This window comes from Sphingomicrobium astaxanthinifaciens (genome assembly GCF_022865105.1).
GTDB classification, from domain to species: domain Bacteria; phylum Pseudomonadota; class Alphaproteobacteria; order Sphingomonadales; family Sphingomonadaceae; genus Sphingomicrobium; species Sphingomicrobium astaxanthinifaciens.
Map to the genome: position 1 here is coordinate 1,302,727 of NZ_JAKNYM010000002.1, position 56,270 is coordinate 1,358,996.

General features: G+C 69.1%; 56 protein-coding genes and 1 other RNA gene (2 of these 57 only partly in view). 36 read left to right on the forward strand and 21 right to left on the reverse strand.

The window, feature by feature from the left end; all coding sequences use genetic code 11:
• The 8 genes from L8951_RS10585 to L8951_RS10620 form a co-directional block, all read left to right on the forward strand.
• Positions 1-1,571, forward strand: the 3' portion of a protein-coding gene (locus tag L8951_RS10585; RefSeq protein ID WP_244383023.1) for a chemotaxis protein CheA. 799 nt of this gene lie to the left of the window's left edge; the window shows 1,571 of its 2,370 coding nt (coding positions 800-2,370); its start codon lies off the left edge, out of view; it ends in the stop codon at positions 1,569-1,571.
• A complete protein-coding gene (locus tag L8951_RS10590; protein WP_244383024.1) occupies positions 1,571-2,017 on the forward strand; it encodes a chemotaxis protein CheW in 447 nt (148 codons plus the stop codon). Before L8951_RS10585 ends, L8951_RS10590 begins: the two co-directional genes overlap by 1 nt.
• A 61-nt stretch (positions 2,018-2,078) precedes the next feature.
• Positions 2,079-2,444: a response regulator gene (locus L8951_RS10595; RefSeq protein WP_244383025.1), complete on the forward strand. Its 366-nt coding sequence runs from the start codon at positions 2,079-2,081 to the stop codon at positions 2,442-2,444.
• Between the two features lie 16 nt (positions 2,445-2,460).
• On the forward strand, positions 2,461-3,564 hold the full coding sequence (cheB, locus tag L8951_RS10600) for a chemotaxis-specific protein-glutamate methyltransferase CheB (RefSeq protein ID WP_244383026.1): 1,104 nt from the start codon (positions 2,461-2,463) through the stop codon (positions 3,562-3,564).
• Positions 3,564-4,415 (forward strand): CheR family methyltransferase, encoded by an 852-nt coding sequence (locus L8951_RS10605; protein WP_244383027.1) that lies wholly within the window; start codon positions 3,564-3,566, stop codon positions 4,413-4,415. Before cheB ends, L8951_RS10605 begins: the two co-directional genes overlap by 1 nt.
• Before the next feature lie 78 nt (positions 4,416-4,493).
• On the forward strand, positions 4,494-5,174 hold the full coding sequence (locus L8951_RS10610; protein WP_244383028.1) for an N-acetylmuramoyl-L-alanine amidase: 681 nt from the start codon (positions 4,494-4,496) through the stop codon (positions 5,172-5,174).
• Between the two features lie 16 nt (positions 5,175-5,190).
• Positions 5,191-5,557, forward strand: an RNA gene (gene rnpB, locus L8951_RS10615) — RNase P RNA component class A.
• A 61-nt stretch (positions 5,558-5,618) separates the two neighbouring features.
• Positions 5,619-6,155 (forward strand): DnaJ domain-containing protein, encoded by a 537-nt coding sequence (locus L8951_RS10620; protein ID WP_244383029.1) that lies wholly within the window; start codon positions 5,619-5,621, stop codon positions 6,153-6,155.
• Here L8951_RS10620 and L8951_RS10625 read toward each other — a convergent pair.
• Genes L8951_RS10625 through pspA form a run of 10 tightly spaced genes read right to left on the reverse strand, consistent with a single transcriptional unit; the run spans position 6,152 to position 10,028 of the window.
• Positions 6,152-6,619, reverse strand: a complete 468-nt coding sequence (locus L8951_RS10625) for a PaaI family thioesterase (RefSeq protein ID WP_244383030.1) — start codon at positions 6,617-6,619, stop codon at positions 6,152-6,154. The genes L8951_RS10620 and L8951_RS10625 overlap by 4 nt on opposite strands.
• The gene (locus tag L8951_RS10630) at positions 6,616-7,020 is read right to left on the reverse strand and encodes a SufE family protein (RefSeq protein ID WP_244383241.1); all 405 of its coding nucleotides are present in this window, start codon (positions 7,018-7,020) and stop codon (positions 6,616-6,618) included. The genes L8951_RS10625 and L8951_RS10630 overlap by 4 nt, the downstream gene beginning before the upstream one ends.
• Positions 7,021-7,050: 30 nt before the next feature.
• On the reverse strand, positions 7,051-7,287 hold the full coding sequence (locus L8951_RS10635; protein WP_244383031.1) for a hypothetical protein: 237 nt from the start codon (positions 7,285-7,287) through the stop codon (positions 7,051-7,053).
• Complete coding sequence (locus L8951_RS10640; RefSeq protein ID WP_244383032.1) at positions 7,284-7,625, reverse strand: hypothetical protein; 342 nt, start codon at positions 7,623-7,625, stop codon at positions 7,284-7,286. Before L8951_RS10640 ends, L8951_RS10635 begins: the two co-directional genes overlap by 4 nt.
• A 2-nt stretch (positions 7,626-7,627) precedes the next feature.
• On the reverse strand, positions 7,628-7,963 hold the full coding sequence (locus L8951_RS10645) for a hypothetical protein (RefSeq protein WP_244383033.1): 336 nt from the start codon (positions 7,961-7,963) through the stop codon (positions 7,628-7,630).
• Positions 7,963-8,289: a hypothetical protein gene (locus L8951_RS10650; RefSeq protein ID WP_244383034.1), complete on the reverse strand. Its 327-nt coding sequence runs from the start codon at positions 8,287-8,289 to the stop codon at positions 7,963-7,965. Before L8951_RS10650 ends, L8951_RS10645 begins: the two co-directional genes overlap by 1 nt.
• 9 nt (positions 8,290-8,298) lie before the next feature.
• Positions 8,299-8,604, reverse strand: a complete 306-nt coding sequence (locus tag L8951_RS10655; protein ID WP_244383035.1) for a hypothetical protein — start codon at positions 8,602-8,604, stop codon at positions 8,299-8,301.
• A 10-nt stretch (positions 8,605-8,614) separates the two neighbouring features.
• On the reverse strand, positions 8,615-9,004 hold the full coding sequence (pspC, locus tag L8951_RS10660; RefSeq protein WP_244383036.1) for an envelope stress response membrane protein PspC: 390 nt from the start codon (positions 9,002-9,004) through the stop codon (positions 8,615-8,617).
• Positions 9,004-9,324 carry an envelope stress response membrane protein PspB gene (pspB, locus tag L8951_RS10665; protein WP_244383037.1) on the reverse strand — a complete coding sequence of 107 codons (321 nt, stop codon included), beginning with the start codon at positions 9,322-9,324 and terminating at the stop codon, positions 9,004-9,006. The genes pspC and pspB overlap by 1 nt, the downstream gene beginning before the upstream one ends.
• Before the next feature lie 35 nt (positions 9,325-9,359).
• Positions 9,360-10,028, reverse strand: a complete 669-nt coding sequence (pspA, locus tag L8951_RS10670; RefSeq protein ID WP_244383038.1) for a phage shock protein PspA — start codon at positions 10,026-10,028, stop codon at positions 9,360-9,362.
• Positions 10,029-10,181: 153 nt separating this feature from the next.
• Between pspA and pspF the strand changes: the two genes are divergently transcribed.
• The 3 genes from pspF to L8951_RS10685 all read left to right on the forward strand — a co-directional run bounded on the left by pspF (position 10,182) and on the right by L8951_RS10685 (position 12,615).
• Positions 10,182-11,255, forward strand: a complete 1,074-nt coding sequence (pspF, locus tag L8951_RS10675; RefSeq protein WP_244383242.1) for a phage shock protein operon transcriptional activator — start codon at positions 10,182-10,184, stop codon at positions 11,253-11,255.
• 69 nt (positions 11,256-11,324) lie between these two features.
• Positions 11,325-11,873: a tetratricopeptide repeat protein gene (locus L8951_RS10680; RefSeq protein ID WP_244383039.1), complete on the forward strand. Its 549-nt coding sequence runs from the start codon at positions 11,325-11,327 to the stop codon at positions 11,871-11,873.
• A 121-nt stretch (positions 11,874-11,994) separates the two neighbouring features.
• The gene (locus L8951_RS10685; protein ID WP_244383040.1) at positions 11,995-12,615 is read left to right on the forward strand and encodes a superoxide dismutase; all 621 of its coding nucleotides are present in this window, start codon (positions 11,995-11,997) and stop codon (positions 12,613-12,615) included.
• A 61-nt stretch (positions 12,616-12,676) separates the two neighbouring features.
• Here L8951_RS10685 and L8951_RS10690 read toward each other — a convergent pair whose 3' ends face one another.
• The 6 genes from L8951_RS10690 to dapF are packed head-to-tail and all read right to left on the reverse strand — an operon-like array spanning position 12,677 to position 17,924.
• Positions 12,677-13,438 carry an ABC transporter permease gene (locus L8951_RS10690; RefSeq protein WP_244383041.1) on the reverse strand — a complete coding sequence of 254 codons (762 nt, stop codon included), beginning with the start codon at positions 13,436-13,438 and terminating at the stop codon, positions 12,677-12,679.
• Positions 13,435-14,364: an ABC transporter ATP-binding protein gene (locus tag L8951_RS10695; protein WP_244383042.1), complete on the reverse strand. Its 930-nt coding sequence runs from the start codon at positions 14,362-14,364 to the stop codon at positions 13,435-13,437. Before L8951_RS10695 ends, L8951_RS10690 begins: the two co-directional genes overlap by 4 nt.
• Positions 14,361-14,984, reverse strand: a complete 624-nt coding sequence (locus L8951_RS10700; protein WP_244383043.1) for an inner membrane-spanning protein YciB — start codon at positions 14,982-14,984, stop codon at positions 14,361-14,363. The genes L8951_RS10695 and L8951_RS10700 overlap by 4 nt, the downstream gene beginning before the upstream one ends.
• On the reverse strand, positions 14,981-15,898 hold the full coding sequence (ftsY, locus tag L8951_RS10705; RefSeq protein WP_244383044.1) for a signal recognition particle-docking protein FtsY: 918 nt from the start codon (positions 15,896-15,898) through the stop codon (positions 14,981-14,983). The genes L8951_RS10700 and ftsY overlap by 4 nt, the downstream gene beginning before the upstream one ends.
• Positions 15,895-17,115 (reverse strand): tRNA (N(6)-L-threonylcarbamoyladenosine(37)-C(2))-methylthiotransferase MtaB, encoded by a 1,221-nt coding sequence (mtaB, locus tag L8951_RS10710; protein ID WP_244383045.1) that lies wholly within the window; start codon positions 17,113-17,115, stop codon positions 15,895-15,897. The genes ftsY and mtaB overlap by 4 nt, the downstream gene beginning before the upstream one ends.
• Positions 17,112-17,924 carry a diaminopimelate epimerase gene (dapF, locus tag L8951_RS10715; protein ID WP_244383046.1) on the reverse strand — a complete coding sequence of 271 codons (813 nt, stop codon included), beginning with the start codon at positions 17,922-17,924 and terminating at the stop codon, positions 17,112-17,114. Before dapF ends, mtaB begins: the two co-directional genes overlap by 4 nt.
• 92 nt (positions 17,925-18,016) lie before the next feature.
• On the opposite strand from dapF, the gene L8951_RS10720 reads away from it, so the two are divergent.
• From L8951_RS10720 to L8951_RS10780, 13 genes are all read left to right on the forward strand, one after another.
• Positions 18,017-18,586: a DUF924 family protein gene (locus L8951_RS10720; protein WP_244383047.1), complete on the forward strand. Its 570-nt coding sequence runs from the start codon at positions 18,017-18,019 to the stop codon at positions 18,584-18,586.
• Between the two features lie 180 nt (positions 18,587-18,766).
• Positions 18,767-20,227: a signal recognition particle protein gene (ffh, locus tag L8951_RS10725; RefSeq protein ID WP_244383048.1), complete on the forward strand. Its 1,461-nt coding sequence runs from the start codon at positions 18,767-18,769 to the stop codon at positions 20,225-20,227.
• A gap of 27 nt (positions 20,228-20,254) precedes the next feature.
• Positions 20,255-20,677, forward strand: coding sequence for a 30S ribosomal protein S16 (gene rpsP, locus L8951_RS10730; protein ID WP_244383049.1), 423 nt, complete (start codon positions 20,255-20,257; stop codon positions 20,675-20,677).
• Between the two features lie 6 nt (positions 20,678-20,683).
• Entirely contained in the window at positions 20,684-21,187 is a 504-nt protein-coding gene (gene rimM / locus L8951_RS10735) for a ribosome maturation factor RimM (RefSeq protein ID WP_244383050.1), read from the forward strand.
• A gap of 61 nt (positions 21,188-21,248) precedes the next feature.
• Positions 21,249-22,025, forward strand: coding sequence for a TIGR04222 domain-containing membrane protein (locus L8951_RS10740; RefSeq protein ID WP_244383051.1), 777 nt, complete (start codon positions 21,249-21,251; stop codon positions 22,023-22,025).
• Positions 22,026-22,031: 6 nt separating this feature from the next.
• Entirely contained in the window at positions 22,032-22,367 is a 336-nt protein-coding gene (locus L8951_RS10745) for a DUF5818 domain-containing protein (RefSeq protein WP_244383052.1), read from the forward strand.
• 30 nt (positions 22,368-22,397) lie between these two features.
• Positions 22,398-23,120 carry a tRNA (guanosine(37)-N1)-methyltransferase TrmD gene (trmD, locus tag L8951_RS10750; protein WP_244383053.1) on the forward strand — a complete coding sequence of 241 codons (723 nt, stop codon included), beginning with the start codon at positions 22,398-22,400 and terminating at the stop codon, positions 23,118-23,120.
• An 11-nt stretch (positions 23,121-23,131) separates the two neighbouring features.
• Positions 23,132-23,524, forward strand: a complete 393-nt coding sequence (gene rplS / locus L8951_RS10755) for a 50S ribosomal protein L19 (protein ID WP_244383054.1) — start codon at positions 23,132-23,134, stop codon at positions 23,522-23,524.
• Between the two features lie 83 nt (positions 23,525-23,607).
• Positions 23,608-25,839 carry a DPP IV N-terminal domain-containing protein gene (locus L8951_RS10760; RefSeq protein ID WP_407696415.1) on the forward strand — a complete coding sequence of 744 codons (2,232 nt, stop codon included), beginning with the start codon at positions 23,608-23,610 and terminating at the stop codon, positions 25,837-25,839.
• A 66-nt stretch (positions 25,840-25,905) separates the two neighbouring features.
• Positions 25,906-26,931, forward strand: a complete 1,026-nt coding sequence (locus L8951_RS10765; protein ID WP_244383056.1) for an aspartate-semialdehyde dehydrogenase — start codon at positions 25,906-25,908, stop codon at positions 26,929-26,931.
• A 4-nt stretch (positions 26,932-26,935) separates the two neighbouring features.
• Complete coding sequence (locus L8951_RS10770) at positions 26,936-27,259, forward strand: hypothetical protein (protein WP_244383057.1); 324 nt, start codon at positions 26,936-26,938, stop codon at positions 27,257-27,259.
• Complete coding sequence (locus L8951_RS10775) at positions 27,256-28,017, forward strand: alpha/beta fold hydrolase (RefSeq protein ID WP_244383058.1); 762 nt, start codon at positions 27,256-27,258, stop codon at positions 28,015-28,017. Before L8951_RS10770 ends, L8951_RS10775 begins: the two co-directional genes overlap by 4 nt.
• Positions 28,018-28,103: 86 nt before the next feature.
• Positions 28,104-29,975, forward strand: a complete 1,872-nt coding sequence (locus L8951_RS10780; protein WP_407696416.1) for a M2 family metallopeptidase — start codon at positions 28,104-28,106, stop codon at positions 29,973-29,975.
• 79 nt (positions 29,976-30,054) lie between these two features.
• Here L8951_RS10780 and L8951_RS10785 read toward each other — a convergent pair whose 3' ends face one another.
• On the reverse strand, positions 30,055-32,514 hold the full coding sequence (locus L8951_RS10785) for a TonB-dependent receptor (protein WP_244383060.1): 2,460 nt from the start codon (positions 32,512-32,514) through the stop codon (positions 30,055-30,057).
• Positions 32,515-32,580: 66 nt separating this feature from the next.
• Here L8951_RS10785 and L8951_RS10790 point away from each other — a divergent pair, with 66 nt between their 5' ends.
• Positions 32,581-34,158 (forward strand): tetratricopeptide repeat-containing sulfotransferase family protein, encoded by a 1,578-nt coding sequence (locus L8951_RS10790; protein ID WP_244383061.1) that lies wholly within the window; start codon positions 32,581-32,583, stop codon positions 34,156-34,158.
• Positions 34,159-34,235: 77 nt separating this feature from the next.
• On the opposite strand, the gene L8951_RS10795 is transcribed toward L8951_RS10790, so the two are convergent.
• Both L8951_RS10795 and L8951_RS10800 read right to left on the reverse strand, forming a co-directional pair.
• Entirely contained in the window at positions 34,236-34,589 is a 354-nt protein-coding gene (locus tag L8951_RS10795; RefSeq protein WP_244383062.1) for a hypothetical protein, read from the reverse strand.
• A gap of 96 nt (positions 34,590-34,685) precedes the next feature.
• Positions 34,686-35,165 carry a peroxiredoxin gene (locus tag L8951_RS10800; protein WP_244383063.1) on the reverse strand — a complete coding sequence of 160 codons (480 nt, stop codon included), beginning with the start codon at positions 35,163-35,165 and terminating at the stop codon, positions 34,686-34,688.
• A 120-nt stretch (positions 35,166-35,285) separates the two neighbouring features.
• Between L8951_RS10800 and L8951_RS10805 the strand changes: the two genes are divergently transcribed.
• Both L8951_RS10805 and ahcY read left to right on the forward strand, forming a co-directional pair.
• Positions 35,286-35,852, forward strand: a complete 567-nt coding sequence (locus tag L8951_RS10805; RefSeq protein ID WP_244383064.1) for a YqgE/AlgH family protein — start codon at positions 35,286-35,288, stop codon at positions 35,850-35,852.
• 66 nt (positions 35,853-35,918) lie between these two features.
• A complete protein-coding gene (gene ahcY, locus L8951_RS10810) occupies positions 35,919-37,325 on the forward strand; it encodes an adenosylhomocysteinase (protein WP_244383065.1) in 1,407 nt (468 codons plus the stop codon).
• 321 nt (positions 37,326-37,646) lie between these two features.
• On the opposite strand, the gene L8951_RS10815 is transcribed toward ahcY, so the two are convergent.
• On the reverse strand, positions 37,647-40,796 hold the full coding sequence (locus L8951_RS10815) for a TonB-dependent receptor domain-containing protein (protein WP_244383066.1): 3,150 nt from the start codon (positions 40,794-40,796) through the stop codon (positions 37,647-37,649).
• A 381-nt stretch (positions 40,797-41,177) separates the two neighbouring features.
• Here L8951_RS10815 and L8951_RS10820 point away from each other — a divergent pair, with 381 nt between their 5' ends.
• From L8951_RS10820 to addB, 5 genes are read left to right on the forward strand one after another with little or no spacing between them, the layout of a single operon-like run.
• Positions 41,178-43,562, forward strand: a complete 2,385-nt coding sequence (locus tag L8951_RS10820; protein ID WP_244383067.1) for a sensor histidine kinase — start codon at positions 41,178-41,180, stop codon at positions 43,560-43,562.
• Entirely contained in the window at positions 43,559-43,990 is a 432-nt protein-coding gene (gene tsaE, locus L8951_RS10825) for a tRNA (adenosine(37)-N6)-threonylcarbamoyltransferase complex ATPase subunit type 1 TsaE (protein ID WP_244383068.1), read from the forward strand. Before L8951_RS10820 ends, tsaE begins: the two co-directional genes overlap by 4 nt.
• Positions 43,975-44,979: an aminoglycoside phosphotransferase family protein gene (locus L8951_RS10830; protein ID WP_244383069.1), complete on the forward strand. Its 1,005-nt coding sequence runs from the start codon at positions 43,975-43,977 to the stop codon at positions 44,977-44,979. The genes tsaE and L8951_RS10830 overlap by 16 nt, the downstream gene beginning before the upstream one ends.
• Before the next feature lie 56 nt (positions 44,980-45,035).
• Complete coding sequence (locus tag L8951_RS10835) at positions 45,036-45,728, forward strand: nucleotidyltransferase family protein (RefSeq protein WP_244383243.1); 693 nt, start codon at positions 45,036-45,038, stop codon at positions 45,726-45,728.
• Positions 45,721-48,669 (forward strand): double-strand break repair protein AddB, encoded by a 2,949-nt coding sequence (gene addB / locus L8951_RS10840; RefSeq protein ID WP_244383070.1) that lies wholly within the window; start codon positions 45,721-45,723, stop codon positions 48,667-48,669. Before L8951_RS10835 ends, addB begins: the two co-directional genes overlap by 8 nt.
• 4 nt (positions 48,670-48,673) lie before the next feature.
• Here the strand turns inward: addB and L8951_RS10845 are convergent, their stop codons facing one another.
• The gene (locus tag L8951_RS10845; RefSeq protein WP_244383071.1) at positions 48,674-48,850 is read right to left on the reverse strand and encodes a hypothetical protein; all 177 of its coding nucleotides are present in this window, start codon (positions 48,848-48,850) and stop codon (positions 48,674-48,676) included.
• A 59-nt stretch (positions 48,851-48,909) separates the two neighbouring features.
• On the opposite strand from L8951_RS10845, the gene addA reads away from it, so the two are divergent.
• The 4 genes from addA to putA all read left to right on the forward strand — a co-directional run.
• Positions 48,910-52,335: a double-strand break repair helicase AddA gene (gene addA / locus L8951_RS10850; RefSeq protein WP_244383072.1), complete on the forward strand. Its 3,426-nt coding sequence runs from the start codon at positions 48,910-48,912 to the stop codon at positions 52,333-52,335.
• 72 nt (positions 52,336-52,407) lie between these two features.
• A complete protein-coding gene (gene trxA / locus L8951_RS10855) occupies positions 52,408-52,728 on the forward strand; it encodes a thioredoxin TrxA (protein WP_244383073.1) in 321 nt (106 codons plus the stop codon).
• A gap of 121 nt (positions 52,729-52,849) precedes the next feature.
• Positions 52,850-55,603, forward strand: a complete 2,754-nt coding sequence (gene secA, locus L8951_RS10860; RefSeq protein WP_244383074.1) for a preprotein translocase subunit SecA — start codon at positions 52,850-52,852, stop codon at positions 55,601-55,603.
• A gap of 8 nt (positions 55,604-55,611) precedes the next feature.
• On the forward strand, positions 55,612-56,270 hold the start of the coding sequence (putA, locus tag L8951_RS10865; RefSeq protein ID WP_244383075.1) for a bifunctional proline dehydrogenase/L-glutamate gamma-semialdehyde dehydrogenase PutA. The gene runs 2,485 nt beyond the window's last position; 659 of the gene's 3,144 nt are visible here — the first part of the coding sequence; its start codon is at positions 55,612-55,614; the stop codon falls past the right edge of the window.

Genomic DNA, 56,270 nt, shown 5'->3' on the forward strand with positions numbered 1-56,270 from the left:
TCCGCAACGCCATCGACCATGGCATCGAATCCCCGGCCGAGCGGCTCAAGGCGGGCAAGCGCGAGATCGGCATGCTCGCCGTCTCGGCGCGCCAGTCGGGCAACCAGATCCTCATCGACATCGCCGACGACGGCAAGGGCATCGACGCTGCGCGGCTCGTCGACAAGGCGATCGCCAGCGGGCTGGTCGACAAGACGACCGCCGAGGAGATGAGCCACGCCGCCAAGCTGGCGCTGATCTTCGAGGCCGGGCTCTCGACCGCGCGCGCGGTGACCTCGGTGTCGGGGCGCGGGGTGGGCATGGACGTGGTCCGCTCCAACGTCGAACGCATCGGCGGACTGGTCGAGGTCGACAGCAAGCGGGGCGAGGGCACCCGCATGACGCTGCGCGTCCCGCTCACGCTCACCATCATCCCCGCGCTGACCGTGTCGATCGGCGAACAGAGCTTCGCCATCCCGCGCTCGGCGATCGAGGAAATCGTCCGCGCCAACGGCTCGAGCGTGACGCTCGAGAAGGTCGGCGGGGCGGGCATCGCCACCATCCGCGGTCGCCGCGTCCCCGAGGTCGCGCTCGCCGATATCCTCGGGCTCGACAGCGATATGGCCGACGAGGATCGCACCCTGATCGTGCTGCGCCCGGCGGGTGGCGACGTCTATGCGCTGGCGGTCGACCGGATCCACGACCACGAGGAGCTGGTGGTCAAGCCCGCCGCGCCCGCGGTGATGGCGACCGGTCTCTATGCCGGCACCACGCTGGCCGACGACGGCAGCCCGATCCTGCTTTTCGACACCGCCGGGCTGGCGCAGGTCGGCGGGGTCAAGCTCGAGAAGCAGGAGCGCGCCGCGCGCGTCGCCGAGGACAAGGCCGCCGCCAACGACGACCTCGTCGAACTGCTGCTGTTCCGCGGGCTCGGCGGGCAGCGCCGCGTCGTCCGGCTCGGCGCGGTCGATCGCATCGAGGACGTGCCGGTCGATCGCTTCACCGAGGCGGGCGGGCGGCTGCGGGTCCAGCTGGGCGAGGACATCCTGCCCGCGACCGGGCTCGACAGCCTCGTCGAACTTGAGGGGCGCGAGAGCGTGCGGTTGTTCCGCCTGTCCGACGGCGAGACCGAGATCGGCTATGCCTTCGACCAGGTCATCGACATCAAGGCGCTCGACCACGAGGTCATCCCCGCCGAGGGACAGGGCGCGATAACCGGGGTCAGCCTGGTGGGCGAGGAGCCCGCCGAGATGGTCGATGCCCACTGGCTGTTCGCGCGGCTCGCGGCCGACTCCAGCCAGCAGCCGAGCGGGCTGGTCTGCGCGCTGCCCGCCGACGACGCGTGGATGCGCAACATGCTGCGCCCGATCGTCGAGGCGGCGGGCTATGCCGTCGTCGACGCCGCCAGCGAGGCGGCAGCGGGCGCCGATCTGGTAATCCGCTCGGCCGAGGAGGCGGACAGCGCGCCGACCGGCGCGGGCACGCTGCTCAAGCTGCGCAAGTCGCCCGAGGGCGATGACGACAGCATCTATCGCTACGACCGCGCGGGCCTGCTGATGGCGCTGCGCTCGGTGGCCGGAGGAACGAACTGATGGACCTGCTCCTGATTGTCAGCATCGGCGGCAGCCGCGTCGCGCTCGACGCCGCCGCGATCGAATCGGTGATCGAACTCGACGCCCTCTCGCCGGTCCCGCGCGCGCCCGCGCACCTCGCCGGCCTGTCGGCGCTGCGCAGCCGCGTGCTCACCGTGGTCGACTGCAAGCGCGCGCTCGAGCTGGGCGAGACCCGCTTCGATGCGGGCGAGATCCACGAGGCCGCGGTCGTCGAGGTCGACGGTCACCATTATGCGCTCAGCGTCGACAGCGTCGTCGACGTGGTCGAGGCGCGCGGCGAACCCCAGCCGGTGCGCGCCGCGATGGGCGCGGGCTGGGAGCGCGTCGCTTCGGGGATGATCGAGACCGAGGAGGGGCCGATCCTGCTCGTCGACATCGCCCGGCTGATCGCCGGACCGCAGCAGGGCGATCGTGCCGCTGCTTAACCGCCTGTTACCTTTTCCATTCTAAGGTTCTGCTTGAACCGAGACTATGAGGGCCCACCCCATGAAGACCTGTTTGATCGTCGATGACTCCAAGGTGATCCGCAAGGTTGCGCGTCACATCCTCGAAACGCTCGATTTCAAGGTCGAGGAAGCGGGCGACGGCAAGGAAGCGCTGTCCTTCTGCGAGCAGACGATGCCCGATGTCGTGCTGCTCGACTGGAACATGCCGGTGATGAGCGGGATGGAATTCCTCAAGCTCCTGCGCCAGGGCGGGCATGCCAACCAGCCCAAGGTCGTCTTCTGCACCACCGAGAACGACATGGCGCACATCCGCGCCGCGCTCGAGGCGGGGGCCGACGAATATGTGATGAAGCCGTTCGACCGCGAGACCTTGCACGTCAAGCTGCAACTCGTCGGCGTCGCCTAAGCGAGCCCCGCCAGTCATGGCCGGGTCGCTCGCCCCCCAGATCAAGCGGGCTTCTTCCGCACCGCCGCGCCCCGTGCGGCTGATGATCGTCGACGACAGCACCGTGGCGCGCGCGGTGCTGACGCGGATGATCGAGACCGACCCCCAGTTCAAGGTCGTCGCCGATGCCGCCTCCGCCGAGGCGGCGATCGAGGCCCTGCGCGACATCGACTGTGACATCGTTCTGCTCGACCTCGAGATGCCGGGGGCGGGAGGGCTCGAAAAACTGCCCGAGATCCTCGACGCCTCGCGCGGGGCGCAGGTGCTGGTCTGCTCCTCGCTCGCCGAGGAAGGCGCCGAGGCGACCGTCCGCGCGCTCGCGATGGGCGCTTCCGACACGCTGCCCAAGCCCGGGACCGGGCGGTTCGGGGGCACCTTCTCGGACGTGCTGCTGGGCAAGCTGCGCGCGCTCGCGACCTCGGGCGCGGTGCCCAAGCCGAGCGCGCCCAAGCGCGCCTCGCCGCGCCCGCTCATCGAGGCCGGCCTGCGGACCGACCGCGAGACCGCGATCGAGGTGCTCCTGATCGGGGCCTCGACCGGGGGAATCCACGCGCTTGCCTCCTTCTTCGAGGCACTGCCGCCCCGGATCGGGGTACCGATCTGCGTCACCCAGCACCTGCCCGGCGCCTTCATGCCCGTCTTCGCGCGCCAGCTCGCGCGGTTCGCCGGGCGGCCGTGCCACGTCGCCGAACAGGGGCACCCCCTGCTCGCCGACCGGATCTACATCGCCCCCGGCGACGGGCATCTCGAACTGCGCGCGACCGCGCAGGGGCTGATGGCGCGGATCAGCCGCGACCAGCAGGCGAGCGGCTGCATGCCCGCGGTCGACCCGATGTTCGCCTCCGCTGCCGAGGCCTGCGGCGAACGCGCCTGCGCCATCGTCCTGACCGGGATGGGACGCGACGGCTCGGCGGGCGCGCAGCGGCTCGTCGCCTGCGGTTCGGCGGTCATGGCGCAGGACGAACCCTCGAGCGCGGTCTGGGGCATGCCGCGCTCGATCTTCGAACAGGGGCTGGCCTGCCGCCTCGGCCCGCCCGCCGAACTGGCACGGCACGTCGCCACCCGCGTGGGAGGGGCCTGATGGCGATCAGCGACAGCTCGAGCCGGATCCTCGCCGGGCTCCTCGAGGCGCGCACCGGGCAGCAGCTTACGATGAGCCGCCGCTGGCGCATCGAAACCGCGCTCTCGGGGCTGATGCGCCAGCGCAAGATCGCCAGCATCGACGAGCTCATCACGCTGCTGGTGATGAACCGCGACGCGCGGCTGAGCGACGAGGTGATCGAGGCGCTGCTCAACAACGAGACCTATTTCTTCCGCGACCGCGCCCCCTTCGACATGCTCCAGCGCGAGCTCCTGCCCGCGGTGCGCAACGCGCGCCTAGCCGAACGCAAGTTGGCGATCTGGTCGGCGGGCTGCTCGACCGGGCAGGAAGCCTATTCGATCGCCATGATGATCGCCGAGGACCCGCTCGCCTGGGCGGGCTGGGAGATCGAGATCGTCGGCACCGACGTCAGCCGCACGGTCACCGACCGCGCGCGTGAGGGGATCTTCACCCATTTCGAGGTGCAGCGCGGGCTCGGCATCCAGCAGACCATCCGCTGGTTCGAGGAGCGCGGCGACCAGTGGGCGGTGGTCGACCAGATCAGGGACATGGTCCGCTTCGAGGCCCGCAACCTGTTCGATGCGCCCCCGCGCCCGGGGCAGTTCGACCTCATCTTGTGCCGCAACGTGCTGCTCTATTTCTGCAACGCCAAGCGCCGCGACGCCTTCGATCGGATGGCCAGCGCGCTCAAGCCCGACGGCGGGCTGCTCCTTGGCGCGGGCGAGACGGTGATCGGGCAGACCGAGCGCTTCGCCGCCGACCGCTCGATGCGCGGGATCTACCGGCTGGCGGGCGGGCGCGATGCCGACCGCCGTGCCACCGGGAGTTGATCGGCGCAAGCTTTAGCGGCGGGGGCCGAACGGCGGGGGCTTGACGCTGGGGGGGCGGATGGCGCCTAAGTCGTTGCCATGGACCTGATCCACCGCCCATCACCCAACCATGGGGAACGGCTGCTGCCGGTCTCGATCATCGTCCTCCACTATACCGGCATGCCGACCGGCGAGGCCGCGCTCGACAAGATGTGCAGCCCCGACGGCGGGGTCTCGGCGCATTATTGCATCGAGCAGGACGGGCGCGTCTTCCAGCTGGTCGACGAGGAGCGCCGCGCCTGGCACGCCGGGCAGAGCTATTGGCGCGGGATCACCGACGTCAATTCGGCCAGCGTCGGGATCGAGCTGGTCAACCCCGGGCACGAGTTCGGCTATCCCCCCTTTGCCGACGAGCAGATCGCCGCGCTGATCCCGCTGCTGGCCGACATCAAGCACCGCCACGGTATCAGCCGCGGCAACATCGTCGGCCATTCGGACATCGCGCCGCAGCGCAAGCAGGACCCGGGGGAGAAATTCCCCTGGCCCGCGCTGGCCAAGCGCCGCCTCGCGCTGCCGAGCCCGACCAAGGACCTGATGGATCCCTTCTGGACCGACAGCGGCTTCATGCTGGCGCTCGAGCGCTTCGGCTACGACGTGACCGACCCCACCGCCGCGGTGATCGCCTTCCAGCGCCGCTTTCGCCCCGAGACGATCGACGGCATCATCGACGGCGAATGCCGCGCCAAGCTGCTCGCGCTCTTGCTGCCGCGCCCGCAATAGCCCATATCGGCGGGTGCCAGGGGGCCGGGCGACCGCGATCGCACGATCGAGGAAAGTCCGGGCTCCACGGAACGACGGTGCCGGGTAACGCCCGGCGGCGCGTCCTTCGGGACGGGTCAGGGACAGTGCCACAGAAAGCATACCACCGCTCTTCGGGGCGGCCAGGGCGAACGGGTGCGGCAAGAGCGCACCGCGCGGGTGGCAACATCCGCGGCACGGTAAACCCCACCGGGAGCAAGGCCGAATAGGGGCATCGCACGGGTCGGTTCCGACCCGATGCCCGGGTTGGCTGCTGGAGCCTGTCGGTAACGGCAGGCCGAGATGAATGGTCGCACAGTCCCCTCGGGGATGGACAGAACCCGGCTTACAGGCCCCCTGGCAATATTCCTGCTTCTCCTTTCGTCGGGGGTGGCGGGGGGCGGCCCGCGCCCCTATCTAGGCCTCATGCCTCGACCTGGACGATCCGACGACTGGGGGTTTCCCCGCTGGCGCAGCTATGGCGAAAAGTCGCGCGAGGCGACGCGCGTGCGGCTGTGCGACCGGGTGCATTGCAGCGAGCCCGGCGATCGCCCCGCGCCCAAGGCCCCCAACAGCCCCGAGCGCTGGTATTTCTGCGAAAAGCACGCCGCCGAATATAACAAGAACTGGAACTATTTCGCGGGGCTCTCGAAGGAAGAGGCCGCGCGCCGCGCCGCCGAGGAAAATCGCGACGCGAGCGGGTTCCGCCAGTCGGCGCATTACGAATGGGCGGGCTCGGGCGACGGCAGCCGCAGCCGCGAGGAGATGCGCGCGCTCGACCTGTTCGACCTCGACGCGCATGCCGAATTCGACGAGGTCCGCCGCGCCTATCGCGCGCGCGCCAAGGCGCTCCACCCCGACGTCAACCCGGGCGATGCGGAGGCCGCCGCCGAGTTCCAGAAGGTGCAGGCGGCCTACGACGTGCTCAAGGTCGCCGAGCAGCGTCGCCGCGACCTCGGCTAGGCCTTGATCATGAAGGTGCCCGCGACATGCGCGAGTTCGCGCCCGTCCTCGAGCCGCGCGGTGCCGCGCACGAAGGCGACCGAGCGCGTGAGCTTGTAGGTCTCGCAGCGCGCGACGATCCGGTCGTCGATCGTCGCCGGGCGCAGATAATCTAGCCTGAGGTCGATCGTCACGATCGGTTCGAACCGCCCCAGCGCCTGCCACACCGAGGCACCGCCGCAGGTGTCGAGCAGCCCGACGATCGCGCCCGAGGCGAGGATCCCGTCCTCGGGCACCCCGACCAGCTCGGGCTTGGGCGCGAGCCCGAGCTCGACCCAATTGTCGCCATGCGCGCGATAGTCGTAGCCGATCGCCTTGCCGTGCCCGACCGAGCCGATCAGCGCGAGGAAGCGCGCGATGTCGAATTCCTCGAGCAGCGCGGCGCGCTCCTGCGCGAGGCGGCGCTGCTCGTCCGCCTCGCTCACGAGGCCAGCCGCTCGGCGGTCTCACGCACCAGCGCGATCATGTTGGGCACCCCCTGGGTTCGGTTGGACGACAGCTCGCGGCTCAGATCGAAGGGCGCGAGCGCGCCCGCGATGTCGGTCTTCGCCACCTCGGCGGCGGGGCGGTCCTGCACCGCCGCCAGCACCAGCGCGACCACTCCCTTGGTGATCGCCGCATTGCTGTCGGCCAGGAAGTGCAGCCGGTCGCCCTCCTGCGTGGGGTAGACCCACACGCTCGCCGAGCAGCCGCGAACCTTGGTGGCATCGGTCTTGAGCGCCTCGGGCATCGGCTCGAGCTTGCGCCCGAGGTCGATCAGCAAGCGATAGCGATCCTCGCTGTCGAGGAATTCATATTCCTCGGTGATGTCGGGGAGGGGGGGCAGGCTCATGGCCCGCCTGTTAGCGCCGCCGCCTCAGTCGCGCAAACCCTCTATCTGGCGGGTGAGGCTGTCTTCCTTCTCGACCGCGATACGCTCGAGCACCTGGAGCCGCCCCTTCAGCGCCTGCACCTCCTCGCGAAGCGCCTTGATCTCGGGGCCCTCGACCCGCTCGCCCGCCGCCTGCCCGCGGGCCTTGGCGAAGCTGCTCAGCAGCTTGGTGCCCATGACGATGGCGACAATCGCCACGACCATCGAGAACGGATCCCTCACTTGTCCTCCTTCGAGCTGCCCGGCCGCCGGTCGACCTTGTCGGGCCGCGGCGGGAGCGACTTGAGGTTATCAATTTCCTCGGCCAATCGCGAGGGCCTGTCGGTGACGATCCGCTCGAGCGTCTCGAGCCGGTCGTAGACCGCATCGAGCTGGTCGCGCAGCGCCGCATTCTCTTCCTGCAGCCGGGCCAGCTTGGCGGGGTCGCGCGGCTCGACCTTGCGCCCCCAGCTGTCCTCGACCGGATAGCCGTGCTTGACCTTGAGCGTCTCGGTGATGACCCAGCCGATGATCGCCAGCGCGGCGATGATGAAGGCGCCGATGATGAGGGGGGTGGGCATGGTCAGTCGGCCGTCCGCTCGGGGGCGCGCTCGGCGGCGTTGTCGGCGGCGCGCTGGCGGTCGCGCGCGGCGAGGCGTTCGAGGTCGCGCAACGCGTCGATCTGCTCGGCGGTATGCGCGCCGCGGTCGGTGGCGATGCGTTCGAGCACCGCGAGCCGCTTCTCGAGCGCCTCGATCCGCGCCTCGTGCGCCTCGGCGCGGGTGCCGGTTTCCTGGCGGATCACGTTGCCGTGCTCGTCGGTGATCGGATAGCCGTGCTTGGCCTTCATCCAGTCGGTCAGCAGCGAGCCCGCCGTGCAGACGACGGCGAGCACCACCACCATTTCGAACACGCCCATCAGTTGCGCGCCTTCTTCTCGATCGACAGCTGGTCGATTTCCTGCGCGAGCCCGTAGCTCTGGTCGGTAACGATGCGCTCGACCGTCTCCACCCGCTCCTTCATCGCCGACATCTGCGCGCGCAGTTCGGCATTCTCGCTGGTCAGCAGCTTGATCCGTTCCTCGGCCTCGCGGTCGGTCTTGGGGTGGATCGCCATGCCCCAGCTGTTCTCGAGCGGGTAGCCGTTGCGGATGCGGTTGTGGGTGTTGATCACCCAGCCGGCCACCGCGGCGACGACGACCGTGGTGACGTAGGGGGCGAGCGCGATGATCTGCGAAAATTCCATGGTGGCCTCCTAGCGCTCGAGCCGAGCGGGTGCGGGTGCGGCTGCGGGCGGTTCGAGCTCGCGCAGCGCCTCGATCGCCTGCGCGGTCTGCGCGCCGCGATCGGTGACGATCTGTTCGAGCACGCGCACGCGCGCCTCGAGGCGGTCGGTGTCGACCGCCGGGCGCGCGGCCGGCGCGGCGGCCTCGGGCGCGGCCAGTTCGAGCTCGAGCTTGCGCCGTTTGAGCGCGAACCAGTTGCGGATGAGGTAGAAGGTGATCAGCAACGGCCCGCCGACGGCGAGGAGGATGGCGATGGCTTCTTCGATGTCGTTCACGCGCGCTCTCCTATTTGAGTTCGTCGATCTGGCGCGCGAGGACGCGGTTCTCGCTCGTCACATAGCTCTCGATGTCGGCAAGCCGGCGATCGATTGCGCGGAACTCGGAGTGGATCGCCTTGGCCGACTTGGTCGGACTGGCGCGCACCTGCCGCCAGAACTGGCGGTCCTCCTCGTTGCTGTAGGCCAGCTCGGCGGGCTTGTCCTCGGCGATGATGCCGGCGAGGAAATAGAGCATCAGCGCCGAGCCCGAGCTCATCAGGATGGCGAACAGCACCATGATCCGCATCAAGGTGACATCGACCCCGGTATAGTCGGCGAGGCCGGCGCACACCCCCATGACCTTGCCGTGCTTCTTGTCCTTGTAGAATCTGGTGTGGCGGGCGGGACCGGTCATCATCAATGCTCCTTCTTGCGGTCGAGCAGGGCTTCATGCTCGGCCAGCAACTGGTCGGCGCGGCCGAGCAGGTTCTGGTCGCGCAGGCGGTCGGCCGACACGCATTTCTCGCGCCACTGCGGATCCTCCGCGCTCATGATCCGCTCGATCGTGCAGATCCGGTCGTCGAGCCGCCGTGCGGCCTCGTGCAATTCCTCGAGCAGCTTCTCGTCGGGCGCGGTCAGCGTGGCCTGGCTCTTCCACTTGGTGACATAGTGGAAGATCAGCCACGGCAAGCCGATGAAGATCGACACGATGGCCACGAACGGAATGAAGTCGTCCATATTCTAATGTTCCCCTTTGGTGCGGCGTCGGCCGCCTATTTCGTCTTGGTGCGCAGCGCGGCCTTCATCGCCTCGAGCTCCTCATCGACCTTATCGGCGGCCTTGAGATCGGCAATCTCTTCCTCGAGACTCTTGGGGCCGGTCATCCCCAGCGCGTCGGCCTGCCCCTCGGCAAGGTCGGCGCGGCGTTCGAGGCTCTCGAACCGCGCGAAGGCGTCCTGCGTCCGGTTGCCGTTGAGCAGTTCGCGCGCCTTGGCGCGGCTCATCGCGCTCTCGAGCCGGGTGGCGATCGCGTTTTGACGCGCGCGCGCCTCGCGCAGCTTGGCCTGGAGCTTGGCGATGTCGGCCTCATAGGCCTTGAGCGTCTCGTCGATCTGCTCGATCTCGGCGCGCAGCCCCTGCGCCATGTCGGCCGCCTTCTGGCGCTCGATCAGCGCCTGCTTGGCGAGATCCTCGCGCTCCTTCGACAGCGCCAGTTCGGCCTTCTCGGTCCAGCTGTCCTGCAATTCGTCGAGCCGGGCGAGGGCGCGCCGCATTTCCTTGCCGTCGGCGATCGAGCGCGCCGCCGAGGCGCGCACCTCGACGAGCGTTTCTTCCATCTCGAGGATGATCATGCGGATCATCCGCGCCGGATCCTCGGCGCGGTCGAGCAGCTCGGTCATGTTGGCGGCGAAAATATCCCGCACGCGGGAGAAGATGGCCATAAGGCACTCCTGTTACGCTTCGTTGCCCGAATCTATGCCAGAAGCGTGCCAAATAGCCACGCCGTTTGCAAATCTGCAAAGGGATGGATTTTTCGACGCGCATGGGGCGCAAACATCTTGCCAGATGGTGGGATTTTCCACCACATGTCGGGGATGGAGCGGGCAAATCAATTCGTCGGCCAGTCGCTGGCCTTCCTCGACGCGGTCGAGCGCGCGAGCCGGGCGGCGCCGCTCGATCGCCCGGTGCTGGTGATCGGCGAACGCGGCACCGGCAAGGAGCTGATCGCCGAACGCCTCCACCGCCTGTCGAGCCGCTGGTCGGGGCCGCTCGTGGTGATGAACTGCGCGGCGCTGCCCGAGACGCTGATCGAGGCCGAACTGTTCGGCCACGAGGCGGGCAGCTTCACCGGCGCGACCAAGACCCGGCAGGGCCGTTTCGAGGAAGCCGACGGGGGTACGCTGTTCCTCGACGAGCTCGCCACGCTCTCGGCCGCGGCGCAGGAACGGCTGCTGCGCACGGTCGAATATGGCGAGGTCACCCGCATCGGCGCCTCCAAGCCGATCCGTGTCGACGTGCGGATTGTGGCGGCGACCAACGAGCACCTGCCCCGCCTCGTCGAACGCGGGCGCTTTCGCGCCGACCTGCTCGACCGGCTGTCGTTTGAGGTCGTCACGCTGCCGCCGCTGCGCGCGCGCGAGGGCGATATCGCGCTCCTCGCCGAACATTTCGGGCGTCGCATGGCGGTCGAGCTCGACTGGCCCAACTGGCCGGGTTTCGCGGACGAGGCGCTGGCCCGGCTCGAGGCGCACCGCTGGCCCGGCAACGTGCGCGAATTGCGCAACGTGGTCGAGCGCGCGGTCTACCGCGCCGAGGATCCCGAGCGCCCGGTCGCCACGATCAACTTCGACCCCTTCCGCTCGCCCTGGTCGCCCGCGCCTGACGCCGCCGCGCCCGACGCCGCCGCGCCCGACGACGCCGATGCGGCGGCACCCGCGGCCGACGCCGCCGCCGCCGCGCCCGCCGCGCCCTCCGAGAGCGCCGCCGTGCCCGCTCTGGAGACCGACGATTTCAAGGCCAGCGTCGCCGCCTTCGAAAAGGCGCTGATCGAGCATGCGCTCGAGAAGAACCGCTACAACCAGCGCGCCACCGCCAAGGCGCTGGGGCTGAGCTACGACCAGCTGCGCCACGCCATGAAACGGCTCGAACTGAGCGCTACCGCCGCCTGACGCGGGGTCGATAGCGCCAATGCTTTCAATGTGATAGGGTGTGCGCCCATCGAGAAAGGACGAACGCTTATGAACAGGTTCCTCATCGCCGCGCTCGTGACCGCCGGGGTCGGGACCGCGGCCCAGGCCGGGGTGGTCACCATCGGCAGTCCCAAGTCCACCAGCTGCTATCTCGCCGCCGAGGCCAAGAGCGATCGCCGCGGCGACATCGAGACCTGTACCGAGGCGCTGGCCGAGGATTCGCTCGGCATCGAGGCGCGCGCCGGGACCTATGTCAATCGCGGCATCATCCACATGAACCGGCGCGACTATGTCGCCGCCGCCGCCGATTATGCCCGCGCGCGCGAGCTCGACCCCGACCAGCCCGAGGCCTATCTCAACGAGGGCATCCTCGCGCTGCACCAGCAGCAGGCCGAGGCCGCCGTGCGCTACGCCGACCGCTCGCTCGAGCTCGACACGGTGCGCCCGCATATCGCCTATTTCATCCGCGGGCTCGCCCACGAGGACCGCGGGCAGGCCAAGCTGGCCTATCGCGACCTCCAGACCGCCTCCTCGCTCGCGCCCGGATGGCGCGCGGTCGAGCGCGAACTGGCGCGCTATACGGTGGTCGCCCGCTAGGCCCGTGATCGGGCGGGAAGGGGGCTGACAGCGCTCGTTTCGCTCCCTAAACGGGGAGCCGTGCAACGCCTCGCGCTGCGAGGCGTTGGCGGTTCACATCCCCAATCAACAGGAGCGCCCGATGGCTTTCACCCTTCCCGATCTTCCCTTCGCCAAGGACGCGCTCGGCGATCACATGTCGGCCGAAACGCTCGAATATCACCACGGCAAGCACCACAAGGCCTATGTCGACAAGACCAACGGGATGCTCGGCGAGGATCTCGAAGGCGCCAACCTGACCACCGTCATCAAGCGCGCCAAGGAAGCGGGCAACCAGGGCCTGTTCAACAATGCGGCGCAGATCTGGAACCACAGCTTCTTCTGGCTCGGGCTCGCCCCCGAAGGCTCGACCAAGCCCTCGGACAAGCTGCAGGCGATGATCGACAGCGATTTCGGCTCGACCGACAAGCTGCTCGAGGCGCTGCAGACCGAGAGCGCCAACCATTTCGCCAGCGGGTGGGGCTGGCTCATCCTCAACAACGGCAAGCTCGAGGTCACCAGCCTGCACGACGCCGACAGCCCGGTCGCGCACGGCATGACCCCGCTGTTCACCGTCGATGTCTGGGAACATGCCTACTATATCGACTATCGCAACGCGCGCCCCGACTATCTCAAGAGCGTGCTGCACAACATCGTCAACTGGGACTTCGTCTCGCACAACCTCGACGGGCAGGGGGTGAGCCGCGCCGACCAGCTCGGCTGAGCCCATTGTCGCCACGATGAGGGAAGGGGCGGTCGCCGGCGCGGCCGCCCCTTCTTCATGGCTATTGCTTGAGCCGGTGCCCGGTGCGGAAGATCCACGCGATCGCGAGCAGCGGGAGCAGGATCGCCAGTGCCATCGCCGCCACGCTGGCGCCGAGCGGCACGTCGGCGACCCCGTAGAAGGTCCAGCGATAGCCCGAGACGAGATAGACGATGGGGTTGAACAGCGTCACCGTGCGCCACGGTTCGGCTAGCGTGCCGACCGCGTAGAAGATCCCCCCGAGGAAGGCGAGCGGAGTGACGACCAGCAGCGGCACGAACTGCAGCTGCTCGAAATTGTCGGCGAGCAGCCCGATCAGGAAGCCGAGCAGGCAGAACCCCGCCGCGATGGCGAGCAGGAAGGCCAGCATCAGCAGCGGGTGCTCGACCCGCACCTCGACGAACAGCGCGGCGGTCGCCAGCGTGATGAGCGCGAGGAGGAAGCTCTTGGTCACCGCCGCGCCGACGTAGGAGGCGACCGTCTCGAGCGGCGACAGCGGGGCCGAGAGGATCTCGTAAATCGTCCCCGTGAACTTGGGGAAATAGATGCCGAAGCTGGCGTTGGCGACCGACTGGGTCAGCACCGACAGGAGGATCAGCCCGGGCACGATGAAGCTGCCGTAGTCGATCCCCGCCATGTCGCTCATCCGGCTCCCGATCGCCGACCCGAAGACGAGGAAATAGAGCGCGGTGGTGAGCACCGGGGCGACCACGCTCTGCCACAAGGTGCGCTTCCAGCGCGCCATCTCGAAGCGGTAGATGGCCAGCATGCCGCGCGGGTTCATGACGCGTCCCCGGCGCGCACGAGGCTGACGAAGATGTCCTCGAGGCTCGACTGGCGGGTGGTCAGGTCGCGCCAGCCGATCCCGGCCTCGTCGAGCTGGCGCATGAGCCGGGGGATGCCCGTCTCCTCGGCCTTGCTGTCGAAATGATAGTCGAGCTCGCGCCCCCCGTCGGCGAGGTCGAGGTCCCAGCCGTGCAGGCGCTCGGGCAGCGCGGCCAGCGGGGCGTCGAGGAAGATCTTGAGCGTGCGGCGCCCCAGCTGCGCCATCAGCTCGGCCTTGTTGCCGAGCGCGACCAGCTCGCCGCCGCGGATCACCCCGACGCGGTCGGCCATCTCCTCGGCCTCCTCGATATAATGGGTGGTGAGGATGATCGTGGTGCCGTCGGCGCGCAGCGCGCGCACCAACGCCCACATGTCGCGGCGCAATTCGACATCGACCCCCGCGGTGGGCTCGTCGAGGAACAGGATCTCGGGCTCGTGCGCGAGCGCCTTGGCGATCATCACCCGGCGCTTCATCCCCCCCGACAATTCGAGCATCCGGCTGTGCCGCTTCTCCCACAGGGTCAGCCGCTTGAGCAGCCGCTCGAGATAGGCATCGTCGCGCGCGCAGCCGAACAGCCCGCGGGTGAAGGCGACCGTGTCCCAGACGGTCTCGAAGGCGTCGGTCGTCAGTTCCTGCGGGACGAGCCCGATCCGCCGCCGCGCCGCGCGATAGTCGGTTTCGATATCATCGCCCGCCACGCGCACGCTGCCCGCGGTCTTGGTCACGATCCCGCAGACGATCGAGATCAGCGTCGTCTTTCCCGCGCCATTGGGGCCGAGCAGCGCGAAGATCTCGCCCTTGCCGATCGACAGGTCGACTCCCTTGAGCGCCAGCGTGCCGCCCTTGTAGGCCTTGACCAGCCCGCGGATGTCGATGACGCTCACGGCTTCTCCTGCCCCATGTCGAGCCCGTTGCGGAGCAGCATCGGCATCTGGCTGGCGGCGAACAGGAAGGTGAGGGGCAGGAAGCCCCAGATCTTGAAGCCAAGCCAGAACGACGTCGAACTGTTGCGCCAGACGACTTCATTGAGGCACGCGAGGAAAACGAAGAAAATCGCCCAGTTGCGCGATAACTTGCTCCAGCCCGCGGGGCTGACGCCGGGATAGGCGGCGCCGAGCAGCGCTTTCAGCAGGTTGCGCCTGGTGACCAGCCCGAACCCGAGGATGGCGGCGGCGAGCAGGTAGAAGAAGGTCGGCTTCATCTTGATGAACTGCTCGTCGCGGGTGAACCAGGTGATCGCCGCCGAGACCGCCACGAGCACGACCGAGATGAGCTGCAGCGTCGTCACCTTGCCGGTGGCGCGATAGCCGACCACCATCGCCACGACCATTGCGGCGAGGAAGCCGCCGGTGGCGATCAGGAGCCGCTGCACCTCGTCGCCGGGGGCGAACTTGAAGGCGAGGAAATAGAGCAGGAGCGGGCCGAGGTCGAGCAGGAGCTGTTTGCCGGGCGACAGCCGCGCCGCCTGCGCCTCGATCTCGGGGCCGGGGTGCAGGTCGGTCATGCCGGGGGCAGCCCCGCGATCGCGCGCGCCACCGCGCGCGGGTCGAAGGGGCGCAGGTCATCGACCCCTTCGCCCACCCCGATGGCGTGGATCGGCAGCCCGAATTTCTCGGCCGCCGCGACCATCACCCCGCCGCGCGCGGTGCCGTCCAACTTGGTCATCACGAGGCCCGTCACCTGCGCCACCTCGCGGAACACCTCGATCTGGTTGAGCGCATTCTGCCCGGTGGTGGCGTCGAGGACGAGGATCACGTCGTGCGGGGCCTCGCTGTTCAGCTTGCCCAGCACGCGTCGGATCTTGGACAGTTCGTCCATCAGGTGCGCCTTGTTCTGGAGCCGCCCGGCGGTGTCGACGATCAGCACGTCCTCGCCCGTCGCGGTCGCCTGCTTGACCCCGTCGAACACGATCGAGGCGGGATCGCCGCCCTCGGGACCGGCGATGACCGGCGCGTTGATGCGCCCGCCCCAGATCTTTAGCTGCTCGATCGCGGCGGCGCGAAAGGTGTCGCCGGCGGCGAGCAGCACGCCATAATCCTGCTCGTGGAGGAGATGGCCGATCTTGCCGATGGTGGTCGTCTTGCCCGATCCGTTGACGCCGATGACGAGGATCACATGCGGGCGAGGAAAGCCGAAGATATCCAAGGGTTTGGCGACGGGATCTAAGATGCGTTCGATTTCCTCGGCGAGGATCTCGCGCAGCCCGCGCTCGTCGAGCATGTCATATTTTCGCGCCGCGATCGCGTCGCGGATCCGCTTCGAGGCCTCGGGGCCCATGTCGGAGGCGATCAGCGCCTCCTCGATGTCGTCGAGCGTGGCGGCGTCGAGCTTCTGCTGGCTCGCCAGCCCCTGGAGATTTTCCCCGACGCGATCGGCGGTCTTGCGAAACCCGCCCGTCAGGCGCTCGAGCCAACTCATTCGAATACCCCCGTCAAACCCTGTTCATCGGCCGCGATGATGCGCGCCTGTCCGTAGGCGCCGCGCGCCGCGCCATCAACCGTGATCGGCGCGAAGCCGTCGCTGTGCCCCTTGCCGCTGTTCTCGATCAGGCAGGGCTGGCGCGTGCCGACCTGCGCCTCGAGCCACCGTCGCCGGTGCGCCGCCGCGCGCGCGCGCAGCCGCGCCGCGCGCGCCTTGACCAGCGCGCGGTCGAGCTGCGGCATGCGCGCCGCGGGGGTCTTGTCGCGCGGGCTGAAGGGAAAGACATGCGCGGCGACGATGTCGCAATCCTCGATCAGCGCGAGGCTGTTTTCGAACATTTCCTCGGTCTCGGTAGGAAAGCCGGCAATGATGTCGGCGCCGATCGTCACCTCGGGCCGCGCCGCCTTGAGCCGTTCCACGACTCCGACCGCCTGCCGGCGCGAATGGCGCCGCTTCATGCGCTTGAGGATCATGTCGTCGCCTGCCTGGAGCGAGAGGTGGAAGTGGGGGAGCAGCCGCGCGTCGCCGCTCAGCAGCTCGTAGAGCGCGCCGTCCATCTCGATGCTGTCGAGGCTCGACAGTCGCAGCCGCTGCAGCCGCGGCTCGTCGGCCAACATCCGCTGGAGCAGCGCACCGAGCCGCAGCCCGTCGCGCTCGTAGCTGGTGATGTCGACCCCGGTGATGACGATCTCGGAGGCGCCGCGGTCGAGTTCGGCGGCGACCGCGCGGCGCACCGCCGCATAGGGGAGCGACTGCGAATTGCCGCGGCCATAGGGGATGGTGCAGAAGGTGCAGCGATGGTCGCAGCCGGTTTGCACCGCGACGAAACTGCGCACGTGCCGGGCGAAGCCCGCCGCGACCGGGGGCGCGGGTGCCGTCATGACGTCACCCGGCAAGTCCTTGGTCGCGCTGGCGATCTCGCCCGCGTCGAGCTTGTCGGCATTGCCGACGAGGGCGTCGACTTCGGGCATGGCGCGGAAGGTCTCGGGTTCGATCTGCGCCGCGCAGCCGGTGACCAGCAGCCGGGCCTCGGGGTGGTCGCGCCGCGCGCGGCGGATCGTCTGCCGGGTCTGGCGCACCGCCTCGTGGGTCACCGCGCAGCTGTTGACGATGACCGTCGGCCCCGCGCCCGCGGCCTCGAGCCGCCGCTGCATCGTCGCGCTCTCGGCCATGTTGAGCCGGCAGCCGAGCGTGATCGTCTCGACGCGGCTCATGCGACCGCGCCGTCGAGCGCGGCGAGGTCGACCGTGCCGTCGAACACGTGGGTCGCCGCGCCGCGCATCAGGATCGGCTCGCCCGGCGCCCAGCTGACGTGCAGCGTGCCCCCCGGCATCCGCACCTCGACCGGCGCGATGAGGTGGCGCCGGCGGATCGCCGCGATCGCGCTCGCGCACGCCCCGGTCCCGCACGCCTCGGTCAGCCCGGCGCCGCGCTCGAAGGTGCGCAGCTCCAGATGGTTGTCGCGAACCTGCGCGACATTGACGTTGATCCGGCGGGGAAACAGCGGGTCGCGCTCGATCTCGGCCCCGAGCCGTTCGAGCGGTACCGCCTCGAGGTCGTCGACGAAGAAGACGAGGTGGGGGTTGCCGACGTTGACGGCATCGGGGCGCTCGAGCATGTCCCATCCGAGCGGCAACGGCCGCGTGTCCATCGCATCGCGCAGCGGAATCGCGTCCCACTCGAAGCGGGGCGGGGGCAGCTGGACGCTGATCTCGCCCTCCATCGCGACCGCCTCGAGCGCGCCGCCCTCGGTCTCGATCGTGCTCGCGCGGGTCAGCGCGGCGACGCAGCGCGCGGCATTGCCGCAGGCCTCGGCCTGCGACCCGTCGGCGTTCCAGATGTCCATCCTGACCTCGGCGCTGCTGCTCGGCGACAGGCGGATCAGCTGGTCGCAGCCGATCCCGCGACGCCGGTCGCACAGCGCGCGCACCTGCGCCGGGCTCGGCTCGATCGGGTGGGCGCGGGCATCGAGGATCACGAAATCGTTGCCGAGGCCATGCATCTTGTGGAAGCTAACGGTCATGACAGGCGATCTAGGGGCAGGGGGCCCCGGACGCAACAAGCGGGGATGGGCACTCCATGGGTACCAGCGGGCCGAACAGCAATTCATCGAGCATGGCGTTCGCGCCCATCGACAGCGAGACGCGCCGCCAGGCGCAGGACGTGATCGACTATTGGTTCGACGACGTCGGTCCCGACCGCTGGTGGAAGAAGGATCCCGCGCTCGACGCCGAGATCCGGCAGAAGTGGGGCAAGCTTCGGCAGGAGGTGCTGAAGAGCGAGGCCAGGGTCTGGCGCGAGGGGCCGCGCCGCATCCTCGCCGCGATCATCCTGCTCGACCAGTTCAGCCGCAACATCCATCGCGGCAAGGCCAAGGCGTTCGAGGCCGACGCGCTGGCGCGCCGGCTGACCCGCCGGGCCATCGCCAAGGGCTGGGACCAGCGCATGACGATGCCGCAGCGCCGCTTCCTCTACATGCCGCTGATGCATTCGGAGGATCTCGACGACCAGGCGGAAAGCGTGCGGCTGTTTGACGCGATGAGCGCGGAGGGGCGCGACAAGTTCGCCCACCTGCACTACCAGCAGATCGCCGATTTCGGTCGCTTCCCGGGACGCAACAAGGCGCTCGGGCGCGAAAGCACACCGGAGGAACGCATCGCGCTGGAAGGCGGGGCGGCCTTCTAGCCCGCTCGCCGGGGGGTGCCGCCGGGCCTTGACCTGTCGCGCCCGCCCCCCTATGAGCGCCTCGTCCATGAAGGATGACAGTATCGACAGCGCTGCGGCGCCCGCTAGCCGACGAGGTTTCGTCCGCTGGCGTTTTTCGCGTTAGGCGGCGGTCGCTACGGTCAGCAAGGAGAACGACGTTTGTTTGACAGCCTGAGCGATCGCCTTTCCGGTGTCTTCGACAAGATCCGCGGCCGCGGCGCCTTGTCGGAAGCCGACGTGCGCGATGCGATGCGCGAGGTGCGTGTCGCGCTGCTCGAGGCCGATGTCGCGCTCCCCGTCGCGCGCCAGTTCGTCGAGAAGGTCACCGAACGGGCGGTCGGCGAGGAAGTCATCCGCTCGGTCACGCCGGGGCAGATGGTCGTCAAGATCGTCAACGACGCGCTGGTCGAACTGCTCGGCAGCGAGAATGCCGAGCTCAAGCTCAACGTCGCGCCGCCCGCGGTCATCATGGTCGTCGGCCTGCAGGGCTCGGGCAAGACCACCACGACCGCCAAGCTCGCCAAGCGCTTGCACGAAAAGGACCGCAAGAAGGTCCTGATGGCGTCGCTCGACGTCGCTCGCCCGGCGGCGCAAGAGCAGCTCGCGGTGCTGGGGCGCCAGGCGAAGGTCGACACGCTGCCGATCGTCGCGGGCCAGCAGCCCACCGACATCGCCAAGCGCGCGCTCTCGGCGGCCAAGCTGCAGGGCTATGACGTCGTCATGCTCGACACTGCGGGCCGCCTGCACGTCGACGATGCGCTGATGGACGAGATGAAGGCGGTCGCGGGCGCGGCGAACCCGACCGAGACGCTGCTCGTCGTCGACAGCCTGACCGGCCAGGACGCGGTCAACGTCGCCAAGGGCTTCGGCGAAGAAATCGAGCTTAGCGGCGTCATCCTCACCCGCATGGACGGCGATGCGCGCGGCGGCGCGGCGCTGTCGATGCGCGAGGTCACGGGCAAGCCGATCAAGTTCGCGGGAACCGGCGAGGGCCTGGACGCCATCGAGCCCTTCCATCCCGACCGTGTCGCCGGCCGCATCCTCGGCATGGGCGACGTCGTCAGCCTCGTCGAGAAGGCCGCCGAGACGGTCAAGATGGAGGATGCCGAGCGGCTCGCCAAGAAGATGGAGAAGGGCAAGTTCGACCTCGACGACCTCGCCCTCCAGCTCAAGCAGATGCAGAAGATGGGCGGGCTCGCCGCGCTCGCCAAGATGATGCCCGGGATGAAGGGCATGAAGGCGGCGGGCGATGTCGACGAGAAGGCGCTGACCCGGCTCGAGGCGATGCTCTCCTCGATGACGCCGGGCGAACGCGCCCGTCCCAAGCTCATCAACGCCAAGCGCAAGATCCGGATCGCCAAGGGGTCGGGCACGACCGTCCAGGAGGTCAACAAGCTCCTCAAGATGCACCAGCAGATGGAAGGGGCGATGAAGAAATTGAAGAAGATGGGGGGCTTCTCCAAGCTCGCCAGCCTCTTCGGCGGCGGGATGCCGGGCGGGGGCGATGCGCTCCCCGGCGGCGCGACGCCGCAGCTCCCCCCGGGGGGGTTGCCGGGCTTGGGTGGCCCCGGCGCACCGATGAACCTGCCCCCCGGTTTCGACAAGTTTTCAAAGAAATAACCGCATACTCTAAGAAGGAATATCATTATGGCCGTTGCAATTCGTCTCGCCCGCGGTGGCGCCAAGAAGCGTCCCTATTACCGCATCGTCGTCGCCGACAGCCGCAACTCGCGCGACGGTCGCTTCATCGAGCGCGTGGGGTCGTACAACCCGCTCCTCGCCAAGGACAATCCCGAGCGCGTCAAGCTCGACAAGGAGCGCATCCAGCATTGGCTCAGCGTCGGCGCGCAGCCGACCGACCGCGTCCTGCGCTTCCTCGACGCAGAAGGGCTGATGAAGCGCGAAGCGCGCAACAACCCGCAGAAGGGCGAACCGGGCGAGAAGGCCAAGGAACGCGCCGAAGAGCGCGCCGCCAAGGAAGCCGAAGCCGCCGAAGCCGCCAAGGCGGCTGCCGAAGCGCCCGCCGAAGAAGCCGCTGCGGAAGAAGCGACCGAAGACAAGGGCGAGTAGGCCGACATGGGCGGCGGGTCCGACGATCGCATCGCGCTCGCCGCCATTGCCGGCGCCCACGGCATCAAGGGCGAGGTTCGCCTCAAGCTCTTTGCCGAGGGCATCGCCAGCCTCAAGGTGCACGAGGCGCTGTTCGTCGGTGGCGACGAGCGGCGCCTCTTGTCCGTCCGCGAGGGCGGCAAGAATGGCGCGGTCGCCCGCTTCGAGGGGGTCGGCGACCGCACCGCCGCGGAAAGTCTTCGCGGGAGCCTCGTCGAAGTGGCGCGCGAGGCGCTGCCCGGCCTTGACGAAGGCGAATATTATTTCTCCGACCTGCTCGACCTGCCCGTGGTCGCCGACGACGATGGCGAGGCGATCGGCACCGTGGTCGCGGTCGAGAATTACGGCGCCAGCGACGTGGTCGAGATCGAGAAGCCGAACGGCAAGCGCTTCATGGTACCGCTGACCGAGGACGCGGTGCCCGAATGGGATGCCGAGCGGCTCGTCGTGGCGCGCGACTTCATCGACTAGCGCCGTCGCTCGCCAGCCCCGGGCGGCTTCACAGCGGCGCCGATCTGCGCGAAGGAGGGGCATGTGGCCCGATATCCTCGCGCTCCCCATCCGCCCCTTCCTGGCGGGCTATTTCCTCCTCATCGTCCTCGCGATCGGCGCGAGCGCGCTGTTCCTCGCCATGTTCCGTCCGCACGGGACGCGCCCCGATGCGCCGCTCGCGCTGCCGCTCCTCGCCTGGCTCGCGGGCGGGCCGCGGCGGCTCGTCGACGCGCTCGTCGTCGACCTCCTCGCCTGCGGGCGGCTCGCGCTCGCCGAGCGCCAGTTCATGGTCACCATCCGCTGGGGCGAGACCTATGCCGAACAGCGCCCGCTGTTCCGGCTCGACGGGCCGCTGTCGCTGCTCGACCTGCGCGCGGCGCTGTCGGATACCGGCAGGCAGGTGCGTGCCCGGTTGGTCGCACGCGGGCTGGTGGTCGGCGGCGCCGCGCGCGCCGGGCTCGGCGCGCTGCGCTTCTTGCCCTTCGCACCGCTCGTCCATTTCGGGGTCGAGCGGCTCCGGCTCGAGGTGGCGGGGGGCACGCCGCTCGCCGGGCTGCTCGCGATCCTCGTCGGCACCGCGCTGCTGGGCGGCGCGGCGATGGCGCTGCGCTTCGATACGCGCACCCGCGCGGGCATCGCCTGCGTTGCGGAGGAGCGCGAGCGCCATGCGGCGCTGCGCCACGCCCCGCCGGCCGCGGCGGCCGGGCGCGCGGTGGCCCTCTTCGGGCGCGAAGCGCTGGCCGATACCGCCTGGCACGCGCTCGCGCCACCCCGCGCGCACCGAGCGCAGGGAACCCGGCGCGGTCTCGCCGATTGATGCGCCATGCGTAGATTTCTCCCCGTCGCGGCCGCGATCCTCGCCGCCGCCTGCACCGTCGAACAGCCCGCCCCGCTCCCCACCGAGGGAAACGGGCCGGCCGCCACCCGCCCCGCCGACGCGCCCGCCACCGCGGTCTACGAGGGCGTCCTGTCGCCCGGCACCGAATGCGCGATCCTCACCACCGACGCGGGCACCCGCTGGTCGCTCTCGACCGCCGACGGCGAGGATCGTTATTACGGCAAGCGGCTGCGGATCGAGGCCGAGATCGCCGATGCGAGCTTCTGCATGGAGGGCGAGGGCACGCTCATCCCGCATTCGATCACGCTGCTCGACGATTGACCTCGACGCCACGCGCGCTAGGGCAGCCCGATGACCTTTCGCGCCACCGTGCTCACCCTCTATCCCGACATGTTCCCGGGGCCGCTCGGCACCAGCCTGGCGGGCCGCGCGCTCGAGGAAGGCAGGTGGCACCTCGAGGCGCGCAACCTCCGCGATCATGCGCAGGACAAGCATCGCACCGTCGACGACACCCCGGCGGGCGGCGGCGCGGGGATGGTGCTCAAGTGCGACGTGCTCGGCCGCGCGATCGACGCGGTGGCGGACGAACGCCCGATCTTCGCCATGACGCCGCGCGGCGAGCCCTTGACGCAGCGCCTCGTGCGCGAAGTGGCGGCGGGCGAGGGGGCGGTGATCCTGTGCGGCCGCTTCGAGGGGTTCGACGAGCGCATTTTCGAGGCGCGGCCGGTGCGGCCCGTGAGCGTGGGCGACTATATCCTGTCGGGGGGCGAGATCCCCGCGATGCTCTTTCTCGACGCTTGCGTTCGACTGCTTCCCGGTGTAATGGGCGCGGCTTCTAGCGGAGAAGACGAAAGCTTCGAGACGGGGCTCCTCGAATATCCGCATTATACCCGACCGGTAGAATGGGAGGGCCGCACGATCCCCGAAGTGCTGCGATCGGGGGATCATGCGCGCATCGCGAAGTGGCGTCACGAACGCGCTTGCGAGGATACACGGCTAAGGAGGCCGGACCTTTGGGACGCTCATGGGGAGCGTTCGGGTCAGTCTCCCTCTGGCGCGCGGCGACAAAAATAGGGTTTTGAGTGATGAACATCATCCAGACGCTCGAGCAGGAACAGATTGCCGAGCTCACCAAGGACAAGAAGGTCCCCGAATTCCGCCCCGGTGACACGCTGCGCGTCGGCGTGCGCGTCGTCGAAGGCCAGCGCACCCGCGTCCAGAACTTCGAAGGCGTCTGCATCGCCCGTTCGAACCGCGGCGTGAACTCGAACTTCACCGTGCGCAAGATCTCGTTCGGCGAAGGCGTCGAGCGCGTCTTCCCGCTCTACTCGCCCAACATCGACAGCATCACCGTCGTCCGCAAGGGCGCCGTGCGTCGCGCCAAGCTCTATTATCTGCGCGGCCGCACCGGCAAGTCGGCGCGGATCGCCGAGCGCAAGGACAACCGTCCCGCCAAGGGGGCGAAGGCCGACGCCTAAGCGCGCGCCTCACTTGCTTCTTCGAAAGGCGTCCGGCATCGCTGCCGGGCGCCTTTTGTTTTGGAGCAATGGAGAGATGGATGATGCGAAGCGTGATGTTGGTGGGCACCGCCCTGGCGGCCATGGCGATGGCTGAACCGGCGGCGGCCAAGGATCTCACCCTCGACCGCGTCTTCGCCTCGCCCGCGCTCGACGGGGTGAGCCCGCGGGGGGTCAAGCTCTCCCCCGACGGCAGCCTCCTGACCATGCTGCGCCCGCGCGCCGACGATCGCCAGCGCTACGACCTGTGGGCGCGCGATACCGCCGGTGGCGAGTGGCGGATGCTCGTCGACAGCGAAAGGGTCGGCACCGGCGCCGAACTGTCCGAGGCCGAGAAGATGCAGCGCGAGCGCGCCCGCGTCGGCAGCCTCAAGGGCATCATCGCCTACCAGTGGGCGCCCGACGGCAAGGCGATCCTCGTCCCGCTCGACGGCGACCTCTATCTCGCGCGGCTCGATGGCGGCATCACCCGGCTGACCGCGACCGAGGCGGGCGAGCTCAACCCCGCGATCAGCCCCAAGGGCGGCTATGTCAGCTTCGTGCGCGACCGCCGCCTCTTCGTCGGCCCGGTCGGCGGCGAGGTCGCCGCGCTCACCCCCGCCGAGGACAGCGAACTCGTCCACTGGGGCGAGGCCGAATTCGTCGCGCAGGAGGAAATGGGCCGCGATACCGGCTATTGGTGGAGCCCCGACGAGGCGCATATCGCGGTCCAGCGGTTCGACGAGGCCCCCGTCGGCGTCGTCACCCGCACCGCGATCGGCGGCGATGGCACCACCACCTACGACCAGCGCTACCCCGCCGCGGGAACTGACAATGTCCTCACCGAGCTGCATGTCCTGCGCACCGATGGCACGGGGATGGTCAAGGTCGACCTCGGCGCGGACCCCGACATCTACCTCGCTCGCGTCGACTGGGCGCCCGACGGCAAGGCGCTCTACGTCCAGCGCCAGGACCGCGCGCAGACGGTGCTCGACATGCTCAAGGTCGATCCCGCTACCGGCAAGAGCGAGATCCTCTTCACCGAGACCGCCGCCGACGGGCATTGGATCAACCTCACCGATCACTACAAATTCCTCGCGGGGGGCGAGCTCCTCTGGTGGTCCGAGCGCGACGGCTACGGGCATCTCTGGCTGCGCGACGGCGCCAGCGGCGACTGGCGCCAGCTCACCCGCGGCGCGTGGGTGGTCACCGATCTCGACGGGGTCGACCAGGACGCGGGTACGCTCTATTTCACCGCCAACGCCGAGGATCCGCTCGAAACCCACCTCTACCGGCTCGACTATCGCACCCCCGGCGCCGCGCCCGAACGGCTCACCGAGCCGGGGCATGCGCATGGATGGTCGATGGATCGCCGCGCGCAGCGCGGCATCGTCACCCGCTCCAACCCGGGCCAGCCGCCGCAGCTCTACCTCGCCGACGCGCGGGCCCGCCGGATCGCGTGGATCGAGCAGAACGCGCTCGACGCCGAGCATCCCTACGCGCCCTATCTCGACAGCCACGAGCCCTCGCTGTTCGGCTCGATCGAGACCGCCGACGGCGCGCGGCTCTATTACGAGATGATCAAGCCCGCGGGGATGCAGGAGGGGCAGCGCTATCCGGTCTTCTTCCAGCATTATGGCGGCCCCCACGTCCAGACCGTCCAGCGCGACTGGGGCGGGGCCCTCAAGCAGTGGATCGTCGACCAGGGCTATGTCTGGGTGCAGCTCGACAACCGCGGGTCGGACTATCGCGGGGTCGAGTTCGAAAAGCCGATCTACCGCGCGATGGGCGGGATCGAGGTCGCCGACCAGAAGGCGGGCGCCGAGTGGCTCAAGACGCTCGATTTCGTCGATCCCGACCGCATCGCCACCTATGGCTGGTCCTATGGCGGCTACATGACGCTGCACATGCTCGGGCAGGACCCCGGCCTCTATGCCGCGGGCATCGCGGGCGCGCCGGTGACCAAGTGGGAGCTTTACGACACCCATTATACCGAGCGCTACATGGGCGATCCGCGCGAGGTGCCCGAGGCCTATGCCGCCGCCTCGACCTTCCCCAACGCCGCGAACATCGCCGACCCGCTGTTGCTCATCCACGGGATGAGCGACGACAATGTGGTGCTCGACAATTCGGCACAGATGGCGCTCGCCATGCAGGAGGCGCGGGTCCAGTTCGACATGATGTTCTACCCCGGGCAGGCGCATGGGGTGCGCGGCGAGAATATCTCGGTCCACCTGTGGGAGACGATCATGCGCTTCCTCGAGGAGAGCGGCGTGCCCGGCGGGGCGCGCGACTAGCCGCGCGCTCCCTTGTCATTTGCCCGCCGCGCGCCTAGCTCGGCGGGCAAGATCACAGGAGTTTGCATGGGCTATAAAGTCGTCGTCGTCGGCGCGACCGGCAATGTCGGTCGCGAGATCCTCGCCATCCTCGCCGAGCGGACCTTCCCCGTGGACGAGATCGCCGCGCTCGCCTCCTCGCGCTCGGCGGGCGAACGGATCGATTTCGGCGACACGGGCGAGGAGCTCAAGGTCCGGAACATCGAGCATTTCGATTTTGCGGGCTGGGACATCGCGCTCTTCGCCGCGGGCTCGGAGGTGTCGAAGACCTATGCCGAGAAGGCCGCGAAGGCGGGCTGCACGGTGATCGACAATTCCTCGCTCTTCCGGATGGACCCCGACGTGCCGCTGATCGTGCCCGAGGTGAACCCCGAGGCGATCGACGGCTACAAGGCGCGCAACATCATCGCCAACCCCAACTGCTCGACGATGCAGATGGTGGTGGCCTTGAAGCCGCTCCACGATGCCGCGCGGATCAAGCGCGTGGTGGTCGCGACCTACCAGTCGGTGTCGGGCGCGGGGAAGGCGGCGATGGACGAACTGTTCCGCCAGAGCCGCGACATCTTCGTCGGCGATCCGACCGAGCCCGAGGTCTTCACCAAGCAGATCGCCTTCAACGTCATCCCGCATATCGACGTCTTCCTCGACGATGGGTCGACCAAGGAAGAGTGGAAGATGAAGGCCGAGACCAAGAAGATCCTCGACCCCAAGATCAAGGTGTCGGCAACCTGCGTGCGCGTCCCCGTGTTCGTCGGTCATTCCGAAGCCATCCACGTCGAGTTCGAGGACGAGATCTCGGCCGAACAGGCGCAGAAGATCCTGCGCGAGGCGCCCGGCATCATGCTCGTCGACAAGCGCGAGGACGAGGGCTACGTCACCCCGGTCGAATGCGTCGGCGACTATGCGACCTTCGTCAGCCGCGTGCGCGAGGATTCGACCGTCGACAACGGCCTCGCCTTCTGGTGCGTGTCCGACAATCTGCGCAAGGGCGCGGCGTTGAACGCGGTGCAGATCGCTGAGCTGCTCGGCCGTCGTCACCTCCAAAAGGGCTAGGCTCGTGATCGACGATCCGGGGGCTGAACGGCGCGCCCGCGCGGGCGTGGATGCGATGACGCTGCTGCTGCTCGGGCGCTGGGTGCGGCGTTGGGGCGTGATCCTTGCGGTGACGCTGGTCCTCGGGCTGGTCGAGGACCAGCTGATGCCGATCTTCTATATCTCGCTTGCCTTCGCGGGCATCATGCTGGTGGTGGTGCTGGCCACGCGGCGGGTGCTCAACAGCAAGCTGTCGCAAGGTCGCCCGCCGATCATCGAGACCGAGGCGCGCGAGGTCGAGGACGACCCCACGCTGATCGACATCACCCCGAAGGATCGCGAGCAGTGAGCGCAAGCACGCACCGTTGGACGGCGTCGGACGGCGTCGAACTCGCCTGGCACGAGATGGGCGAGGGGGAGCCGGTCATCCTGCTCCACGGCCTGGCGTCCAACGCCACCGTCAACTGGATCAAATATGGCCATGCCGAAAAGGTCGCCGCGACCGGTCGCCGGGTGATCATGCCCGACTTGCGCTGCCACGGCGACAGCGAGGCACCGACCGATCCTTCGCTCTATAGCGACGGCATCCTCGCGCGCGACCTCGAGGAACTGGTCGGCCACCTCGGGCTGGTCCCCGGGGAATACGACCTTGGCGGCTTCAGCCTGGGGGCGCGCACCACCGTCCATGGGGTGGGCGAAGGGCTGCGACCCGCGCGCGCGATGCTCTGCGGCATGGGGCTCGAGGGGCTGACGGGCTGGGACCAGCGACAGGCGTTCTTCCAGAAGGCGCTCGACCGTTTCGACGTCGCCAAGCGGGGCGATCCCGACTTCATGGCGATCGCCTTCATGAAGACGATGCAGGTCGTGCCCGAGGCCATGCGGCTGCTGCTGCCGACCTTCACCGACGCGCATGACGAATGGCTCGATGCCTTCAACATGCCGAGCGCGGTGATCTGCGGCACCGAGGACCGCGACAACGGCGATCCGCAGGCGCTCGCCGACGCGCTGCCCCACGGCCGGCTGCACCCGGTGCCCGGCACGCACATGTCGAGCGTCACCAAGCCCGAGCTCGGGCAGGCGATCGCGGACTTCCTCGCAGCGGGTTGATTTCGGGGGGGCAACGGCGCAGGTTCCGCGCCGCGAGCAACAAGGAGTCTGTCCCCGTGAAATCCCTGCTGATTATCTCCGTCTCGATCGGCGCCCTCGCGCTGGCCGGCTGCACCACCACCAACAGCGATGCCGGCGAGGTCGCCGCCGCCCCGGTCGCCCCGCTCGACAGCGCGGTCGCGACCGCCGATGCCGACCTCACCCATCCGCTGACCCCCGCGGGCGCCAAGGCCTTCGTCGAGGAAATCGAGGCCGAATATCTCGAGCTCTCGGACATCGCGAGCCGCGCCTACTGGGTCAACAACACCTACATCACCGACGACACCGACCAGCTGGCCGCCTATTTCGGCACCATCTTCACCGAGAAGGGGGTCGAATATGCGACCAAGGCGGCGCATTATGCCAAGGTCGACGGGCTCGACTATGACACCGCGCGCAAGCTCGACATCCTGCGCGGTTCACTGACGCTGGCGGCGCCCACCACCGAGGGCGCGGCCAAGGAGCTCAACGACATCTCGACCCGCCTCAACTCGCTCTACGGCAAGGGCGAGGCCGAACTGAACGGCAAGAAGATCCCCGGCAACGACGCCGAGGCGCTGATGGGCACCAACCGCAACCCCGAGGAGCTCGCCCAGCTGTGGCAGAGCTGGCACGAGAATGTCGGCCGCCCGATGAAGGGCGACTATGCCCGCCTCGTCGAGATCGCCAACGCCGGCGCGCGCGAACTGGGTTTCGAAGACACCGGCGCGATGTGGCGCTCGAACTACGACATGAGCCCCGAGGAATTCTCGGCCATGTACGACCGCCTGTGGGGTGAGGTCGAACCGCTCTACAACGACCTGCACTGCTATGTCCGCAGCGAGCTTTCGGATTATTATGGCGAGGACGTCCAGCCCGACGAGGGCCATATCCGCGCCGACCTGCTCGGCAACATGTGGGCGCAAGGATGGGGCAACGTCTACGAGATCGTCGCCCCCGAAGGTGCCGGCGACATCGGCTACAACCTCACCGATCTGCTGGTCGACAACGAGGTGACGCCCGAGGGCATCGCGCGCATCTCAGAGCGCTTCTACACCTCGCTCGGGCTCGATCCGCTGCCCGACAGCTTCTGGGAAAAGTCGCAGATCGTGCGTCCCGAGGGGCGCGACGTCGTCTGCCACGCCTCGGCGTGGAACCTCGACAATGTCGATGACCTGCGCATCAAGATGTGCACCAAGGTCAACGCCGACGATTTCGTGACCATGCACCACGAACTCGGGCACAACTATTACCAGCGCGCCTACAACCAGCAGCCCTATCTCTACCTCAACGGCGCGAATGATGGCTTCCACGAGGCGATCGGCGATTTCGTCGCCCTGTCGGTGACGCCCGAATATCTCGTCCAGATCGGGCTGCTCGACGCCGACAAGGTGCCGAGCGCCGACAAGGATATCGGGCTGCTCCTGAACCAGGCGATGGACAAGGTCGCCTTCCTGCCCTTCGGGCTGCTCGTCGACAAGTGGCGCTGGGGCGTGTTCGACGGTTCGATCACCCCCGACACCTACAATTCGGCATGGGTCGGCCTCAAGCAGCAGTACCAGGGGGTGACCCCGCCGGTGCCGCGCAACGACGCGATCGATTTCGACCCGGGCGCCAAGTATCACATCCCGGGCAACACGCCCTATGCGCGCTACTTCCTCGCGCACATCCTGCAGTTCCAGTTCTACAAGGCCGCCTGCGAGATGGCGGGGTGGGAAGGCCCGCTCCATCGCTGCAGCTTCTACGGCAACGAGCAGGTCGGGGACCGGCTCGACGCGATGCTGGCGATGGGGGCCTCGCGCCCCTGGCCCGACGCGCTCGAGGTCTTCACCGGCACGCGCGAGATGTCGGCCGAGCCGATGAAGGAATATTTCGCGCCGCTTCAGGCCTGGCTCAAGGAGCGCAACGCGGGCAAGGACTGCGGCTGGCCGACCGCCTGATTGCCCGCTGATCGGCAAAAGGCCCCCCGGGATTGTCTCCCGGGGGGCCTTTTCGTTTCGCGATCGCCCCGGGGCGGGCTTAGAATTCCTGGCTGACCCGGACCCCGATCCGCCGCGGCGGCGCGACGAAGGTGCCGAAGCTGCGCGCATAGACGGGATCGCCGTTGATGTCGGTCACCACCTGGTCCCAGTCGGGGGTGGCGCGCACCCCGGTCTCGGCGAATTCGCCCCACAGGTTGTCGGCGTAGACGATGACCCGCGTCCCATGGCGGTTCTCGAACCCGACCGAGGCCTGGTGGAGGTCGAAGCCGGGCAGGGTGAGCGCGGCGCCGCGCGCGCCGGTACGGGTCAGCACGTCGCTCTGCGCGTAGACCGCGTAGGACAGGGCGAGGTCCCAGTCGGCAGTGAGCGGCGTGTCATAGTCGACCGCGAACCCGCCCTGGTGCCGCGGGCTGCCCGGCAGCCGGTCGCCCTTCTGCCCGTCGATGAAGCTGTTGTCGAAGCCGGGCGGGAAGATCACGGGGATGATGTTCGGGCTGAGCTCGGTCAGCTGCGCGTCGTTGTAGCTGTAGTTGGCAGTGAGGCTGAGCTTGTCGTTGACCCGCCACGCGGTCGACAGTTCGAGCCCCTGCGACTTGGCCCCCGCGCCGTTGATGGTGATCGGCGCCTGCCCGTTGGTGGTCGCCGAATCGATCTGCGGGTCCGACCAGTCGATATAATAGACCGCGCCGTTGAGCGTGAGCGTGCGCCCCAGCCATTGCGTCTTGAAGCCGAGCTCGTAATTGGTCGTCTTGTCGGCGCGATAGTCGAGTTCGCCGGGCTGCGCGCAGATGATCTGGTTGGGCGGCAGCGGCACGGGGCAGGGGGCGATCGCGTTCGAATTGCCGATCCGGAACCCCTGGCTGACGGTCGCATAGACGAGCGCGTTGGCGGCCACGTCGTAGCTCGTGTTGAACTTGAATAGGAAGCCGTCGTCCTCCTGCCCGCCGGTCTCGAAATCGAGCACGATGCTGTCGGGCGCATCGCCCTCGAACACGGTGCGGAACAGCGGCAGGTCGAAGGTCTGCTGCGTGACCAGTTCATAATCGTAGTAGCGCCCGCCGACCGTGACCTGCCAGTCATCGGTCAGCTGGTAGCTGAGCTCGCCGTAGAGCGCCTGCTCGGTCAGCTCCGACAGGAAGGGCTCGAGATATTCGATGCTGTCGGGGCGCAGCTGGATGCCGCCGAACTCATCGACCGCGAACTGGTCGAAGCCGGGGGTGAACTCGGTCGACAGATTGTCGATTTCCTGGTCGAGGTAGAAGGCGCCCGCGATCAGGCTGAAGCGGCTGTCCCAGTCGGACACGAAGCGCACTTCCTGCGTGAAGGTCTTTTGCTCGCCCTCCTCGAGGGTGAAGGCGGTGAACTCGGGAAAGGCCTCGTAGCTGTACTGCAGCCCGATCAAGAGGTCGGTCTGGTCGCGGTTGCCCTCTTCCTCGGCCACCGAGTAGCCGGTCGCGGAGACCAGCTTGCCGAAGCCGAGGTCGAGTTCGGCCTCGAGGCTGGCGAGCTGGGTGGTGCGGGTGTTGGGCTCGGGCACGCGCAGCGCCGCTTCATATTTGCCGATCGGCACCGGGAAACTCGACAGCCGCGTCTGCGAGAACTGGCGGCCGCCGGTCTTGTCCTCCTGGAAATGATAGCTCGCGGTCACGTCGAGCAGGTCGCCCGGCGCAAAGCGCAGCGCCGCGCGCGCGGTCAGGATATCGGCATAGTTGACGTCGTCGAGCCGCCGCAGGTTGGCCGCATAGGCGGCGGCGTCGGCGGGATCGACGTCGGGGTTGGACAGCCCGACCTCCTGCACCGCGAAGGGATAGTCGATGAAGCCCGTGTCATCGAGCTTGTCGAGGCTGGCGCGGAAGGCGAGCGTGGGCGCCAGCGGGATGTTGATGGTAGCGCCGAAGTCGGTGCTCAGCCCGTCGCCATGCGCATAGTCGTAGGCATCGGCGCGGACCTGCCCCGATATTTCCTCGAAGCGCGGCTTGGCGGGGATATAGCGGATCGCCCCGCCGAGCGTGCCCGCGCCATAGAGCGTGCCCTGCGGGCCGATCAGGAACTCGACGCGCTCCATGTCCTTGAGCCGCAGGTCGACGTACAGCGGCACCTCGCCGACATAGGTCGCGACCGTGCCGCCGCCGTTGGCGTTGCCGTCGAACGAGCCGAGCCCGGTGGCGTTGAGCCCGCGGAAGACGATCGGGGTCCCCGACCGGTTGCCCTGGTCGACGATATAGACCCCGGGGACCGCGCGCGCGATCTCGCGCAGGTCGTCGAGCCGGCGCTCGGCCAGTTCGGCCCCGCCGACCGCGCTGATGTTGATCGGCACGTCCTGCACCGTACCCTCGCGCCGCGTCGCGGTGACGATGATCGCCTCGTCGCGCACGAGCGTGTCCTGCTCTTCGTCGGTTGCGGCGGGCTGCGCGTCCTGCGCATGCGCCACATAGGGCAGGCTGCTCGCTGCAATCAGCAGCGTGGTGCGGGAGGTCGCGCGGATCCAGTTCTTCATTTCATCGCCCCGTTGTGGAATGACGGGGGCGAGTTGACGACGCAATCGCGCCAAAAGCTAGGCAAAATGTTCACGCCGACCGATAAGACCCCCGATGTTGCGATGCAGCAACAGCGCCTCGAGACCCGCTATCGCGCGGCGATGGCGCGGCTCGGGGTCGACCGCTCCGATGCCGCGGCGTGGGTTGCGCTCGGCGAGGTGACGCTCGAGGGCGAACGTCCGGCGGGGCTCTTCGCGCTGGCCGACAAGGCGCGCGCGCATGGGGGCGACAGCCTCGCGCTGCGCTGTCTCGAGGCACGCGCCTGCCTCCTGCTGGGGCGCCGCGCCGAGGCGCGCGAGCGTGCGCAGGCGCTGGCCCGCAGCCGGCCCGAGGACCCGACCGAGGCCGACACCATCGGGGTGCTGCTCGTCCATGTCGACCTCGTCGAGGCGGCGCTGCCCTTCTTCGAGACGGCGACCGCGGCCGCGCCCGGCAACCCCGCCTTTGCCTACAACCTTGCCACCACGCAGCAGTTCTGTGGGCGGATCGAGGCGGCGCGCGCGACCTTCGCGCGGCTCGTCGAGCAGCATCCGCAGCTGGCCAAGGGCTGGCTCGGCTGGGTCCAGGTCGGGGGCGGAGCCCCGCGCGACCTGCCGATGCTCGAGGCGAAGTTGGACGCGAGCGAGGACCCGATCGATCGTCTCTACTACGGGCACGCCGGCGCGCGGCTGTGCGAACGCGCGGGCGAGGATGGCGCGGCGATGCGCTGGCTCGAGCGCGCCAAGGCGGCGCACCGCGCGCGGCTCGACCATGATCCCGACTGGGTCGATGCCCTCTTCGCGGCGGCCAGCGCGAACATCGACGCCGCCGCGCGCGCTGCCGCCGCTGCCGCGCCCGCCGCCACGGCGGGGCCGCTGTTCATTCTTGGCATGCCGCGATCGGGTACCACCCTGATCGAGCGCGTGCTGGGCGGCCATGAGGCGGTCGCCAGCGCGGGCGAACTGAGCGACTTCGCGCTGGCCGTGCGGCGCCACGCCGCCGCCTCGGGACCGCTCGTCCTGTCCCCCGAGGCGCTCGCCGCGCGGGTCGATCTCGACGCGGTCGGCGACGCCTATCGCCGCCAGACCGCGCCGCTCGCGCCCGGTGCCCGGCATCTCATCGACAAGATGCCCTTCAATTTCTTCTTCGTGCCGCAGATCCTGCGCGCGCTGCCCGAGGCGCGCGTGCTGGTCGTGCGTCGCGGCGACGAGGACCTCGCCATCGCCAATTACCGCCAGCTCTTCGCGACGCGCTTTGGCTATTACGACTATCATTACGACCTCGACTGGACCGTGCGGTTCGTCGCCCGCGCGCAGCGGCTGATGGACCGGTTCGAAGCCGCGCTGGGCGGGCCGCGGCTGCGCGCGGTGCGTTACGAGGCGATGACTGCGGATCTGGCGGGCGAGGCGGGCGCGATCGTCGACTGGCTCGGGCTCGACTGGTCCGACGGGCTGCTCCGCTTCCACGAGCGCAAGGCGGCGGTAACCACCGCAAGCTCGGTCCAGGTGCGCGAGCCGGTGCATCGCCGCTCGGTTGAGCGCTGGCGGCGCTATGGCGCGACCAGCGCCGCGCTTGCCGCCGCCTTCGAGCGCGAGCGCGCCGCCGCGCGCAGGTTGATGACGTAAGACGCAAAAGGGGCCCGCGACCTGCGCCGCGAGCCCCTCGTGTCTATCCTGTCCGGGTCGGCCGGACGCTCGATCGCTTAGTAGGCGACCGCGCCCGTCTTGCTCTGTTCGGCCATCGATTCGTTGCGGCCCTCGTCGAGTTCGGACACCGCGTCTTCGTTCATCTGCGCGACTGCTTCGTCAATCTGCTCGCTCGACGAGGCATGCCCCGTCGCGGTGCCGATCTGCGACTTGCGGCGATTGAGGAGGAAGGCGCCCGCGCCCGCCGCCGCCACCACGCCACCGGCGATCGCCGCGCTGGCGCGCGGATGGTCGCGAATGGTGCGATAGGACTGGCCGATGATGTCCTCACGGCTCTCGAGGTTGCGGCGCGTCGCCTCGAGGCGGCTCTCCTGCGTGCTGTCGAGCGAATGGGTGGGTTGCTTGGTCATGCTACTGGCTCCCTTGCTGATGTTTGTTTCGGGGAACCAACGCTCGCGGGGGCCGCCCGCTCCTTCGTTCGTCGCGGGCGACCCTCGCTTGGGCGCTTACAGCTGGCCGAGCAGCGTCTCGGCGCCCGAGACCTCGTAGCCACCCGCCTCCTCGACGTTGAGCTGCTTGACCACCCCGTCCTCGACCAGCATCGAATAGCGCTGCGAGCGGGTGCCCATGCCGAAGCCCGAGGCGTCCATCGTCAGCCCCAGCGCCTTGGCGAACTCGCCATTGCCGTCGGCGAGCATGTCGATGTCCTCGCTGCCCGCCTGCGCGCCCCAGGCGCCCATGACGAAGGCATCGTTGACGCTGGTCGCGGCGATCTTGTCGACCCCCTTGACCTTCAGTTCGTCGGCCTTCTCGACGAAGCTCGGCAGGTGGCGCGCCGAGCAGGTCGGGGTGAAGGCGCCGGGCACGGCGAACAGCGCCACCGTCTTGCCGGCGAAATAATCCTTGGTGTTGACGGGCACCGGCCCTTCGGGGGTGGCGAGGCTGAGCGAGGCGTCGGGGAGGCGGTCGCCGATCTTGATGGTCATGGCACGGGGTTCCTTCATGGTCTTGGTCGTCCCTGTCCTAAAGCATGGCGCGCCCCGCGGTTGCAATCGGCGTTCGCCGCGCGATGCATCGCAACCCGGGTGTCTTGCGTTGCCTTCCTGATGATCGAGACCGCCACGCCCTTTCTTACCGGCCGTTTCCTCCTCGCCATGCCGGGGATGGCCGACCCGCGCTTTGAACAGGCGATCATCCTCATGGTCGCGCACGACGAGGACGGGGCGCTCGGCATCGGGATCGGGCAGGAGCGGCAGGGGTTGCGGGTCAAGGACCTGCTGCGCCAGCTCGGGCTCGAGCATGACCGCGCCCCCGACGCCCCCGTCCTCCACGGTGGCCCGGTCGAACCCGGGCGCGGCTTCGTGCTCCATTCGGACGACTGGGGCGGGCAGGACACGGTCGAGATCGGGTCGCTGTGCCGGATGACCGCGACGCAGGACGTCCTCAAGGCGATCGGGCAGGGCGAGGGCCCCGCGCGCTTCCTCGTCAGCCTCGGCTACGCGGGCTGGGCCGGGGGGCAGCTCGAGGAGGAACTGACGCGCCACGGCTGGATGGACGCGCCGGGCGACGATGCCATCCTGTTCGAGGGCACGACCCCGACCCGCTGGCAGCGCGCGTTCGAGGCGCTCGGCATCGATCCCGCGCTCCTCAGCCCCGACAGCGGCGCCGCCTAGGCCGCGGTTTGCAAGCCCCCCGCGAACCCGCTAGGGCGCGGGGGAGAATTCGGGGCGACCGCCCCGATGTCCAAGCTGGAGACCACCGTGACCGACTATATCGTCAAGGACATTTCGCTCGCCGATTACGGCCGCACCGAAATCACCATCGCCGAAACCGAGATGCCCGGGCTGATGGCGCTGCGCGAACAATATGCCGGGCAAAAGCCGCTCAAGGGCGCGCGCATCACCGGCTCGCTGCACATGACCATCCAGACCGCCGTCCTGATCGAGACGCTCGTCGCGCTCGGCGCCGAGGTGCGCTGGACCACCTGCAACATCTATTCGACGCAGGACCATGCCGCCGCCGCGATCGCCGACCAGGGCATCCCCGTCTTCGCGGTGAAGGGCGAGACGCTCGAGGAATATTGGGACTATGTCGGGCGCACCTTCGATTGGGGCGATGACACCGCCAACCTGATCCTCGACGATGGCGGCGATGCCACCATGTTCGCGCTGTGGGGCGCGCGGGTCGAGGCGGGCGAGACGCTGCCCGAGCCGACCAACGAGGAAGAGCGCGAGTTCAACAAGGCGCTCAAGGCGTTTCTCGAGCGCAAGCCCGGCTACCTGACCGAGACGGTCAAGAACGTGAAGGGCGTCTCCGAGGAGACCACCACCGGGGTCAACCGCCTCTACCAGCTCGCCAAGAAGGGCCTGCTTCCCTTCCCCGCGATCAACGTCAACGACAGCGTCACCAAGTCGAAGTTCGACAACAAGTATGGCTGCAAGGAAAGCCTCGTCGACGGCATCCGCCGCGGCACCGACGTGATGATGGCGGGCAAGGTCGCCTGCGTCGCCGGCTATGGCGATGTCGGCAAGGGCTCGGCGGCCTCGCTCTCGGGCGCGGGCGCGCGCGTCATCGTCACCGAGATCGACCCCATTTGCGCGCTCCAGGCGGCGATGGACGGCTACGAGGTCGTGACGATGGAAGAGGCCGCGCCGCGCGCCGACATCTTCGTTACCACCACCGGCAACAAGGACGTCATCACCGTCGATCACATCCGCGCGATGAAGGACATGGCGATCGTCGGCAACATCGGTCACTTCGATAACGAGATCCAGGTCGAGGCGCTCGAGAACTTCAAGTGGACCGAGGTCAAGCCGCAGGTCGACCTCATCGAGAAGCCCGACGGCAAGCGGATCATCTTGTTGTCGAAGGGGCGGCTGCTCAACCTCGGCAACGCCACCGGCCACCCCAGCTTCGTGATGAGCGCGAGCTTCACCAACCAGGTGCTCGCGCAGATCGAGCTGTGGCAGCGCGGCGAGGACTATGACAACACCGTCCACGTCCTGCCCAAGCATCTCGACGAGAAGGTCGCCGAACTGCACCTCGCCAAGTTGAACGTCCACCTCTCCAAGCTGAGCGAGGAACAGGCGAACTATATTGGGGTCGAGGTCGAGGGACCCTACAAGCCCGAGCATTACCGCTACTGAGGCCGGCGCGCCGGGGCCCCCGCGGCCCCGGCGTCTCGCCGCGCCCCCGTCCGGTACCCGCTCCCCGCGCAGGGGGGCGGGTTTTTTGTCGCCGCAACCCGGGGCGGCGCGGGCGATGCGCGCTACTTGGCGGATGCGCGAAGGCGGGGAGGGGGCTAGGCGCCCCGGCGATGGTCGCGCGGGCGATCGGGCCGGGCGCGCGTAGCGCGCGGGAGCTTGGACAGCGGGCGCGGGCCGGGGCCGACGTGGCTCCGCGCGAAGACAAAAGAAAGGGGCCCGCCGTTGCCGGCGAGCCCCCCACTTTCGCAGTGCGGTTCCGCGTTAGAAGCGGAGACGCGCCGACGCGGCGTAGCGACGGCCCAGCGAGTCGATCAGCTGGATGCCCGAGCCGAAATAGTCGTTCGCATAGTTGCGATCGAACATGTTCGTGACGGACAGCGTGAAGCGGAAGTTCTCAGTCGGGTCGAAGTAGACCGAGCTGTTGAACGTCGCATAGGGGTCGATCGTGTTGATTTCACGAAGTTCGATCCCGAGCTCCTCACGCGTGGCGACCTGCTTGCCGACGAAGTTGGTCGACACGAGGACACCCCAGGTGTCGGTGTAGTAGCGGGTGTTCAGCTGCGCCGCGAACTCGGGGTCGCCGAAGGTCGCGTCGGTACGGGTCGCCGACACGCCGGTGACATCGTTCTCGCGGAACAAGGTCCACAGGAAGTTGCCGCTCAGCGCGAAGGTGCCCGGGCCGCCGAACAGGTTCGGCTGATCCCAGCTGGCGACACCCTGCAGGCCCTCGAACTTGGTCGATTCGCCGTTGACGAAGGTGGTGGTCACGCCCGGGTTGTTGGGGTCGTTGACCACGAAGCCACCGATGTCGCCGGTCGACCCGTCGGGCAGGGTGCCCTGCGTGCCCGCCGGCTGGCGCCGGATGAGCGAGCAGAAGGCGTTGCCGTTGGCCGGATCCGCGGTGTTGAAGTTCTCGTTGTCGAAACAGGCCGAGACGATCTGCCCGATGCTCAGCGTCGTGATCGGCTGGCTGATGTCGAAATTGACATAGTCGAGCGCGAGCACGAGGCGCGGGATGAAGCGGGGCTGGATCACCGCGCCGACCGTCCACGCATCCGCCTCTTCGTTGAGGAGCGAGGGGTTGCCACCGGTCAGGATCGGGATCGTCGCGTTCGACGAGGGATCGTCGTTGGCGTTCGGGAACGCGGCGAGGAACGCGGCGCAGTTGCGCTGGCGTGCCGCCGGGTTCGGGCCCGCATCGGGGTTCTCACACGGCTGCGGAACGGTGCCGAAGGCATTGCCCTGCGGCGAGAACAGTTCCGAGATCGCCGGCGCACGGAACGACCGGGTGAAGTTGCCGCGGAACTCGATGTCGCGCACCGGGGCGAAACGACCACCCGCGGTCCACGAGGTGAAGGCCCCGTTGACGGTGTTCTCGACGAAGCGGATGCCGCCGTTGAGTTCGGCCGAGTGGATCAGGAAGTCGTTGTCCGGCGAGACCAGCGGAACGATGGCTTCACCGAAGAACTCGTCGATCGTGAACTCGCCCTCGACGGGCTCGATCGCGACCGAACGGCCCAGACCCTGCTGCTGGAATTCGCTCGGCAGGAACTTGCCCTGTTCGGTGCGACGTTCGTAACCGAGGTTCCACCCGATCGGGCCCGCGCCCCAGATGTCGAACAGCGTCGAACCGATGTTCGCGTTGAAGACTTCCTGGTCGAGGGTGGCGACCGCTTCGTTGTCCTGGATGACATAGTCGAGCGCGGCCTGCGAGGCGTTGCCTTCGCCGAACAGGTTGAGCGGGACGCAGTTCGGATCGCCGTTGGGCGAACCGCCACCGGCGGTGACCGTCGCGCTGACCGGCGGGGTCGGATCGCAGACGATGTTGCCATTGGCATCGGTCGTCACGTTGATCGCGTTGATGAAGTTCTGCTGGTTGATGTCTTCGCTGAACGTCGTGACCGTGGCATCGCCGCGGTTGTAGCTGACGTCGAAGTTGAAGACGCGGCCGAGACCTTCGAATTCACCCCGGACACCAAGCACGCCGCGATAGATCTCGTTCTCGCCGAAGCCCGAGGGATCGGAAAGGTCGAGGTTGACGCGCGACAGCAGGAACGAGCCCTGGCCCGCCGCGGCGAGCGTCTGGCGCGCCTGGTCGGTCAGGAACGGGTTGTTGGCGAAGAACAGCGGCGACCCGCTCGCACCACCGAACAGGATGGTGTTGAACGAGGGCTGCTGGACGAGTTCGTCGGCCCGCGAGAAGAAGTAGGTGCCTTCGGCATAGACTTCGATATCGTCGGCCACTTCAGCGGTCACGAACAGGTTGCCCGAGGTGCGCTCGAGGTCCGAGGTGATCTGGCTGAAGTCCGAGAACTGGAAGCCGTCGCCACCGACCGCGAAGAACGAGCCGGCGGGGAATTCGCCGAGGTTCAGCGGGACGATGTCGCCGTTCTGGTCGAACTGCGCGCCGAGGCTCAGCGGGCCGCCGAAGATCACGCCGCCGCGCGACAGGTAGGGCAGGTTGCCGTTGTAGAACTGGACGAACGGCGGGTTGCCGTCGGGATTGTCCACACCGCCGAGATTGTCGTTGGTGAAGGTCGGGTTGACGCGGTTCTGATCCGCGACCCCGCCGTCGGCGACGATGTTGCGCAGCGTCAGGATGTTGGTGGTCAGGAACGGACGCTCGTTCTGGAGCACGCCCTCGACGACGTCATGCGACACCGACGCGGTGATGTTGAGACGGTCGTCGAAGAAGTTCTGACCGGCCACCGCCGAGACGTTGTAGCGGAAGTTGTCGCCATATTCGGTGATGCCCGAGGTGCCCGAGATGACGACGTCGTCGAAGCGGGTCTTGAGGATCACGTTGGTGGTCGAGGCGATCGCGTCCGAACCGTAGACCGGCGCACCGCCGACCGCGATCGATTCCACGCGGTCGATCAGGACCGTCGGGACGACGTTCAAGTCGACCTGCGTGCCCGCGCCCGAGTTGTTGAAGACCGTCGGCGGGTTCGAGGTGACGAAGCGACGACCGTTGATCAGCGTCAGGTTGCGGTTCGACCCCAGCGCGAAGGCATTGAGGAAGTTCACGCCCTGGCCGAAGCTGCCCTGGCCGCCGGCCGGGGTCACCGAGCCGCGATAGACGGGCAGCTCGTTGAGCGCGTCGGCGACGTTGGTGAGGTTGCGGTTCTCGATATATTCTTCGTCGACCGTGATGATCGGCAGCCGCGATTCGACCTCGGGGAGGCGGATACGCGAACCGGTGATGACGATGGTTTCGCCTTCGACGTCCGAGCCGTCGGCTTCCATGAGGACATCTTCTTCCTCAACCTCGGGATCGGCGACCTCTTCGGCTTCCTGCTGGATCACCGCGCGCGCCGTGCCGCTGTCCTGCGCGTGCGCCAGCTGCGGGAACGCGAGCCCGCCAGCGAGCACGAACAAGGCAGAGCCGTTGTAAAGCTGCTTTCTCTTCATTGTAGCCCTCATGTTACAGTTCAATTCGGTCAAAGGACGGCGCTCCCCCCATGGCGCCACCGCCGCCGTGCCGTCCGTGGCCGGACGACCGGGCGAGTATGCGGAATCATGATGGCAACCGTTCCTCGGTGAGCGACCCCGCCAGAAAAAGAATGGGCATGCAAGCGCTTCTCGCCCGATCCGCCGCCAAACCCCGCTGCCGGGATAAGTCTGCCCGTCGCTGTGACCAATTGGCCACAGCCCGCGGCCACGCACCCCCCGGGCTTAGGTCAATGGCCCGCGTCTTTCGCGCCGACCCGCATGCACCTTGGGCCTCCCGCGAGCGGACAGGGGAGGGCGCACTCATCCCATGCGCGCGTTGGGGCTTGGCAAATCGCGCCGTTGCGCCTTACCTCGCGTCAACTGCCATCGACCCGAGCCAAGCTGGAGCACGCCGTCCTCACCGCCTACGCCATCGTCGCCATCTGGGGTGCCTGCGCGCTGGTCCTCACCGGGCTCGCCGCGCAGCGCATCCGGCGCGCGCAGGCGGTGCTCGACACCGCGCGCTCGATGCACGACCTGAGCGAGCGCTCGCCCGCGCGGCCGCTGGTGATCGGCCCCGACAACCGGATCGAGCTCGACAGCCAGCTGCGCGACCTGTTCCACCTCGACGCCGACCCCGCCTCCTTCGCCGGGCTGGCCGAGGGAGGCGTCCTGCCCCCCGAGGAGGTGGGCGCGCTCGAGGCCTCGGTCGAGGCGACGCGCCGCTCGGGCGACCGGCTCGACACCACGCTCGAGACCAGCGAGGGTCGCATCTTCGCGGTGCGCGGCGAACTGACGGGGGCGGGGGGCACCCCCGGCGCGATCCTCGGCTGGGTCATCGACATCAGCGAGGCCGAGGAGGCCAAGCGCCGCCTCGCGCGGCGGCTCGAGCAGACCGAGAATGCGCTCGACAGCCTCACCCACCTGATCGAGAGCGCGCCCTTCCCGATGTGGTATCGCGGCCCCGACATGAGCCTCGGGCTCGTCAACTCGGCCTTCGTCGCCGCGGTCGAGGGCGAGGATGCCGCCGACGTCATCGCGCGCGGCGCCGAGCTGATCGACGGCAGCGGCGACCAGAGCGCGCGCGCCGGCGCACAGAAGGCGCTCGACCTCGGCGCCCCCTACCAGCGTCACCAGCCCGCCACCATCGGCGGCGAACGGCGGATGCTGCGCATCGTCGACGTGCCGCTGCCGACCGGCGCGGTCGCGGGCTTCGCGCTCGACATCCAGGATCTCGAGGACGTGCGCTACCAGCTGGCGCAGAACATCCAGTCGCAGCGCGAACTGGCCGACCGGATGGCCGCCGGCGCGGCGCAGTTCGACGCCGACGGGCGGCTGAGCTTCTACAACCAGCCCTTCCACCTGATGAGCCAGCTCGACACCGAGGATCTCGACGAGGGCATCCCCTTCGATCGCCTCCTCGACGCGATGCGCGAGAAGGGGCGGGTGCCCGAGGTGCGCGACTATCCGAGCTGGAAGGCCGAGCGGCGCGAATGGTTCACCGCCACCGAGGAACTGATCGAGGAGGACTGGATCCTCGCCAACGGCGATCACCTCCGGGTCGTCGGCCAGCCGCTTCCCGACGGCGGGCTCCGGCTGATCCTCGAGGACCGGACCGAGCAGGTCCGCCTCGCCAGCGCGCGCGACACGCTGCTGCGGGTGCGCGCGGCGACCTTCGACAATTTGTTCGAGGTCATCAGCGTGTTCGCCTCCGACGGGCGGCTCTACCTGTGGAACCGTCGCTTCTCGCGGCTGTGGGGGCTCGAGGAGGGCTGGCTGTCCGAACATCCGCGGGTCGACGAACTCGTGCCGGCGATGGCGCAGAAGCTGGTCAATCCGACCGAGGCGGCGCAGATCCGCGAGCTCGTGCGCGCCACCACCGCGGGGCGGCAGTCGGGATCGGGCCGGCTGACGATGACCGACGGCCGCGGGTTCGAATATGCCGCCGTGCCGCTGCCCGACGGCAATGTGCTCGTCACCATGGTCGACATCACCGACAGCCTGCGGATCGAGAGCGCGCTGCGCGAGCGCGCGCGCGCGCTTGAGGAAGCCGACAGCGTGAAGACCGACTTCGTCGCCAATATGAGCTACGAGCTGCGCACCCCGCTGACCTCGATCGGCGGGTTCGCGCAGATGCTCGCGGCGGGCTATGCGGGCGAGCTGTCGGCCAACGCCAAGGAATATCTCGATGCCATCCTGCAGTCGGTCGAACGGCTCAGCCGGATGGTCGACCGCGTCCTCGATTTGACGCGCACCGAGGGCGGGGCGCTGCAGATCGAGCGCGAGCGGGTCGACCTCGAAGGGCTGGTGACCACCGTCGGCGAGGGCTTCCTGCCGCGCGCCCGCGAGCAGGGCCAGCAGCTGCGCTTCGCGATCGACGCTGAGACCGGCATCGTCGAGGGCGATGCACGGCGGCTGCGCGAGGCAATCGAGAACATCCTGCAAAATGCCGTCAACTATGCGGGACATGGCGCTGAAATCACGCTCGAAACCGTCGCCGAAGAGGAGGCGGTGCGGATCACCGTGACCGACAATGGCGAGGGGATCGACCCCGATGAACAGCCGCGCGTCTTCGATCGTTTCCATCGCAGCGAACCGGGCGAACGCGGCGAGGCCGCGCTCGGGCTGGGGCTGCCGCTGACCCGCCAGTTCATCGAGGCCCATGGCGGGCGCGTCGAGCTCCTGTCCAAGCGCGGCGAGGGCACCGCCGTCACGCTCGTCATCCCGCGCGGAGAGAGCCGATGATCCTTGCCGACGAAGAGGCCACGATGGCGGCGGGGGCGATGCTCGCGAAGGTCGCGCGCGCGGGTGACGTCATCACCTTGTCGGGCCCCCTCGGGACGGGTAAGACGAGCTTTGCCCGCGGCTTCCTCGCCGCGCTCGGGCACGCGGGCGAGGTGCCCAGCCCGAGCTTCGCCATCGTCCAGCCCTACGAACATCTCGACCCGCCGGTCTGGCATGCCGACCTCTACCGGCTCGAGGAGGAGCGCGACCTCGACGAGCTCGGGCTCGACGACCTTGCCGATGCCGTCCTGCTGGTCGAATGGCCCGAACAGGCGGGGCGCTGGGACCATGCGCTGGCGCTCGTCCTCGACCCCGATCCCGAGACCGGCCGGCGTCGCTTGACAGTGTCCGCGCCGGCGGCTTGGAAGGAGCGATGTCCGTTCCAATGACCCCGCCCGCGCTGGCCCCCGCCTTTCTCGAGACCGCCGGCTGGGGCGGCGCCGAGATCCGGCCGCTGGCCGGCGACGCCAGTTTCCGGCGCTATTTCCGCGTCATCCACCCGACCCACGGGCGCGCGGTGCTGATGGATGCCCCGCCCGAGCATGAGGATTCGCGCCCCTTCGTCGCGATCGCCGAGCATCTCGATGCGCAGGGGCTGCGCGCGCCGCGCATCCTCTACCGCGACCTCGCCGCGGGGCTTCTGCTGCTCGAGGATTTCGGCGACGCCCGCGTCGCCCCCGTGCTCGCGGCGGGCAAGGGCGACGAGACCGCCATCTATGCCGCGGCGGTCGACACGCTTGTCACGCTCCACGCCGCCCCGCTGCCACCCGGGATCGCGCCCTATGACGAGGCCGTGCTCAAGCGCGAGGTCGACCTGTTCGTCGACTGGTACCTGCCCGCGCTCGGGGTCGAGGACATCGACCGCGCGGGGTTCGATGCGGCGTGGAAAGCGTGCTGGCCGGGGTTGCTGGCGCGCACCGCGGCGCACCCGGTGCTGGTGCTGCGCGACTATCATGCCGACAACCTGATGCTGCTCGAGGATGGCGGCCTCGGGCTGCTCGATTTCCAGGATGCGCTCGCGGGCCATGCCGCCTACGACCTCGTCTCGCTGCTGCAGGATGCCCGCCGCGACGTCGATCCGGCGCTCGAGGCGGCGATGCGCGAGCGTTTCATGACCCGCGCCGGGGTCACCGACCCGGCGACCTTCATCGCCGACTACGAGCTGCTCGGGGCGCAGCGCAACGTCAAGATCCTCGGCATCTTCACCCGGCTGTGGAAGCGCGACGGCAAGCCGCACTATCTCAAGTTCCAGCCGCGCATGTGGGGGCTGGTCGAACGCAATCTGGCGCATCCCGCGCTCGCCCCGCTCGCGCGCTGGTTCGACACCCACGTCCCGGCCCGGTTGCGCGCCGCGGCGTGGCAGGAGCATGCCGCGTGAGGCGCAGCGCGCTGTCGCTGCGCCCCGCCATCGCCGCCGCGGTGCCGCGCACCGCGATGGTCATGGCCGCCGGGCTCGGCAAGCGCATGCGCCCGCTCACTGCGACCCGCCCCAAGCCGATGATCGAGCTCGCGGGGCAACCGATGATCGATCATGTGCTCGACCGGCTCGAACAGGCCGGAGTCGAGAAGGTGGTGGTCAACGTCCATTACCTGCCCGACGCGATCGAGGCGCACCTCGCCGCGCGCGAGGGGCTCGAGATCGCCATCTCCGACGAGCGCGAGGCGCTGCTCGAGACCGGCGGCGGGCTGGTCAAGGCGCTGCCGCTGATCGAGGGCGATCCCTTCCTGTCGTGCAACAGCGACAATTTCTGGGTCGACGGGCCGAGCGACACGCTGCGGCTGCTCGCCAGCCAGTGGGACGGCGCGCGGATGGACGCGCTGCTGCTCCTCGTGCCGCATGCGCGCGCCTTCCACCATCGCGGCCGCGGCGACTTCCATCTCGACCGCCATGGCCGGCTCCGGCGACGGCTGCCCAACAAGGTCGCGCCCTATGTCTTCACCGGCATCCAGCTGGTGTCCAAGCGGCTGCTGCGGGACCCGCCCGCGGGCAAGTTCTCGACCAACATCCTGTGGGACCGCGCGATCGCCGAGGGGCGGCTCTACGGCGCGGTCCACCAGGGGCTGTGGTTCGATGTCGGCACCCCGCCCGCCATCCCCGCGACCGAGGCGATCCTGCGCGATGAGTGAGGCGAGCGCGGGGGCGCGCCCGACGGTCTATTCGATCCCGCCGCACCGCAGCTTCGTCGATGCCCTCGTGGTCGGGCTGCTCGACAAGCATGGCCGCGACCCGATGCAGCTGGCGCGCGGGCGCATCCTCGTGCCGACCAATCGCGCCGCGCGCTCGCTGCGCGATGCCTTCGTGCGCGCCGCCGGGGAGTGGTGCCTGCTGCCGCGACTGGTGCCGATCGGCGATCCCGAGCTGGGCGAGCGTCTCGGGCTCGCGCTCGACCCGATCGATGCCGAGCCGCTGCCGCCCGCGATAGCCCCCGACGAGCGGCTGCTCGTCCTCGCCGGGCTGCTGCGGGGCAGCGAGGCGCGCGCCAGCGCGGTCTCGGCGCTGCGCGAGGCGCGCGACCTCGCGCGCGCGCTCGACCAGCTAACGATCGAGGAGAAGAGCCCCGAGGACCTGCGCGCGCTGGCCCCCGAGGCGCGCGAGCTGCAGGCCCACTGGCAGCATCTCTACGACAAGCTGGGGCTGGTGTTCGGCGCCTGGCCCGAGCTGCTGGCCGAGCGCGGCGCGATCGATCTCGCGACCCGCCGCAACCGGCTCCTCGACCGGCTCGCCGCGCGCTGGCGCGAGACCCCGCCCGACGGCTTTACCGTGGCCGCCGGCATCACCACCACCGCGCCCGCGGTCGCGCGCCTGCTCGGTACCATCGCGCGGCTGCCCGCGGGGATGGTCGTGCTGCCCGCGCTGGCGCGCGAGCGCGAGATGCCCGCCCCCGAATGGGACGCGCTGGCCGAGGAGCGCGGCGCCGGGGCCGGGGCCGGGGCGGACGCGGCGGCGGCGCGGCCCTCGGGGACGATGCTCTCCCACCCGCAATATCACCTCCGTCTGCTGCTCGACCGCATGGGGGTCGGCCGCGGCGAGGTGCGCGACTGGCACCGGCGCGGCGATCCCGCCGCGCCCCCAGAGCGCAGCCGCGCCATCGCCCATGCGATGGCCGCGGCCCGCTACACCGACAAGTGGCAGGGGCTCGCGCCGCTCGACCGTCGCTTCGGCGACAAGGTGCGCGCCGCCACCTTCCCCGACCCGGCCGCGGAGGCGGCGGGGATCGCGCTGGCGCTGCGCCGCGCGCTCGAGGAGCCGGGCAAGACCGCCGCGCTCGTCACCCCCGATCGCGCGCTGGCGCGCCGGGTCGGCGCGATCCTCGCCCGCTGGGGCATCGCCGTCGACGACAGCGCGGGCGAACCGCTCGACCAGACCCCGCCCGCCACGCTGCTCCTGCGCCTCCTCGGCGCGATCGAGGAGGACTGGGGGCCGATCGCCACGCTCGCGCTGGCCAAGCACCCGCTGGTCGGTGGCGCGGGGGGCGAGCGCGGCGACTGGTTGCGTCGCGTTCGTCGGCTCGACCGGGCGCTGCGCGGGGCGCGCCCCGGCCCCGGGCTCGACGGGCTCGCGCGGCGGCTCAAGCACGACGCCGACCGCGAGGCCTTCGCCGCGCTGCGCGGCCCCCTCGAGACCGCCGCCACGCTGCTCGCGCCCACGACATCGCTCGCCGAGCTCGCGCGTGCGCTGCACGGTGCGCTCGAGGCGCTGGCCGGCGAGCGGGTGTGGACCGGCGCGGCGGGGCGCGAGCTGTCGAGCCTCATCGAGACGCTCGAGACCTCGCCCGCCGCCGCCGAGTTCGCCGTCCCCGCCGGGGAGCGCCAGGCGCTATGGCGCAGCCTGATGGGCGGGCGCAGCGTGCGCCGCCCCTATGGCGGGCATCCGCGTATCCAGCTCCTCGGGCTCCTAGAGGCCCGGCTGCTGCAGAGCGAGCTGATGATCCTCGGCGGGCTCAACGAGGGCAGCTGGCCCGCCGACAGCGGCACTGACCCCTGGCTCGCGCCGCGGCTGCGCCGGCTGCTCGGGCTGCCCGGGCTCGACAGCCGCATCGGGCTTGCCGCGCACGATTTCATGAGCGCGCTGGGCGCCCCCGATGTGCTCCTGACCCGCGCGCTGCGCGACGCGCGCTCGCCGACCATCGCGTCGCGTTTCTGGCTCCGGCTCGAGGCGCTGAGCGGCGGTCTGCCGCGCGATGCCGAGCTGGAGCAGCTCGCCGGCGCGCTCGATCGCCCCGCCGCGGTCCGCCCCGCGCCGCAACCGCGCCCGGCCCCGCCCGTCGTCGCGCGCCCGCGCACGCTGCCCGTCACCGCGATCGAGCAATTGCGCGCCGATCCCTATGCCTTCTACGCCCGGCGCATCCTCGGGCTGCGCGCGCTCGAACCGCTCGAGAACCCGCGCCTTGCCGCCTGGCAGGGCAACCGCGTGCACGAACTGCTCGAACGCTGGGTCGAGCGCGACGACGCCGATCCCGCGGCGCTCGAACCGCGGCTCGAGGCGTTGCTCGGCAGCGCCGACATCCACCCGATGCTGCGCGCGCTGTGGGGGCCGCGGCTGCGCGAGGGGCTCGACTTCATCCTCGGCGCGATGGCCGCCGACAAGGCTGCCGGCCGCGTGCCGCGCGCGGTCGAGATCGAGGGCCGGGCGCCGCTCCATGGCATCACCCTCCACGGCATCGCCGACCGGCTCGACCGCTGTGCCGACGGCGGGATCGCGATCGTCGACTACAAGACCGGCACGTCCCCCGACCGCAAGGCGGTCGACGCCGAGTTCGCGCTCCAGCTGGGGCTGCTCGGGTTGCTCGCGCGCGAGGGCGGGTTCGGCGGCGAGAAACATCGCCCGGTCGCGCTCGAATATTGGAAGCTGGGCAAGGTGAACGGTCGCTTCGGCCAGCGCATGGCGGTCGGGCAGGACGGGATCGAGGCGTATCTCGCGGCGGTCGACGCGCGGCTGCAGCAGCTCGCGCGCGACTATCTCTTCGGCGAGCAACCCTTCGTCGCCAAGCTCAACCCCGCCTTCGCGCCCTATGGCGACTACGACCAGCTGATGCGACTGGAGGAATGGTATGGCCGTGAAGCCTGATCGCTCAGTCCGCCTTGGGCGCCTTCGCCTTCTTGCGCCGGTTGGCGTAGAGCAGGGCGGCAACGATCGCCGCCGACCCCACCCCGACCGCGACGCCCGCGGTCTTGTAGGCCTTCCGGTTCGACGAGGTCGACGCGGCGCTGGGCGCCGGCGTCGCTTTGCTGGTCTTCTTGTCGGTCATGCGCGCTCCTTAGGCAGCCGCGGCGGCGTTGCAAAGCGCTTCTTGCGCCGAGGCGTGGCATGAGCCCGCTCGATCCCCTGCCGCGGCTCGGCGGCGCGCAGGCCAACGCCTCCGACCCGACCGTCCATGCCGCGCTGTCGGCCTCGGCGGGCACGGGCAAGACGATGGTGCTGACGAGTCGCGTGCTGCGGCTGCTCCTGCGCGGGGTCTCGCCTGGCGCGATCCTCGGTCTCACCTTCACCAAGGCCGCCGCCGCCGAGATGGCCAACCGCATCGGCGCGCGGCTCGCCCGCTGGGTGCGGATGGACGAGCAGCACCTGCGCGCCGACCTCGCCAACCTCGGCGAGCGCACCGACCCCGACACCATCAAGCGGGCGCGCCAGCTGTTCGCGCGGCTGCTCGACACCCCGGGCGGGCTGCGCATCCAGACGATCCACGCCTTCTCGCAATCGCTCCTCGCCAGCTTCCCCGCGGAGGCCGGGATCGCGCCGGGGTTCGAGGCGATCGACGAGCGTGCCGCCGATCGCCTCGTGACCGAGGTGCTCGCCGACCTCGCGAGCGAGGCCGCGGCCGCGGCGCTGCCCGGCGATAAGCGTTTTCTCGCCGACCTCGAGGCGCTCAGCCTACGGCTCGGGCAGGATGGCGCGACCGCCTTTCTCAAGAGCTGCGCGGCCTATCCGCGGGGCTTTGCGCGATTGTCGGAGAAGGGCGCGATCGAGCCGTGGCTGCGCGAGCTGTCGGGGTTGCCGCGCGAGGGCGATGCCGCCGCGATCCTCGGCACCGCGCTCGCGACCATCGACGACCGCCTGTTCGAGCGGCTCATCGCCGCCAATCGCGCCTGGGGATCGGGCAAGAAGGCGACGAGTATCGTCGCCAACCTGTCGGCCTTTCGCGCCGCCGCGCCCGCGCAACGGGTCGAGCTGCTGGCCGGGCTGGGGGCCAATATCGTCAAGGCGGACGGCGAGGTCTGCAAGGTCTACGCCAAGCAGGAAGCGGCGGACCCCGACTATGCGCAGCTGGCGCAGGACTTCGCCGACTGGTGGCTCCCGCTGGTGCGGCTGCCCGACCGGCTCGGCTATCTTGCCGCGCTCGCCGCCGCGCTGCGGGCCGGCGCCCGCTTCGCCGCGCGCTACGGGCAGGTCAAGCAGGCGCGCGGGCTGGCCGATTTCACCGACCTCATCGAGTGGACCCTCGAGCTCCTCGACCAACCCGGGATCGGCGACTGGATCCGCTTCAAGCTCGATGCCCGGATCGACCATGTGCTGATCGACGAGGCGCAGGACACCAACCCCGCGCAATGGCGCATCATCGACGCGATGGTCGAGGAGTTCTTCCACGGCAATGCCGAGACCGAGGAGCGCTTCCGCACCCTCTTCATGGTCGGCGATTTCAAGCAGGCGATCTACAGCTTCCAGGGCTCGGAGCCCGAGCAGTTCATCGCCTCGCGCGACCGCTACCGCCGGCTCGCCGAAGGCGCGCAGGCGGCCGCGCGCGACGAGCGCCCGCGTCGCTTCGAGGACCTGTCGGTGTCGACCAGCTTCCGCTCCGCCCCCGCGGTGCTCGCGCTCGTCGACCGGGTCATCGAGACGGTCGGCCCCGAGGCGATGGGGCTGCCCGCCGCGCCCCCGCGCCACGCCGTCGCCCCGCATCGGGCCGAGCATTTCGGCAGCGTGGAGCTCTGGCCCGCCTTCGATTTCGACGAGGAGGCGGGCGCCGGGTCGGGCGCGGGCGAGCAGGACGCGGGCGAGGAAAACTGGCTCGACCTGCGCGACCGCCATTATGCGCGCACGCTCGCCGAGGAAGTGAAGGCGCTGGTCGACACGGGCACCGCGCCCGGCGACATCCTGATCCTGCTGCGTCGCCGTTCCGAACTGGCCTCGCTGATCGTCGCCCGGCTGTTCGCGGCCGGGGTACCGGTGGCGGGGGTCGACCGCCTCTTCCTCTCGCGCCCGCTGGCGGTGCAGGACCTGCTCGCGGCGATGCGCTTCGCCGCGCAGCCGGGCGATGACCTCAGCCTTGCCTGCCTACTCGTTGGCCCGCTCGTGGGCTGGAGCCAGGAGCAGCTCGAGGCGCTGGCGATCGAGCGCGACACCCCGCGGCTGTGGGACAGCCTGCGACGCCGCGAGGACGCCCCCGCCAAGGCCGCGCGCGCGGTGCTCGACGAGCTCCTCGCGATGGCCGATTTCACCGGCCCCGGGGCGTTTCTCGAGGCGATCCTGTCGGGGCCGATGGACGGGCGCCGCAAGCTCATGGCGCGGCTCGGCCATGACGCGCGCGACCCGATCGAGGAGCTGCTCAACGCCGCGCTCGACTTCGAGCGCAACGACAGTGGGTCGCTCGACCATTTCCTCGCCCGCATCGAGGCCGACGACAGCGAGGTCAAGCGCGAGGCGGGGGGCAAGGGCGCCGAGGTCCGGGTCATGACCGTGCATGGCGCCAAGGGGCTCGAGGCGCCCGTCGTCATCCTCGCCGATGCGACCTGGGACCCCGCGCGCGGCGGCACGCGCCCGACCGTCACGCTGCCGCTCGACGATCTTGGCGAGATGCCGCTGCTGCAGCCCCGCAAGGACGAGCGCGGCCCGCCCTTCGCCGCTGCGCTCGAGGCACTCGAGGCGCGCGAGCGCGAGGAGCATTGGCGGTTGCTCTACGTCGCGCTGACCCGCGCCGAGGAGCGGCTGATCATCGCCGGCCCGCGCCCGCGCAAGCGGCGCAAGGGGGAGGGGCTCGAGCCGCTGCCCGAGGCGTGCTGGCACGTCGCGGTGGCGCGCGCGCTCGCCACCCTCGACAGCGCCCCGCTCGAGCGCGACTGGGCACGCACCGACGGGCTGGTCTACTTTACCGGGCGCCCGCGGCCCCGCCCCGCGCGGGCACTGCCGGGCGCGGGGCGCCAGTGCGAGCTGCCCGAATGGGCCCGCCGCCCGGCGCCCGCCGAGGCGCGCCCGCCGCGCCCGCTCAGCCCCTCGGCGATCGAGGGCGTCGAGGATATCGCCTTTCCCCCGGCCACCCCCGACCAGCGCGATGCGGCGCGCCGCGGCATCCTCATCCATGCGCTGCTCGAACGGCTCCCCGGGGTGCCCGCCGAGGCGCGCGCCGCCACCGCGCAGCGCTGGCTGACGACCAGCCACGGGGTCGCCGCCGCCGAGGCCGAGGCGCTCGCCACCGCCGCGCTCGGGGTGATCGAGGCACCCGAGCATGCGGCGCTGTTCGGCGACAATGCGCTTGCCGAGGCGCCGCTCGCCGCCACGCTGCCCGATGGGCGGGTGATCGCGGGCACCGTCGACCGGCTGCTGGTCGAGCCCGATCGCGTCCTCGTCGTCGATTTCAAGACGGGACGCCGCGTGCCCGAGGATGCGGCCGCCGTGCCCGAGGCCTACCGCCGCCAGATGGCCGCCTATGTCGCCGCGCTCGAAGTCATCTTCCCGGGGCGGCGGATCGAGAGCGCGCTGCTCTATACCGCGGGGCCGCGGCTGCTCGTTCTGCCCTGAGGCCTTCGCCCTTGAGGTAGCGCCCGCGCTGCTCCATATGGGCCGTCAAGTTGCATTGAGGAGAAGGCGCGAATGGCCACCAAAGCTGTCACCGACCAGAGTTTCGAAGCCGACGTGCTCAACGCCGACCAGCCCGTGCTGGTCGACTTTTGGGCCGAATGGTGCGGGCCGTGCCGCATGATCGCCCCGGCGCTCGAGGAGATCAGCGAGGAACTCGGCGACCGGCTGACCATCGCCAAGATCAACATCGACGAAAATCCTGAGACGCCGGGCAAATATGGCGTGCGCGGCATCCCCACCATGCTCCTGTTCAAGAACGGCGAGGCGGTCGCGCAGAAGGTCGGAGCCGCGCCCAAGGGGCAGATCCAGCAGTGGGTCGAAGGCGCGCTCTAGCGCCGCCTCGCTTTCGTTGACGAACGGTCGGGTCGCTCCTACATCGCGATCCGACCGTTTTCTTTATCGGGCGGGGCATTGCGCCCACCTGTCCCAGCCCCAAATTTCGTAGGGAATTTTCATGTTCGCCGGCCTCGCCAAATCGCTCTTCGGCTCGTCCAACGACCGTTATGTCGCCAAGCTTCGCAAGATTGTCGACGTCATCAACGGCCACGAGTCCACCTTTGAGGCGATGAGCGACGAGGAGCTGCAGGGCATGACACAGCAGTTCCGCGACCGTCACGCCGCGGGCGAGAGCCTCGACGACCTGCTGCCCGAGGCCTTCGCGGTGGTGCGCGAGGCGGCCAAGCGCACGCTCGGCCAGCGCCATTATGACGTGCAGATGATCGGCGGCATCGCGCTGCATCGCGGCGAGATCGCCGAGATGCGCACGGGCGAGGGCAAGACGCTCGTCTCCACGCTCGCGGCCTATCTCAACGCGCTGCCGGGCAAGGGCGTCCATGTCGTCACCGTCAACGACTATCTGGCCAAGCGCGATGCCGAGTGGATGGGGCAGCTGCACCAGTTCCTCGGTCTCTCGGTCGGGGTCATCGTCCCCAACATGATGGAGCAGGACCGGCGCAACGCCTACAAGGCCGACATCACCTACGCGACCAACAACGAGCTCGGGTTCGACTATCTGCGCGACAACATGAAGATGAGCCGCGCCCAGATGGTGCAGCGGCCCTTCAACTTCGCCATCGTCGACGAGGTCGATTCGATCCTCATCGACGAGGCGCGCACCCCGCTCATCATCTCGGGGCCCACCGACGACAAGTCCGACCTCTACCTCAAGATCGATGCCATCGTGAAAACGCTGGTCGAGGACGACTACGAGCAGGACGAGAAGCTGCGCAGCGTCGTCCTCACCGAGGACGGCACCGAGAAGATGGAGCGGCTTCTCGAACAGGCCGAGCTGATCGAGGGCACCAACCTCTACGACGTCGCCAACACGCAGGTCGTCCACCACGTCAACCAGGCGCTCAAGGCCAACGTGCTGTTCAAGCGCGACACCGACTATGTCGTGAAGGACGACGAGGTCGTCATCATCGACGAGTTCACCGGGCGCATGATGGACGGGCGCCGCTGGTCCGACGGGCTCCACCAGGCGGTCGAGGCCAAGGAAGGCGTGCCGATCAAGCCCGAGAACCAGACGCTCGCCTCGATCACCTTCCAGAACTATTTCCGCATGTATCCCAAGCTTGCGGGGATGACCGGCACCGCCGCGACCGAAGCGCCCGAATTCCACGACATCTACGGCATGGACGTGGTCACCATCCCGACCAACCTGCCGGTGCAGCGGATCGACGAGGAGGACGAGTTCTACAAGAACATGACCGACAAGTTCGCGGCGATCGCGAAGGAGATCAAGGCGCGGCAGGAAAAGGGGCAGCCCGTCCTCGTCGGCACCGTCTCGATCGAGAAGTCGGAAATGCTCAGCGAGTTCCTCACCAAGGAGGGGATCGAGCACAGCGTCCTCAACGCCCGCTTCCACGAGAAGGAAGCGCATATCGTCGCGCAGGCGGGGCGCATCGGCGCCGTCACCGTGGCCACCAACATGGCCGGCCGCGGCACCGACATCCAGCTCGGCGGCAATGTCGATTTCCGCATCGAGGACGAATTGTCGGGAATGGAGGAGGGCCCCGAAAGGGACGCCGCGATCGAGAAGATCAAGGCCGAGGTCGAGGCCGAGCGGCAGAAGGTGAAGGAGCTCGGCGGGCTGTTCATCCTCGCCACCGAGCGCCACGAGAGCCGCCGCATCGACAACCAGCTGCGCGGGCGCGCCGGGCGGCAGGGCGATCCGGGCATGAGCCGCTTCTACCTCAGCCTCGATGACGACCTGCTGCGCATCTTCGGCCCGCAGGCTGCCTTCGCGCGGCTGATGAACAAGAACCTCCAGGACGGCGAGGCGATCACCCACCCGTGGATCTCCAAGGCGATCGAGACCGCGCAGAAGAAGGTCGAGGCGCGCAACTATGACGTGCGCAAGCAGGTCGTCGAGTTCGACGACGTGATGAACGACCAGCGCAAGGTCATCTACGAGATGCGCGCCGACGTGATGGACGCCGAGACCGTCGGCGACGTCGTCGAGGACATGCGCCACGACACCATCGCCGGGCTCGTCACCCATCACGCCCCGCTCGGCTCCTTCCCCGAACAGTGGGACATCGCCGAGATGAAGGCGAGCTTCGAGGAGATCATGGGGCTCGACCTGCCGCTCGAGCAGTGGGTCGAGGAAGACACCGTCGACCAGGAATTGTGGATCGAGCGGATCGGGCAGATCGCCGACGCCGCCATGGCCGAAAAGCTCAAGGACGTCGATCCCGAGCGCTGGACGCAGGCCGAGAAGCAGATCCTCATTTCCTCGCTCGACACGCACTGGAAGGAGCATCTGGCCACGCTCGATGCGCTGCGCCAGGTGGTGCACCTGCGCTCCTATGCGCAAAAGAAGCCGATCGACGAATATAAGAAGGAAGCCTTCTTCCTGTTCGAACGGCTGATGGTCACGCTGCGCGAAGAGGTCACCAAGACCATCATGCGCGCGCGCATCGCGGTCGAGCCGCCGGTCACGCCGCCCCCGGTGCCGCACGTTCCCGACTTCATCACCAGCCATTTCGACCCGTTGTCGGGCGACGACAATAGCGCCGACGTCGATGCTGCCACCGGCGCCATCATGTCGAGCCTGCCGCCGCGCCAGAGCCCGCGGCCCGCGGCGCCGCAGGCGGTGATGGACGCCAAGCCGGAGGGCGAATTCACCCCTCCCGCGAGCCGCAATTCGCCATGCCCCTGCGGCTCGGGCCGCAAGTACAAGCATTGTCACGGGGCGCTTTCCTAAGGACCTTTATGAACGCCATCGACCGCTCCGCTCTGCGTGCTGCCTATCGCGCCGAGGAAAATGCCATTGTCTCGGAGCGGATCGAACAGGCCCGCCTGAGCCCGGCGCAGGCCGACGAGGCCGAGGCCACCGCCGCGACGCTGATCCGCGCGATGCGCGAGCACAAGGCGCAGGGCATCGACGCCTTCATGCAAGCCTATGACCTCGGCTCGGACGAGGGCATCGCGCTGATGTGCCTCGCCGAGGCGCTGCTGCGCATCCCCGACGCCGAGACCATCGACGACCTCATCCACGACAAGCTGGCCGGTCCCGACTGGGCCGAGAAGCTGGGGCAGTCGCGCTCGACCTTCGTCAACGCCGCGACCTTCTCGCTGCTGATGACGGGCAAGGTGCTCGAGGAAGCCAATGACGATGCGCGCAACTGGCGCGCCGCGCTCGGCCGCGCGGTGGGCCGCCTCGGCGAACCCGTAATCCGCACCGCGGTCGGGCAGGCGATGAAGATCCTCGGCAAGCAGTTCGTCTTCGGGCGCACCATCGAGGAGGCGCTGCGCCGCGCCCGGCCCGAGATCCAGCGCGGGTTGAGCCACAGCTTCGACATGCTCGGCGAAGCGGCCATGACCCACGCCGACGCCGCGCGCTACGCCCGTGCCTATGGCGAGGCGATCGA

Coding starts and splice junctions, on each gene's coding strand:
- L8951_RS10815 (WP_244383066.1), bottom strand. CDS start 40,796: ATGAAGAGAAAGCAGCTTTACAACGGCTCTGCCTTGTTCGTGCTCGCT.
- L8951_RS10590 (WP_244383024.1), top strand. CDS start 1,571: ATGGACCTGCTCCTGATTGTCAGCATCGGCGGCAGCCGCGTCGCGCTC.
- ftsY (WP_244383044.1), bottom strand. CDS start 15,898: ATGAGTTGGCTCGAGCGCCTGACGGGCGGGTTTCGCAAGACCGCCGAT.
- mtaB (WP_244383045.1), bottom strand. CDS start 17,115: ATGAGCCGCGTCGAGACGATCACGCTCGGCTGCCGGCTCAACATGGCC.
- L8951_RS10605 (WP_244383027.1), top strand. CDS start 3,564: ATGGCGATCAGCGACAGCTCGAGCCGGATCCTCGCCGGGCTCCTCGAG.
- L8951_RS10805 (WP_244383064.1), top strand. CDS start 35,286: ATGATCGAGACCGCCACGCCCTTTCTTACCGGCCGTTTCCTCCTCGCC.
- L8951_RS10830 (WP_244383069.1), top strand. CDS start 43,975: ATGTCCGTTCCAATGACCCCGCCCGCGCTGGCCCCCGCCTTTCTCGAG.
- L8951_RS10685 (WP_244383040.1), top strand. CDS start 11,995: ATGGCTTTCACCCTTCCCGATCTTCCCTTCGCCAAGGACGCGCTCGGC.
- L8951_RS10765 (WP_244383056.1), top strand. CDS start 25,906: ATGGGCTATAAAGTCGTCGTCGTCGGCGCGACCGGCAATGTCGGTCGC.
- trmD (WP_244383053.1), top strand. CDS start 22,398: ATGACCTTTCGCGCCACCGTGCTCACCCTCTATCCCGACATGTTCCCG.
- dapF (WP_244383046.1), bottom strand. CDS start 17,924: ATGACCGTTAGCTTCCACAAGATGCATGGCCTCGGCAACGATTTCGTG.
- L8951_RS10785 (WP_244383060.1), bottom strand. CDS start 32,514: ATGAAGAACTGGATCCGCGCGACCTCCCGCACCACGCTGCTGATTGCA.
- L8951_RS10610 (WP_244383028.1), top strand. CDS start 4,494: ATGGACCTGATCCACCGCCCATCACCCAACCATGGGGAACGGCTGCTG.
- L8951_RS10845 (WP_244383071.1), bottom strand. CDS start 48,850: ATGACCGACAAGAAGACCAGCAAAGCGACGCCGGCGCCCAGCGCCGCG.
- L8951_RS10720 (WP_244383047.1), top strand. CDS start 18,017: ATGGCGTTCGCGCCCATCGACAGCGAGACGCGCCGCCAGGCGCAGGAC.
- L8951_RS10835 (WP_244383243.1), top strand. CDS start 45,036: ATGGTCATGGCCGCCGGGCTCGGCAAGCGCATGCGCCCGCTCACTGCG.
- L8951_RS10640 (WP_244383032.1), bottom strand. CDS start 7,625: ATGCCCACCCCCCTCATCATCGGCGCCTTCATCATCGCCGCGCTGGCG.
- addB (WP_244383070.1), top strand. CDS start 45,721: ATGAGTGAGGCGAGCGCGGGGGCGCGCCCGACGGTCTATTCGATCCCG.
- pspC (WP_244383036.1), bottom strand. CDS start 9,004: ATGATGACCGGTCCCGCCCGCCACACCAGATTCTACAAGGACAAGAAG.
- L8951_RS10620 (WP_244383029.1), top strand. CDS start 5,619: ATGCCTCGACCTGGACGATCCGACGACTGGGGGTTTCCCCGCTGGCGC.
- pspA (WP_244383038.1), bottom strand. CDS start 10,028: ATGGCCATCTTCTCCCGCGTGCGGGATATTTTCGCCGCCAACATGACC.
- rimM (WP_244383050.1), top strand. CDS start 20,684: ATGGGCGGCGGGTCCGACGATCGCATCGCGCTCGCCGCCATTGCCGGC.
- L8951_RS10795 (WP_244383062.1), bottom strand. CDS start 34,589: ATGACCAAGCAACCCACCCATTCGCTCGACAGCACGCAGGAGAGCCGC.
- L8951_RS10645 (WP_244383033.1), bottom strand. CDS start 7,963: ATGGGCGTGTTCGAAATGGTGGTGGTGCTCGCCGTCGTCTGCACGGCG.
- L8951_RS10745 (WP_244383052.1), top strand. CDS start 22,032: ATGCGTAGATTTCTCCCCGTCGCGGCCGCGATCCTCGCCGCCGCCTGC.
- pspF (WP_244383242.1), top strand. CDS start 10,182: ATGGAGCGGGCAAATCAATTCGTCGGCCAGTCGCTGGCCTTCCTCGAC.
- L8951_RS10800 (WP_244383063.1), bottom strand. CDS start 35,165: ATGACCATCAAGATCGGCGACCGCCTCCCCGACGCCTCGCTCAGCCTC.
- L8951_RS10790 (WP_244383061.1), top strand. CDS start 32,581: ATGTTCACGCCGACCGATAAGACCCCCGATGTTGCGATGCAGCAACAG.
- pspB (WP_244383037.1), bottom strand. CDS start 9,324: ATGGACGACTTCATTCCGTTCGTGGCCATCGTGTCGATCTTCATCGGC.
- tsaE (WP_244383068.1), top strand. CDS start 43,559: ATGATCCTTGCCGACGAAGAGGCCACGATGGCGGCGGGGGCGATGCTC.
- L8951_RS10690 (WP_244383041.1), bottom strand. CDS start 13,438: ATGAACCCGCGCGGCATGCTGGCCATCTACCGCTTCGAGATGGCGCGC.
- L8951_RS10680 (WP_244383039.1), top strand. CDS start 11,325: ATGAACAGGTTCCTCATCGCCGCGCTCGTGACCGCCGGGGTCGGGACC.
- trxA (WP_244383073.1), top strand. CDS start 52,408: ATGGCCACCAAAGCTGTCACCGACCAGAGTTTCGAAGCCGACGTGCTC.
- L8951_RS10700 (WP_244383043.1), bottom strand. CDS start 14,984: ATGACCGACCTGCACCCCGGCCCCGAGATCGAGGCGCAGGCGGCGCGG.
- rplS (WP_244383054.1), top strand. CDS start 23,132: ATGAACATCATCCAGACGCTCGAGCAGGAACAGATTGCCGAGCTCACC.
- rpsP (WP_244383049.1), top strand. CDS start 20,255: ATGGCCGTTGCAATTCGTCTCGCCCGCGGTGGCGCCAAGAAGCGTCCC.
- secA (WP_244383074.1), top strand. CDS start 52,850: ATGTTCGCCGGCCTCGCCAAATCGCTCTTCGGCTCGTCCAACGACCGT.
- L8951_RS10595 (WP_244383025.1), top strand. CDS start 2,079: ATGAAGACCTGTTTGATCGTCGATGACTCCAAGGTGATCCGCAAGGTT.
- ahcY (WP_244383065.1), top strand. CDS start 35,919: ATGTCCAAGCTGGAGACCACCGTGACCGACTATATCGTCAAGGACATT.
- L8951_RS10760 (WP_407696415.1), top strand. CDS start 23,608: ATGCGAAGCGTGATGTTGGTGGGCACCGCCCTGGCGGCCATGGCGATG.
- addA (WP_244383072.1), top strand. CDS start 48,910: ATGAGCCCGCTCGATCCCCTGCCGCGGCTCGGCGGCGCGCAGGCCAAC.
- L8951_RS10740 (WP_244383051.1), top strand. CDS start 21,249: ATGTGGCCCGATATCCTCGCGCTCCCCATCCGCCCCTTCCTGGCGGGC.
- cheB (WP_244383026.1), top strand. CDS start 2,461: ATGGCCGGGTCGCTCGCCCCCCAGATCAAGCGGGCTTCTTCCGCACCG.
- L8951_RS10650 (WP_244383034.1), bottom strand. CDS start 8,289: ATGGAATTTTCGCAGATCATCGCGCTCGCCCCCTACGTCACCACGGTC.